The 54,696-nt window shown below is 60.4% G+C and carries 56 protein-coding genes and 4 pseudogenes (2 of these 60 running past the window's edge); 21 read left to right on the top strand and 39 right to left on the bottom strand.

Going from position 1 to position 54,696, the window contains the following annotated elements; genetic code table 11:
- Window positions 1–1,374: the beginning of a Ti-type conjugative transfer relaxase TraA gene (traA, locus tag G6N74_RS20955; protein WP_165119968.1), read on the bottom strand. The gene continues 1,929 nt to the left of window position 1, outside the view; the window shows 1,374 of its 3,303 coding nt (coding positions 1–1,374); its start codon is at window positions 1,372–1,374; its stop codon lies beyond the left edge, outside the window.
- A 252-nt stretch (window positions 1,375–1,626) separates the two neighbouring features.
- Between traA and traC the strand changes: the two genes are divergently transcribed.
- From traC to G6N74_RS20975, 4 genes are all read left to right on the top strand, one after another.
- The gene (gene traC, locus G6N74_RS20960; protein WP_165119969.1) at window positions 1,627–1,917 is read left to right on the top strand and encodes a conjugal transfer protein TraC; all 291 of its coding nucleotides are present in this window, start codon (window positions 1,627–1,629) and stop codon (window positions 1,915–1,917) included.
- A 4-nt stretch (window positions 1,918–1,921) separates the two neighbouring features.
- Entirely contained in the window at window positions 1,922–2,137 is a 216-nt protein-coding gene (traD, locus tag G6N74_RS20965) for a type IV conjugative transfer system coupling protein TraD (protein WP_165119970.1), read from the top strand.
- Entirely contained in the window at window positions 2,124–4,076 is a 1,953-nt protein-coding gene (traG, locus tag G6N74_RS20970; RefSeq protein ID WP_165119971.1) for a Ti-type conjugative transfer system protein TraG, read from the top strand. The genes traD and traG overlap by 14 nt, the downstream gene beginning before the upstream one ends.
- A gap of 331 nt (window positions 4,077–4,407) precedes the next feature.
- Complete coding sequence (locus tag G6N74_RS20975; protein ID WP_165119972.1) at window positions 4,408–4,650, top strand: WGR domain-containing protein; 243 nt, start codon at window positions 4,408–4,410, stop codon at window positions 4,648–4,650.
- 38 nt (window positions 4,651–4,688) lie between these two features.
- On the opposite strand, the gene G6N74_RS20980 is transcribed toward G6N74_RS20975, so the two are convergent.
- The 5 genes and pseudogenes from G6N74_RS20980 to G6N74_RS21000 form a co-directional block, all read right to left on the bottom strand.
- Entirely contained in the window at window positions 4,689–5,090 is a 402-nt protein-coding gene (locus G6N74_RS20980; protein ID WP_165119973.1) for a single-stranded DNA-binding protein, read from the bottom strand.
- 620 nt (window positions 5,091–5,710) lie between these two features.
- On the bottom strand, window positions 5,711–6,148 hold the full coding sequence (locus G6N74_RS20985; RefSeq protein ID WP_165119974.1) for a TA system VapC family ribonuclease toxin: 438 nt from the start codon (window positions 6,146–6,148) through the stop codon (window positions 5,711–5,713).
- Complete coding sequence (locus G6N74_RS20990; RefSeq protein ID WP_165120110.1) at window positions 6,145–6,372, bottom strand: ribbon-helix-helix domain-containing protein; 228 nt, start codon at window positions 6,370–6,372, stop codon at window positions 6,145–6,147. Before G6N74_RS20990 ends, G6N74_RS20985 begins: the two co-directional genes overlap by 4 nt.
- 80 nt (window positions 6,373–6,452) lie before the next feature.
- A pseudogene (locus G6N74_RS20995) lies at window positions 6,453–7,028 on the bottom strand (DUF2493 domain-containing protein); the annotation flags it as partial.
- A gap of 133 nt (window positions 7,029–7,161) precedes the next feature.
- Complete coding sequence (locus tag G6N74_RS21000) at window positions 7,162–7,812, bottom strand: LysE family translocator (protein WP_165119975.1); 651 nt, start codon at window positions 7,810–7,812, stop codon at window positions 7,162–7,164.
- Window positions 7,813–7,946: 134 nt separating this feature from the next.
- Between G6N74_RS21000 and G6N74_RS21005 the strand changes: the two are divergent.
- A pseudogene (locus G6N74_RS21005) lies at window positions 7,947–8,710 on the top strand (IS5 family transposase).
- Between the two features lie 32 nt (window positions 8,711–8,742).
- Here the strand turns inward: G6N74_RS21005 and G6N74_RS21010 are convergent.
- Window positions 8,743–9,687, bottom strand: a complete 945-nt coding sequence (locus G6N74_RS21010; RefSeq protein WP_165119976.1) for a gluconolaconase — start codon at window positions 9,685–9,687, stop codon at window positions 8,743–8,745.
- A 272-nt stretch (window positions 9,688–9,959) separates the two neighbouring features.
- Here G6N74_RS21010 and G6N74_RS21015 point away from each other — a divergent pair, with 272 nt between their 5' ends.
- Window positions 9,960–10,643, top strand: a complete 684-nt coding sequence (locus tag G6N74_RS21015; RefSeq protein WP_205826790.1) for a glutathione S-transferase family protein — start codon at window positions 9,960–9,962, stop codon at window positions 10,641–10,643.
- A gap of 12 nt (window positions 10,644–10,655) precedes the next feature.
- Here G6N74_RS21015 and G6N74_RS21020 read toward each other — a convergent pair whose 3' ends face one another.
- Complete coding sequence (locus tag G6N74_RS21020) at window positions 10,656–11,558, bottom strand: LysR family transcriptional regulator (RefSeq protein WP_165119977.1); 903 nt, start codon at window positions 11,556–11,558, stop codon at window positions 10,656–10,658.
- Between the two features lie 90 nt (window positions 11,559–11,648).
- Here G6N74_RS21020 and G6N74_RS21025 point away from each other — a divergent pair, with 90 nt between their 5' ends.
- Together G6N74_RS21025 and G6N74_RS21030 are read left to right on the top strand one after the other, a co-directional pair.
- The gene (locus G6N74_RS21025; protein WP_165119978.1) at window positions 11,649–12,527 is read left to right on the top strand and encodes an SDR family oxidoreductase; all 879 of its coding nucleotides are present in this window, start codon (window positions 11,649–11,651) and stop codon (window positions 12,525–12,527) included.
- A gap of 59 nt (window positions 12,528–12,586) precedes the next feature.
- Window positions 12,587–13,033 (top strand): ester cyclase, encoded by a 447-nt coding sequence (locus G6N74_RS21030; protein WP_165119979.1) that lies wholly within the window; start codon window positions 12,587–12,589, stop codon window positions 13,031–13,033.
- A gap of 188 nt (window positions 13,034–13,221) precedes the next feature.
- Here G6N74_RS21030 and G6N74_RS21035 read toward each other — a convergent pair whose 3' ends face one another.
- The 9 genes from G6N74_RS21035 to G6N74_RS21075 form a co-directional block, all read right to left on the bottom strand.
- Entirely contained in the window at window positions 13,222–14,208 is a 987-nt protein-coding gene (locus tag G6N74_RS21035; RefSeq protein WP_165119980.1) for an aldo/keto reductase, read from the bottom strand.
- 8 nt (window positions 14,209–14,216) lie between these two features.
- Window positions 14,217–15,746, bottom strand: coding sequence for an acyl CoA:acetate/3-ketoacid CoA transferase (locus tag G6N74_RS21040; RefSeq protein WP_165119981.1), 1,530 nt, complete (start codon window positions 15,744–15,746; stop codon window positions 14,217–14,219).
- Complete coding sequence (locus tag G6N74_RS21045; protein ID WP_165119982.1) at window positions 15,743–16,210, bottom strand: MaoC family dehydratase; 468 nt, start codon at window positions 16,208–16,210, stop codon at window positions 15,743–15,745. The genes G6N74_RS21040 and G6N74_RS21045 overlap by 4 nt, the downstream gene beginning before the upstream one ends.
- Before the next feature lie 43 nt (window positions 16,211–16,253).
- Complete coding sequence (locus tag G6N74_RS21050) at window positions 16,254–17,282, bottom strand: alcohol dehydrogenase catalytic domain-containing protein (RefSeq protein WP_165119983.1); 1,029 nt, start codon at window positions 17,280–17,282, stop codon at window positions 16,254–16,256.
- Window positions 17,283–17,323: 41 nt separating this feature from the next.
- Window positions 17,324–18,121, bottom strand: coding sequence for an amino acid ABC transporter ATP-binding protein (locus G6N74_RS21055; protein WP_165119984.1), 798 nt, complete (start codon window positions 18,119–18,121; stop codon window positions 17,324–17,326).
- 74 nt (window positions 18,122–18,195) lie between these two features.
- Window positions 18,196–19,059, bottom strand: coding sequence for a transporter substrate-binding domain-containing protein (locus G6N74_RS21060; protein WP_165119985.1), 864 nt, complete (start codon window positions 19,057–19,059; stop codon window positions 18,196–18,198).
- 36 nt (window positions 19,060–19,095) lie between these two features.
- The gene (locus G6N74_RS21065; protein ID WP_165120112.1) at window positions 19,096–19,743 is read right to left on the bottom strand and encodes an amino acid ABC transporter permease; all 648 of its coding nucleotides are present in this window, start codon (window positions 19,741–19,743) and stop codon (window positions 19,096–19,098) included.
- Window positions 19,744–19,758: 15 nt separating this feature from the next.
- On the bottom strand, window positions 19,759–20,427 hold the full coding sequence (locus G6N74_RS21070; protein ID WP_165119986.1) for an amino acid ABC transporter permease: 669 nt from the start codon (window positions 20,425–20,427) through the stop codon (window positions 19,759–19,761).
- Window positions 20,424–21,293, bottom strand: a complete 870-nt coding sequence (locus G6N74_RS21075) for a shikimate dehydrogenase family protein (protein ID WP_165119987.1) — start codon at window positions 21,291–21,293, stop codon at window positions 20,424–20,426. The genes G6N74_RS21070 and G6N74_RS21075 overlap by 4 nt, the downstream gene beginning before the upstream one ends.
- A 145-nt stretch (window positions 21,294–21,438) precedes the next feature.
- On the opposite strand from G6N74_RS21075, the gene G6N74_RS21080 reads away from it, so the two are divergent.
- Window positions 21,439–22,281 carry an IclR family transcriptional regulator gene (locus G6N74_RS21080; protein ID WP_165119988.1) on the top strand — a complete coding sequence of 281 codons (843 nt, stop codon included), beginning with the start codon at window positions 21,439–21,441 and terminating at the stop codon, window positions 22,279–22,281.
- Window positions 22,282–22,635: 354 nt separating this feature from the next.
- On the opposite strand, the gene G6N74_RS21085 is transcribed toward G6N74_RS21080, so the two are convergent.
- Together G6N74_RS21085 and G6N74_RS21090 are read right to left on the bottom strand one after the other, a co-directional pair.
- Window positions 22,636–23,421 carry an alpha/beta fold hydrolase gene (locus G6N74_RS21085; protein WP_165119989.1) on the bottom strand — a complete coding sequence of 262 codons (786 nt, stop codon included), beginning with the start codon at window positions 23,419–23,421 and terminating at the stop codon, window positions 22,636–22,638.
- Window positions 23,422–23,587: 166 nt separating this feature from the next.
- Window positions 23,588–24,703, bottom strand: coding sequence for a 1-aminocyclopropane-1-carboxylate deaminase (locus tag G6N74_RS21090; protein ID WP_246245845.1), 1,116 nt, complete (start codon window positions 24,701–24,703; stop codon window positions 23,588–23,590).
- Between the two features lie 144 nt (window positions 24,704–24,847).
- Here G6N74_RS21090 and G6N74_RS21095 point away from each other — a divergent pair, with 144 nt between their 5' ends.
- Entirely contained in the window at window positions 24,848–25,324 is a 477-nt protein-coding gene (locus tag G6N74_RS21095; protein WP_165119990.1) for an Lrp/AsnC family transcriptional regulator, read from the top strand.
- Between the two features lie 20 nt (window positions 25,325–25,344).
- Here G6N74_RS21095 and G6N74_RS21100 read toward each other — a convergent pair whose 3' ends face one another.
- Together G6N74_RS21100 and G6N74_RS21105 are read right to left on the bottom strand one after the other, a co-directional pair.
- On the bottom strand, window positions 25,345–26,124 hold the full coding sequence (locus tag G6N74_RS21100) for an SDR family oxidoreductase (RefSeq protein WP_165119991.1): 780 nt from the start codon (window positions 26,122–26,124) through the stop codon (window positions 25,345–25,347).
- Window positions 26,121–26,450, bottom strand: a complete 330-nt coding sequence (locus G6N74_RS21105; protein ID WP_165119992.1) for a nuclear transport factor 2 family protein — start codon at window positions 26,448–26,450, stop codon at window positions 26,121–26,123. The genes G6N74_RS21100 and G6N74_RS21105 overlap by 4 nt, the downstream gene beginning before the upstream one ends.
- A gap of 72 nt (window positions 26,451–26,522) precedes the next feature.
- On the opposite strand from G6N74_RS21105, the gene G6N74_RS21110 reads away from it, so the two are divergent.
- A complete protein-coding gene (locus tag G6N74_RS21110; protein WP_376767733.1) occupies window positions 26,523–27,479 on the top strand; it encodes a LysR family transcriptional regulator in 957 nt (318 codons plus the stop codon).
- 57 nt (window positions 27,480–27,536) lie between these two features.
- Complete coding sequence (locus tag G6N74_RS21115) at window positions 27,537–27,788, top strand: recombinase family protein (protein WP_205826791.1); 252 nt, start codon at window positions 27,537–27,539, stop codon at window positions 27,786–27,788.
- Here G6N74_RS21115 and G6N74_RS31545 read toward each other — a convergent pair.
- Window positions 27,743–28,147 carry a LysR family transcriptional regulator gene (locus G6N74_RS31545; RefSeq protein ID WP_165119993.1) on the bottom strand — a complete coding sequence of 135 codons (405 nt, stop codon included), beginning with the start codon at window positions 28,145–28,147 and terminating at the stop codon, window positions 27,743–27,745. The two genes, G6N74_RS21115 and G6N74_RS31545, sit on opposite strands and share 46 nt — an antisense overlap.
- A 107-nt stretch (window positions 28,148–28,254) precedes the next feature.
- Window positions 28,255–28,833, bottom strand: a complete 579-nt coding sequence (locus G6N74_RS21125; protein ID WP_165119994.1) for a TetR/AcrR family transcriptional regulator — start codon at window positions 28,831–28,833, stop codon at window positions 28,255–28,257.
- Window positions 28,834–29,034: 201 nt separating this feature from the next.
- Here G6N74_RS21125 and G6N74_RS21130 point away from each other — a divergent pair, with 201 nt between their 5' ends.
- From G6N74_RS21130 to G6N74_RS21140, 3 genes are read left to right on the top strand one after another with little or no spacing between them, the layout of a single operon-like run.
- A complete protein-coding gene (locus G6N74_RS21130) occupies window positions 29,035–29,532 on the top strand; it encodes a (2Fe-2S)-binding protein (protein WP_165119995.1) in 498 nt (165 codons plus the stop codon).
- Window positions 29,529–30,587 (top strand): FAD binding domain-containing protein, encoded by a 1,059-nt coding sequence (locus tag G6N74_RS21135; RefSeq protein WP_165119996.1) that lies wholly within the window; start codon window positions 29,529–29,531, stop codon window positions 30,585–30,587. Before G6N74_RS21130 ends, G6N74_RS21135 begins: the two co-directional genes overlap by 4 nt.
- Window positions 30,577–32,865 (top strand): xanthine dehydrogenase family protein molybdopterin-binding subunit, encoded by a 2,289-nt coding sequence (locus tag G6N74_RS21140; RefSeq protein WP_165119997.1) that lies wholly within the window; start codon window positions 30,577–30,579, stop codon window positions 32,863–32,865. The genes G6N74_RS21135 and G6N74_RS21140 overlap by 11 nt, the downstream gene beginning before the upstream one ends.
- A gap of 284 nt (window positions 32,866–33,149) precedes the next feature.
- Here the strand turns inward: G6N74_RS21140 and G6N74_RS31400 are convergent, their stop codons facing one another.
- Entirely contained in the window at window positions 33,150–33,833 is a 684-nt protein-coding gene (locus G6N74_RS31400) for a GntR family transcriptional regulator (protein ID WP_205826792.1), read from the bottom strand.
- A 121-nt stretch (window positions 33,834–33,954) separates the two neighbouring features.
- Window positions 33,955–34,986 (bottom strand): TRAP transporter substrate-binding protein, encoded by a 1,032-nt coding sequence (locus G6N74_RS21150; RefSeq protein ID WP_165119998.1) that lies wholly within the window; start codon window positions 34,984–34,986, stop codon window positions 33,955–33,957.
- Between the two features lie 200 nt (window positions 34,987–35,186).
- Between G6N74_RS21150 and G6N74_RS21155 the strand changes: the two genes are divergently transcribed.
- The 3 genes from G6N74_RS21155 to G6N74_RS21165 are packed head-to-tail and all read left to right on the top strand — an operon-like array spanning window position 35,187 to window position 39,590.
- Entirely contained in the window at window positions 35,187–37,274 is a 2,088-nt protein-coding gene (locus G6N74_RS21155) for a TRAP transporter large permease subunit (RefSeq protein WP_165119999.1), read from the top strand.
- A 58-nt stretch (window positions 37,275–37,332) separates the two neighbouring features.
- Window positions 37,333–38,241: an NAD(P)-dependent oxidoreductase gene (locus G6N74_RS21160; protein ID WP_165120000.1), complete on the top strand. Its 909-nt coding sequence runs from the start codon at window positions 37,333–37,335 to the stop codon at window positions 38,239–38,241.
- Window positions 38,238–39,590, top strand: coding sequence for an MmgE/PrpD family protein (locus G6N74_RS21165; RefSeq protein ID WP_165120001.1), 1,353 nt, complete (start codon window positions 38,238–38,240; stop codon window positions 39,588–39,590). Before G6N74_RS21160 ends, G6N74_RS21165 begins: the two co-directional genes overlap by 4 nt.
- A 35-nt stretch (window positions 39,591–39,625) precedes the next feature.
- On the opposite strand, the gene G6N74_RS21170 is transcribed toward G6N74_RS21165, so the two are convergent.
- The 3 genes from G6N74_RS21170 to G6N74_RS21180 are packed head-to-tail and all read right to left on the bottom strand — an operon-like array spanning window position 39,626 to window position 42,044.
- Window positions 39,626–40,411 carry an SDR family NAD(P)-dependent oxidoreductase gene (locus G6N74_RS21170; RefSeq protein ID WP_165120002.1) on the bottom strand — a complete coding sequence of 262 codons (786 nt, stop codon included), beginning with the start codon at window positions 40,409–40,411 and terminating at the stop codon, window positions 39,626–39,628.
- Window positions 40,412–40,430: 19 nt separating this feature from the next.
- Window positions 40,431–41,213, bottom strand: a complete 783-nt coding sequence (locus G6N74_RS21175; RefSeq protein WP_246245846.1) for an SDR family oxidoreductase — start codon at window positions 41,211–41,213, stop codon at window positions 40,431–40,433.
- Window positions 41,214–41,228: 15 nt separating this feature from the next.
- Entirely contained in the window at window positions 41,229–42,044 is an 816-nt protein-coding gene (locus G6N74_RS21180) for an N-acyl homoserine lactonase family protein (RefSeq protein ID WP_165120003.1), read from the bottom strand.
- Window positions 42,045–42,225: 181 nt separating this feature from the next.
- Between G6N74_RS21180 and G6N74_RS21185 the strand changes: the two genes are divergently transcribed.
- Both G6N74_RS21185 and yihU read left to right on the top strand, forming a co-directional pair.
- Window positions 42,226–42,639 (top strand): carboxymuconolactone decarboxylase family protein, encoded by a 414-nt coding sequence (locus G6N74_RS21185; protein WP_165120004.1) that lies wholly within the window; start codon window positions 42,226–42,228, stop codon window positions 42,637–42,639.
- 8 nt (window positions 42,640–42,647) lie between these two features.
- Window positions 42,648–43,610, top strand: a complete 963-nt coding sequence (gene yihU / locus G6N74_RS21190; RefSeq protein ID WP_281354026.1) for a sulfolactaldehyde 3-reductase — start codon at window positions 42,648–42,650, stop codon at window positions 43,608–43,610.
- Window positions 43,611–43,775: 165 nt separating this feature from the next.
- On the opposite strand, the pseudogene G6N74_RS21195 reads toward yihU, so the two are convergent.
- The 4 genes and pseudogenes from G6N74_RS21195 to G6N74_RS21210 form a co-directional block, all read right to left on the bottom strand.
- Window positions 43,776–44,114: pseudogene (locus G6N74_RS21195) on the bottom strand (IS5 family transposase); the annotation flags it as partial.
- Window positions 44,115–44,183: 69 nt separating this feature from the next.
- Window positions 44,184–44,459 (bottom strand): annotated as a pseudogene (locus G6N74_RS21200) (YadA-like family protein); the annotation flags it as partial.
- A gap of 281 nt (window positions 44,460–44,740) precedes the next feature.
- On the bottom strand, window positions 44,741–45,391 hold the full coding sequence (locus tag G6N74_RS21205; RefSeq protein WP_165120006.1) for an alpha/beta hydrolase: 651 nt from the start codon (window positions 45,389–45,391) through the stop codon (window positions 44,741–44,743).
- A 9-nt stretch (window positions 45,392–45,400) separates the two neighbouring features.
- Window positions 45,401–46,360, bottom strand: a complete 960-nt coding sequence (locus G6N74_RS21210) for a VOC family protein (protein WP_165120007.1) — start codon at window positions 46,358–46,360, stop codon at window positions 45,401–45,403.
- 180 nt (window positions 46,361–46,540) lie between these two features.
- Between G6N74_RS21210 and G6N74_RS21215 the strand changes: the two genes are divergently transcribed.
- The gene (locus tag G6N74_RS21215) at window positions 46,541–47,527 is read left to right on the top strand and encodes a LysR family transcriptional regulator (RefSeq protein WP_165120008.1); all 987 of its coding nucleotides are present in this window, start codon (window positions 46,541–46,543) and stop codon (window positions 47,525–47,527) included.
- A 5-nt stretch (window positions 47,528–47,532) separates the two neighbouring features.
- Here the strand turns inward: G6N74_RS21215 and G6N74_RS21220 are convergent, their stop codons facing one another.
- The 7 genes from G6N74_RS21220 to G6N74_RS21250 form a co-directional block, all read right to left on the bottom strand.
- Window positions 47,533–48,426, bottom strand: coding sequence for an intradiol ring-cleavage dioxygenase (locus tag G6N74_RS21220; protein ID WP_165120009.1), 894 nt, complete (start codon window positions 48,424–48,426; stop codon window positions 47,533–47,535).
- Between the two features lie 8 nt (window positions 48,427–48,434).
- On the bottom strand, window positions 48,435–50,189 hold the full coding sequence (locus G6N74_RS21225) for an FAD-dependent oxidoreductase (RefSeq protein WP_165120010.1): 1,755 nt from the start codon (window positions 50,187–50,189) through the stop codon (window positions 48,435–48,437).
- The gene (locus G6N74_RS21230) at window positions 50,182–51,264 is read right to left on the bottom strand and encodes a branched-chain amino acid ABC transporter permease (RefSeq protein WP_165120011.1); all 1,083 of its coding nucleotides are present in this window, start codon (window positions 51,262–51,264) and stop codon (window positions 50,182–50,184) included. Before G6N74_RS21230 ends, G6N74_RS21225 begins: the two co-directional genes overlap by 8 nt.
- Before the next feature lies 1 nt (window position 51,265).
- Window positions 51,266–52,129, bottom strand: coding sequence for a branched-chain amino acid ABC transporter permease (locus G6N74_RS21235; RefSeq protein ID WP_165120012.1), 864 nt, complete (start codon window positions 52,127–52,129; stop codon window positions 51,266–51,268).
- A complete protein-coding gene (locus G6N74_RS21240; protein ID WP_165120013.1) occupies window positions 52,126–52,836 on the bottom strand; it encodes an ABC transporter ATP-binding protein in 711 nt (236 codons plus the stop codon). The genes G6N74_RS21235 and G6N74_RS21240 overlap by 4 nt, the downstream gene beginning before the upstream one ends.
- On the bottom strand, window positions 52,836–53,555 hold the full coding sequence (locus G6N74_RS21245) for an ABC transporter ATP-binding protein (protein WP_165120014.1): 720 nt from the start codon (window positions 53,553–53,555) through the stop codon (window positions 52,836–52,838). The genes G6N74_RS21240 and G6N74_RS21245 overlap by 1 nt, the downstream gene beginning before the upstream one ends.
- A gap of 104 nt (window positions 53,556–53,659) precedes the next feature.
- Window positions 53,660–54,696, bottom strand: the 3' portion of a protein-coding gene (locus G6N74_RS21250) for an ABC transporter substrate-binding protein (protein ID WP_165120015.1). 241 nt of this gene lie beyond the right edge of the window; the window shows 1,037 of its 1,278 coding nt (coding positions 242–1,278); its start codon lies beyond the right edge, outside the window — the gene reads right to left on this strand; its stop codon occupies window positions 53,660–53,662.

Genomic DNA, 54,696 nt, shown 5'->3' on the forward strand with positions numbered 1-54,696 from the left:
GCGCAGCTGCCAGGATGCCAGCGTCCGGCTCTGGATGCCTCCTTCTTTTTCCAATCCCTCGGCCGCTTTGCCGGCCAGCGCTCCGCCGATGACGCGGTAACCGGCCAGTTCCCACGCCTCGCGTGCAGCTTTCATCATGGTGGTCTTGCCGGCGCCGGCGCGTCCAACGACTGCAGCGATGCGCAACGCTGCCGTGATATGCTCTATGGCGACACGTTGCTCCTGCGACAGTCGGGAATGGCGGGCAAAGGCAGCATCCAGGACGCCGCGCTCGACCCGGCAGTCTACCTTTCGCGAAAGCCAGATCGCCCACTTCGCCATCTCCGCTTCGATCCGGATTAGAGCGCGCGTCGTATAGCGGGCGCGGATCTTCTCGCCGGTCGAAAAGTCGACGCTGTCGCTCTCGATGTGCAGGATCTCCGGGCTCTGGAGAATGCGCACTAGCAGGTGATGGAAGGTGCCGGGATCGTCGACATAGCGATGCAGGATTTTCGCGATGTCGCGGCCGTCGAAGACGCTCTTTTCCGACGACAGCATGTCGATGACGATCTCGGGACGCTGCAGGATTCGGCGGGCATTTTCCTCGCGTTGGGCCTCGAACAGTTCGATCCGATCGAGTGACGGGGACCATCCCTGCTCTTCACCCTTGCGCTGGATCGCTTTGGCGCCGACGCCGATATGGACGGTCGGGACGAGATCGATGCCGCGCTCGGCGTAGGAGCGACCATCGACGCGGATCTCCTGCCCGCCGAGCGCGAGATGCTGGTTCTGCAGGTCGAGCCAGCCGTTGCGCTGCTCCAGGAATTCCTGCTTCTCGCCCGACCAGAGCCGGTAGACGATTTTGCCCGCCTTGTTGCGAAGGACCTTGCCGTCCTCGCCGATCACCGCGACCTTCTTGGCGCCGAAACCGGTCTCGGTCAGCGGCCGCAGGGTAGTCATCAGGTGAACATGGGGATTGCCGGGTTCGTCGTGATAGACCCAGTCGGCAACCTGGCCGCGCGCCAGTACCTGCTCGGCCACGAACTGCCGCGTCAGGGCGATGTTCTGCTCCTTCGTCAGTTCCACCGGCAGTGCGATGATGAACTCCTTGGCGAACTGCGCGTCCTCGCGCTTCTCGAAGGACTCGACGCGGTTCCAGAAGGCTTCCGCCGCGCCTGAAACCGACCGATCTGCAACCAGCGTGCGTGCCCATTCCGGCGCATCGGGCGGCAACAGGAACTCCTCATGAGCAAGATTGCCCTTGTTAGAATAGTCGACGGTGCGCGCCTCGATCTCGTGGACCATCTTCGCACAATGACGATACGCCGCCGACAGCACGGCGCTGCGGCCTGAGCCGCGGCCGATGAGCTGGGGCGTGAAATGCGTGATGGCCACGGCGAAGAGATCTCCCGGCGAAGAGTAAACGCTATGTTCGTCGGGATCGGACCGGCCCAATCGGGCCGGAAGCAGGACGTCGCGCCAGCGACGTATTACTGCGCCCTTGGATCCGCTCCTTCGGAACGGTCGGGATGATCTCCCAAAGCGTCGACGCTGCCGACTACCATTTCTATTAGTCGCTTCGCGACCGCTTCCGGGAAATGCTGCTCCCGATTGCCGAGCAACCGGGAGCGAAAGGGATCGACCGGAATGAAAAAACCGTCAGCTAAGATCAGAGAGGAAATTGGCAGGCTTCAGCAGCAACTCAAACAAGCTGAGACGCGCGAGGCCGAACGCATCGGTCGCATCGCGCTCAGAGCCGGTCTTGGTGAGATCGAGGAGACGGCGCTCCTGGCCGCGTTCGAGGACCTAGCCGGGCGGTTTCGCGAGAGTGAGGACCAAGCTTCCGGAAGGAAGAACGCCGGCGGGAGCAGGCCAGCCGGAACGACGCCCGCGGTGGTCGAAATTGGCGCGGCTGCGAGCGGCGATAGCGAGGCTTGAGCGCATGCGCCGGTCGACATCATCCGAAGCTCGCAAGAAAGACACGCGCGAAAAGATCGAGCTCGGCGGCCTGATCGTCAAAGCCGGCCTGCGCTACGAGAAGCGAGCGCTGCTGCTTGGTCTGCTGATCGACGCATCCCGGCGATTGCAGGATGACGAAAATGAGCGTTCGCGGCTGACCGCTCTAGGCGCGGAGGTGTTTGGCCATGACGGCGAATAAGGTCGTTCTCGCCGTTGTGCCGGTAACGCTGATGCTCGTTGTCTGCGTCGGCATGACCGGCATCGAGACGTGGCTGGCGGCATTCGGGACATCGGAGACGGTGCGTCTGATGCTCGGCAGGACCGGCATCGCGCTGCCCTATGCCATGGCCGGAATCCTCGGCGTGATCTTCCTCTGCGCCGCTGCTGGCGCAAGCGCAATCCGAGCGGCGGGCTGGGGCGTTGCGTTTGGCGCAGCCTGTGTGATTTCAATCGCGGTTGCGCGCGAAACGGCGCGGTTATCGGCACTGGCCGATCGCGTGCCGGATGGCAAGACCGCGTTCTCCTATGCCGATCCGGCGACAATAATTGGCACCACGATCGCGCTGATATGCGGCGTCTTCGCGCTGCGCATCGCGCGTCGGGGAAACGCCGCTTTTGCAGCGGCCCCACCGCGGCGCATCCGTGGCAAGCGCGCCGTGCATGGCGAGGCCGACTGGATGGCGATGGCAGCGGCGGCACGGCTATTTCCCGACAGCAGCGGGATCGTCATCGGAGAGCGATACCGCGTCGATCGCGACAGCGTGCAGGCGGTCGCATTCCGGGCCGACAGCCGCGACACCTGGGGCGAAGGCGGACGATCGCCTCTGCTTTGCTTCGACGGCTCGTTCGGCTCGTCGCACGGCATCGTCTTCGCCGGCTCCGGTGGCTTCAAGACCACATCTGTCACAGTGCCGACGGCGCTCAAATGGGCCGGCAGTCTCGTCGTGCTGGATCCGTCGAGCGAAGTCGCGCCGATGGTCACCGGCCACCGCGCGCGACAGGGCCGCAATGTCGTGCTGCTCGATCCAGGCAATGCGGCGGTCGGCTTCAATGTGCTCGACTGGATCGGCCGGTTCGGCAGCACGAAGGAGGAAGACATCGTTGCGGTCGCCACCTGGGTCATCACCGACAATCCTCGCCAGGGCTCGGCGCGCGACGACTTCTTCCGCGCTTCGGCGCTGCAACTGCTTACGGTGCTGATCGCCGATGTCTGTCTTTCCGGCCACACAGCGGAAATGAACCAGACGCTTCGGCAGGTCCGCACGAACCTCTCGGAACCCGAACCGAAGCTGCGTGAGCGCCTCACCACGATCCACCATCAGTCGAATTCCGCCTTCGTTCGGGAAAATGTCGCGCCCTTCATCGCCATGACGTCGGAGACATTTTCCGGAGTCTATGCCAATGCGGTGAAGGAGACTCATTGGCTCTCCTATCCGAACTATGCCGCCCTCGTCTCCGGCGACAGTTTCAGGACGGACGAGCTGGCTTCCGGCATGACCGACATCTTCATCGCGCTCGATCTGAAGGTGCTCGAAACCCATCCGGGTCTGGCACGGGTGATCATTGGCGCGCTGATGAATGCCATCTACAATCGCAAGGGTGCGGTGAAAGGCCGAACGCTGTTCCTGCTCGACGAAGTTGCGCGCCTCGGCTTCCTGCGCATTCTCGAAACCGCGCGCGACGCCGGTCGCAAATACGGGATCACCATGACACTGCTCTACCAGTCGATCGGCCAGATGCGTGAGGCCTATGGCGGTCGGGACGCCACCTCGAAATGGTTCGAGAGCGCGTCATGGGTGTCGTTCGCCGCGATCAACGATCCAGAGACGGCCGACTATATCTCGAAGCGCTGCGGCGATACCACCGTCGAGGTTGATCAGACCGCTCGATCGTCGCAGATGTCGGGATCGTCGCGCACGCGTTCCAAGCAGTTGACCCGGCGGCCGCTGATCCTGCCGCATGAGGTGATGCGGATGCGAAGCGACGAGCAGATCATCTTCACGGCCGGCAATCCACCGTTGCGCTGCGGACGCGCCCTCTGGTTCAGGAGAGCGGACATGAAGGCTTGCGTCGGCGAAAACAGGTTTCATCGAAATGAATGGGCGGATAATACGATCGGGGCGTCGTCGTCGCAGTGACAGGAAGATCGGCACACACCTGTGCTGAGACCGTATGCGAAGTCCTAGAGCACAGCGAAGAGAACCATCCGCGGTGCGACACGTTCTAGCTTTCGAGCGAGAGGACCCGGACAGTCGGCATCGATGCGGCAGAGCTGGGCCCTTCTCGACAAAAGGCGGAAGGTCTAAAAACCGGGGCCGCCAAGTGCAGGAGCTTCTTCCTGGTCACCGGCAAAGCCTGACGAGGATCACGGTGACGCGCTCAGACGCATCAAACCCATGAATCGGTCCCCGACAACCGATTCATGGAAGTCGTTGGACGTCACTTCCACGGAGAGCGAAACTGTTCGCCATGGATCAACTGCAACCCGACACCATCCTCATTCACAGGATCGATCCAACCCGCAACATGGCGCGGTTCTACGCGCTGTCGATCGAACCGAGCCTGTTCGGTGGAAGCTCTCTGGTCCGCAACTGGGGTCGCATCGGTACGCGTGGCCGATACAGGATCGAACTGTTCGAAACTCAGGAGCAAGCCGAAATTTCACTCGGCCGCATCCTGAAAGCGAAACGCCGACGCGGCTACTGCGGATGAAGATGAGCCCGGCGGTGAAGCCGGGCTCGGTGCCGACCTCAGAAGGGGATCTGGTCGTCGGGATCGCGCTCCTCTCCGTCGGACTGCGTCTGCTTAGCCCGGCTGAGGAAATCCACCGTTTCGGCGATGATCTCGCAACCGTAGCGGTCGATGCCTTCGCTGTCGGTCCACTTTGTGTAGCGGATACGGCCGCGAACGAGAACCTTCATTCCCTTTTCGCAGTGCTCCTCGATGGTCTTGCCGAGGCCATTGAAGGCGGTGATGCGGTGCCATTCGGTATCCTGGACACGGTAGCCGTTGGCGTCCCGGAGAACCTTGCCCTCGGAGTAGCGGGGGCGCGAGGTAGCGAGGGTAAAGTGGGTGATGCGCGTGCCGCCCTGGGTGGTGCGGGCCTCCGGGGCCTGACCGATGTTGCCGGCAAGGATGACGATGTTCTGCATTTGATTTCTCCGTTGCTTCTGTCCGAGGGACCATCCCTCCGACGAGACCCGGCCAAGTCCGTCGCGAGAGGCCAGCACCGAAGCATCAGCGCAGGGAAACCCCGCAAGGATCGGGGTGGTGCGGGCAGGCGCGCTTGAGCGCCAACACGGCCCGTTCCGCAGGGGTTGCGGACAGAGAGCGAACGGAGTTAGGGGCTCATCTCGGTTGGAGGGATTGATCCATCGGCAAAAGCTCGGCGGGGAAGCAGCCGACAGATCCTGGATTACCCGCCAACATCGGTAGGTGGAAGGTTGTATCCGGCGGCTTTGTCCCAGACCCACGTTCACTCAAATGAGCGCCCAGGCAATTAGGAGAGCTTTGTTGACGGATATTCTCCGCTCCTGAAACCCAGATGCTGCGGCCACCGCGATTTCATCGGCACGGCAAGCAAAGTGATGTTTTGCGAAACGGGAAGGTTTGGCGCATACGCTTTCGACACCATGAGACAGCAGCGAGCTATTGCGCCAGGCTGCGCGGTAACGTCGGGATGACGGCTTTCACCGCAAAATGCTCAAGTGAAACGGATGAGCCTCTTGGGCCAAGTACCATCTGAGCAATACAATGACTGTTTCGCCGCTTTCTACTTGCCGGAGATCAGATGCAGGGCAGATTTCCCGCTCCTCACGGCTAACACTGATAGCTTGCGGTCGAACGTCGCGAGTTGGCCTCCACGCCCCTTGGCGAGCGCGAGCAGATAGGTATCGGTGACCTGTGCTGATGTCAGAATCTTCGCTGCATCTATGTCATCAGAGCCGACCAGGCTCACATCATCGGACCAGAAACTGTGGCCCGGAAGCGCACGCAATTTGTTGATGATTTCTGCAACGAGCGCCGGTGAGCCAGGACTGTTGGGATATTTTGGATTGCCAACGATGCGAATGACGCCATTCTCGGTAATGGGACAGGTGGCCCAGGCAGCACTGCCGGTGGCTTGGAACCAGCCATGCGCGTCGTCATGCGCGACATGGCCGGGATCAATCAACGCGATCAGCACATTGACGTCTAGCAGAAACGTCACGGCAGTTCGTCACGCAAGGCGTTGACAATCTCAAGCGTTACAGGGGGTGTATCTGGCTGGGGGGATAAAAGAGGTATCCCATTGCGTTCACCGCCACTTTGAGGTCGGCGCAAAGAACGTCGGGCGAGATCAGAGATTATCTCGCCAACGCTTCTGTCCTGCTGTCGGGCCATCGCCTTGGCTGCAACAAGGATGTCGTCATCAATCGCCAGTGTCGTCCGCATATTGGCCTCTTGGCGCGCATCAATCATCACGCATCATATAGAGAAGAGAAGATGAATTCTCAAGGATGAAGATACGGCGCTCACGCGCCGCTCTTGTGCTTCATCACCGGGATGCCGAGCTTGCGAGCCTTGTCGGCGAGATTTTCCTGAATACCCGTGCCAGGGAAGACTATGACGCCAACCGGCAGGACTTCGAGCATGGCATCGTTGCGCTTGAAGGGAGCGGCCTTGGCGTGCTTCGTCCAGTCGGGCTTGAAGGCGACCTGCGGAACCTTGCGATTGTCGGCCCATTTGGCCGCGATCAGCTCGGCGCCCTTCGGTGATCCACCGTGCAGCAGCACCATGTCGGCATATTTGGCATGGACCTGATCGAGCTTGGCCCAGATCAGGCGGTGATCATTGAAGTGGAGACCGCCAGTGAAGACGACCTTGGGACCGGCGGGCAACATGACCTCGGTTTCAGCCCGCCGTTTGGCTGCGAGAAAATCGCGGCTGTCGATCATCGCCGAGGTGAGATTGCGGTGGTTGACCATCGAGCCTGAGCGCGGCCGCCAGGCCGATCCGGTGTGGCGCTCGAACTGTTCGGCAGCAACATCGCGGAAGAGTTCCATGCTGTTGCGCCGCTCGATGAAGGTCTGGCCCTCTGCCGTCAGGCGGACGGCAGTCCGGCTAGGCAGTGAACCTATAAACGCGAACGGCTATCCGATTATTGCGGCGACATGCCATCGATTCCAGATCATTGCCGACGGGCTAGCCGTTTAGGGCGGCTTCCAGAGGAGGACGGACGGTCTATTTCTTTTGATTGCCAGCGAAAGCGGCCGTCAAGCCAAGGCCGATATACACGAAACCACTGACCCAGCGTTCAGCCTTCAGATACATGGGACTGCGCTTCAGCCACTTGCCGGCCGTGCCGGCGGCAAGTGCGTAGGAGCTGTCCGTCAGAACGCCAATCGCTGTGTAAACAAGCCCGAGAAAAGCGATCTGCATTGCAACATGGCCACGGTTGACCTCAACGAACTGCGGCAAGAAAGCCAGAAAGAACAGCGCTGTCTTCGGATTGAGGAGGTTAACGATAAAGCCCTCACGAAAGAGGCGCATGCGGCTTCGCGTCGGTAAACCGCCCTCGACGTCGGGAATGTCCGACGGGCCGAAGAGCTTCTTGAGGCCCAGCCAAATCAGGTATGCCGCGCCAGCATACTTCACTACGCTGAAGGCGAGCGCGGACGATGCCAGGAGCGCCGACAATCCCACAGCGGCGGCGGCGACATGAACAAGCGTTGCCGTATGGATGCCAAGGATCGAAACGAGGCCGGCAGAACGACCCTGCTCGACCGAGCGCGCGAAGATGTAAAGAACTGCCGGTCCCGGCACGATAAGTAACACCAGTGTGGCGCTGACGAACAGGCTGAGATTCGTTGCGCTGGGAATTGCCAAATCCATGATTGTCTTGCCCCATTTTATATTGCACGAACGTTTTATATTGCGCGAACAATAGCATTGAGCTGCCTCCAATGCGAGGTCGTCTGCTGCTTTTACGCTTTCACATCGCGCCGATTTCTGGTTCAGGGCTCACCATGAGCCGATATGACCTGACAGACTTGAATGGCGCGTGATTAAGCCGCTGCTACCCAACAGGCCACGGGGCGTGCCGCGCGTCGATGACCGTCGCGTGCTGAACGGTATATTCTGGGTCCTGCGATCTGGCGCGCCGTGGCGTGATCTGCCTGATCGCTGTGGCCCACGCACCACCTGCTACAATCGCTTTGCGCGATGGCGGAAGGCAGGCGTATGGGTCGGATGATGGATGCTATTGCCGCCGCCCATGATGGCGACATCCAGATGATCGGCAGTACCTCCGTTCGCGCGCACCAGCAGGCTGCGACGGCAAAAAGGGGGATCGAGATCATTGTCTCGGCCGCTCCCGAGGCGGGCTCACGATCAAAATTCAGGCGGTCGTGGACGGGCAAGGCCTTCCGATCCGACAGAGCCTGACCGCGGGCAAAGCCATGACGGACAAGCTGCCGACGATCTGCTCGACCATGTTGTAGCTGGAACAATCGTGCTGGCGGACAAGGTCTACGATGCTGATCGCATCCGGGCATCTCTCCGCGAGAAGGGCACGTTCGCCAATATCCCGCCCAAAGCCAACCGACGGTCGAAAGCATATTTCAGCACATGGCTCTACCCTGAGCGAAACCTCATCGAACGTTTCTTCTCCAAGCTGAAACACTTCCGCAGGGTTGCCACCCGTTACGACAAGATAGCCGAGAACTTTCTCGCGATGATCCAACTTGCCTCGATCCGCCTGTGGCTCCGAGCTTACGAGTCTAAGGCCTAGAAGGTCGGACAATGCGCCCGCCTTCCATCAGCCTAGAATTCCTGCAGCAGATAGTCGCCGACCTTGGCGGCCTTGGGGTCGAACAGCGTATCCAGCCGGGCGTTGAGAATGTAGGTGCCATCCCCGGCAGCCACGGCGGCTGTTGGCATGGAGAGTTTGCTGGCAACTGCACGGGTGATGGTTGCCGACTGCCAGCCATCGGTGGATGTCAGCTCGACGGTCCGGTTGGCCGCCAGGTTTTGCACCACCAGCAGATGGTCGCCATCGATCAGGCGGATGCCATCGGCGCCGACAAGTGCCTCGGGCAGGTTGACCGGCCTGATATCGGTTGGATCGGTCGTGCTGATCCGAAACAGCTCGCCGCTATTGTACTTGCCGACCAGCAGATAGCCATCCGCGTGCCAGGCAATGCCGTTGAGGTTAAAGCCGTCTCCGCTCATGAAGAGTGGGCTCTGGGCGAAGATCGATGCCTTGCCCTCCGTATCGATCTTGTAGATCAGGGGCGCAAAGCTGTCGGTGATATAGGCGTTGCCGGCCGCATCGAGCGCAATGTCATTGGCAAAATGCGCGCCCTGGCTGAGGCTTCCCAGATCGTAATAGGCCTTGGGCGCGCCGGTGGTGGCGTCATAGGTGGCGACATCAGCCAGCTTTCCCTGCGTCGCTGCCGTAGTGCGCATGCCGGCGCCCGGGTCGGAATTGGTGACCCAGAGTGTGTTGCTGGCATCATCGACCAGCAGGCCAATTGTGGACACCAGACGATCGTCCGAGATGAACGGGGAATACTTGCCCGCCCTGTCGAGCCTGGCGACAAGGCCCTGGGTCACAGAACCCAGCATGAAGATGTCCTGCTTGGCCGAGTAGGTGAAGCTTTCGGGATAGGACTGGTCCGAACTGAAGGCGATATCCTGTGCGAAGGCGGGCGTGGCGAGGGCGAGGATGGCCAGCGCCACACTGGCCAGAAGGTTGCGACGGATCATTTTGCATTCCTTTCGATCATCGATGGCGGTGATCTAGGCTCTGCCCGGACAATGCTGAAACGCCGCTCCCCGATGGGTCCAATCGATCGCTTCGATTGGTCCGCCTCTTGCGGGCAGGCCCGTAATCACCCACGGCGGCCACCCATCAACCCCCTCGATTGCACCAAGACACAACATCGATTTGTGCTGTGTGCTTGCCATGAGCATGGTCCTGACAGGCAGCGACCGCCCATTCGAGCGATAGCGCGGAGCCCGAACAAGGATTGAACCCGATGATGGAATTCTATTTTCACGCCACACCCAATTCGATGAAGGTGGCCGTGCTCCTCCAGGAGCTCGAGCTGCCGTTCACCGTCAAGCCGATCGACATCTTCAAGGGCGAGCAGCACAGTTCGGCCTTCAAGGCGATCAACCCGAATGCCAAGGTCCCCGCTATTGTCGACGGCAAAACCGTGGTGTTCGACTCCCATGCGATCCTGCTCTACCTGGCAGACAGGCATGGTGCATTCTTGCCGGAAGACCGGACGGAATACGCCACCATGCTGTCCTGGCTCATGCTGGTGGCGACGGGCCTGTCGCCATTCTCGGGCCAGGCCATTCACTTCATGCATTATGCGCCCGAGCAGATCCCCTATGCGATCAATCGCTATACCAAGGAAGTCGCGCGGCACTATGCGGTGCTCGACCAGCGCCTGGCTCAAACCCGGTACCTGGCAGGCGACAATTACACGATTGCCGACATGGCGCTCTGGGGTTGGGCGGCATCGGCCGGCTACATCTTCGGAGCGGATGGCTTGACCGCCTATCCCAATGTCGAGCGCTTCATGGCCGAAATGGCAGCGCGTCCCGCTGTTCAGCGCGCACTGGAGATGAAGTTGGCCCATGTCTTCAAGGGCGAACTGGACGACCAGGCGCGCAAGGCTATGTTCCCGCAGAACGATAAACGGGCCGCCTGACCATAGGGCGCATCATTCGGCGTAGTCCGTCAGGCCCTTGATCAGCGCATCCATGACGAGCCGAACGCGCCGGACATGCTGCACGTCCTCGTGGGCAACCACCCATGTCTCAAATGCCATATTGAAAGCGTCGGGCAAGACGTGAACGAGGTCGGGATCGCGGGCTGCCAGTCCGATATGGCAGACGCCGATCCCGATGCCGGCACGGATCGCGGCCAGCTGGCCGAGATCGCTGTCGGTGCGAAAGATGAAGTCCTCGGCCCCGAATGGGAGCCCGCTGGCCCGCAATGTGCGAATGCCCGGCGTCTCGGTTTCAAAACCGATCAGGCCCAGCCGCTTGACGTCTTCGATGGTTTCGGGACGGCCATGGCGATCGAGAAAGCGGCGATGGGCATGAAGCCCAAGCCGGACTGCGCCGATATGCTTGGCCACAAGCGCATCCTGCGCCGGCCGAACCATGCGGATGGCAATGTCGGCCTCGCGGTCCAGCAGGTTTTCACTGCGGTTGCTGAGCCCAAGTTCGAGCACCAGCCCGGGATGGAGCCGGCGCAGCTCGGCCAGCATGGCGGGCAACACTTCCACGCCCACCACCTCGCTTGCCGTGATCCGCACGGTGCCCGCATCAGAGCTGGCCTCGGCCGAGGCGGCGCGCGCAAAGGATTGAGCTGCCTTGGACATGGCCTCCACATGCCCAGCAAGCTCCATGGCAATAGGGGTCGGCAGCAACCCGGCCGGCGAGCGGGTGAACAGCACGACACCATGTTCGCGTTCCAGATCCTCAATGCGACGGCGCACTGTGGGCTGGGCGATTTTGAGCGAACGTGCCGCGGCCGAAAGGCTTCCCTCGCGCATCACAGCAAGAAATGCGCGCTGGCGCTCCCAATCTGACGCAGTCTCTGACGGCTTGGTGTTCATACATTTTATACTAGCCGCCTGAAGGTTTATGTCAATTTTGATTGTGCTCGCAGACCGTCATATTCGGCTCACAAGCAAAAGGAGCCCAAAATGATCCTACTCACAGGTGCCAGCGGTTCGGTCGGCTTTGAACTGACCAAGCTGATGTCGGCGCGAGGCATCGCCGCCAAGGCGATGGTGCGGTCCGAGGCCGCCGCAGGAAAGCTCAAGGGACTGGCCGGTATCGAGCCGGTTGCCGGTGACTTCGACGATCCGGCATCGCTGGATGCGGCGTTGCAGGGCGTGGAGCGCGCGTTTCTCGTCACCAACTCGACCGAACGGGCCGAGATCCAGCAACTGGCCTTCCTAGCCACCGCGAAACGCGCCGGCGTGCGCCACATCGTCAAGCTGTCGCAACTCCATGCCGCGACGGATTCGCCGGTGCGCTTCTTGCGCTATCACGGGGCCGTGGAGCAGGCGATCCGCGCCAGCGGGATCGCTTACACCTTCCTGCGGCCCAACCTGTTCATGCAGGGGCTGCTCGGCTTTGCCGACACCATCGCCAATACGGGTAAGCTGTTCGCCCCTATCGGCGCGTCCAAGATCAGCCTGATCGATATCCGCGATATTGCAGCGGTTGCCTTCGCGGCGCTGAGCACGCCGGGGCACGAGGGGCAAGTCTATGACCTGACCGGGCCGGATGCCCTGACCCATGACGAAATCGCGACCCAGATCGGCGCGGCAATCGGCCAGCCGGTCAGCTTTGTGCAGATTCCGCCCGACACCATGCGACAGGCCGCCATCGATGCAGGTTTCCTCAAGTGGCAGGCCGACGGGCTGATCGAAGATTACGCCCACTATGCCCGGGACGAAGCTAGCGCAGTGAGCCCGGACGGCCCATCGGTGATCGGCCAGCCGGCACGCCCGTTCGCGGCATTTCTCGCCGACTACAAAAGTGTTTTCACCACAAATCAGGGCGCTGAAAAATGAATCGACGCGATATGATAGGCGCTGCGTTGGCGGCAATTCCGCTACTGGGGATGACTGTGATGAGCACTGCACAGCCGACGAACGACAACGAGTTGGCCAGGATCTGGGACAAATGGATCGCCATGTGGAATGGCGATCTGGCCATCGCTGACCAGATCATCGCGCCGAACTACAAGCTGCACATGTCCCCGCTGGGTGGCGAGGATCTGTCGATCTATGCCGGACCGGAGGGCATGGCCGGCTGGATCGGCCAGTTGCACGCCGCCATCGATCCGTTCGTCTTTGAAGTTCAGGTCCAGCCCTTGTTCGGTAATGGCATGATCGCGGGACGCTGGCTGGCGAGCGGCACATACAAGGGCGGGTTCCCCGGCGCCAAGGCCGAGCCTGGCACGGCCATCAGGTTTGCGGGCGCCGATTTCCTGCGCGTCGAGAACGGCAAAGTTCTCGAATATTGGCTGAGCTCGGACCAGCTCGACCTGATTAAGCAACTCGGTGTAATGGGTTGAAGAGTTCTCTTGGTAGAGCTGCGATAACGCGCGATGCTCTGGACTTCATCTCTCGGAGAGGATCGCCTATGCGCCAAGGACCGAAGCCCTCGTCCGGATTGGAATTCAAATCGATCGACTTCACCACCGGTTCCTCAGTGCTTTGCTGAAGGACTGGAGCGGACCTCTAGAAATCACTATGAAACAATCTAGCCGTGACCTGATAGGTGGTGCGGAACGTAGGGTTCCTCAAGCTTTTCAATCTGCGCAGGGCTGAGAACCAGCTCCAGTGCTCCCAATGCATCTTCGAGGTGCTTGGGCTTCGTTGCGCCGACGATTGGTGCTGTGACGCCTTGTTTATGAAGTAGCCATGCAAGCGCTACTTGCGCCCGCGGCTGATTGAGAGCTTCTGCGATTTCACCCACGCGGTCCACGACAATCCTGTCTGCATCTGCGGCTTTGCTGTAATAATTTGCGCCGACGTTGTCATGAGCGGCACGCTCGGTGGCGGGCTCATCTGACCAAGGTCTCGTCAGTCTTCCCCTCGCGAGAGGCGACCAGGGAATAACCCCGATGCCTTCGGATATGCAGAGAGGCAACATCTCCCGTTCTTCCTCGCGATAGAGGAGATTGAGATGGTTCTGCATGGAAACAAATGGAGCCCAGCCTCTCTCCCGCTGAATGCCAAGCGCCTTCATGAATTGCCAAGCAAACATGGAAGACGCGCCAAGATAACGGGCTTTTCCGGATTTCACCACGTCATTCAACGCTTCGAGCGTTTCTTCGATCGGCGTGAAATCATCCCAGCGGTGGATCTGCAAAAGATCTATATAGTCTGAGTTCAATCGCTTTAGGCTATTTTCAACCTCGGTAAAAATCGCCTTCCGGGATAGACCGCCTGCATTCACATCAGATGACATCGGATAGAAAATCTTGGTCGCAAGAACGACGGCATCGCGCGAAGCGAAGTCTCGGATTGCCCGCCCCAGTACTTCTTCGCTCGCGCCATCGGAGTAGACATTCGCAGTATCAAACAGGTTGATCCCCGCTTCGATTGCCTTGCGAATGTACACCCTACCTTCTTCTTCATTGAGGACCCAGCTGTGGTTGCCTTTGTTTGGGTCACCGTAGCTCATACACCCAAGACCGATGCGAGAGACCTTAAGGCCGGTTTGCCCCAAGTTGATATACTTCATGTCAAAACCTACTGAACGAACAACGCAGGGTCCATCGAGACCGGCGTCGAGGGGATGAGGGGAGCGAAATCCATCTGATCGAGAATATCGCGACGGATGTCGATGCCCGGCGCAACTTCAGTGAGAACAAGCCCTTGATCCGTGAGCCGGAATACCGCCCGTTCCGTCACCAGGAGCGCCTCATGGCTGAGCTTCAATGCCTGCGAGCCGGAGTATGTGATCTGTTCAACCTTACGAACAAGTTTGCGCACCTGTCCGGGTCGGCGCACGTTTATCTCGCCGTTCTCGATAGCAATGTCCGCTCCCTTGGTATCAAAAGTACCGCAAAAGACGACCTTGCGTGCGTTCTGTGCGATATCCATAAAACCTCCAGGCCCGACCGTCAGGCCACCAAGCTTGGAAACATTGACATCACCCTCCGCATCGATTTCTCCGAAGCCGAGGAATGCGACATCCAGCCCCCCTCCAGAATAGAAATCGAACTGCGACGGCCCGTCGATCATTGCGCTAGCACTGCGGGCGAATCCAAAGTGCAAACCTACCAGCAGCGATCCGCCATAGGTTCCATGTTCGATGGTCTGGTAATAACGGTCGACCTCGCCTCTGCTGGCGATGATCTTGGCCACGCCTTCACCGATGCCGACTCCGAAGTTGATGACTGCGTTATCAGTCAACTCCAGATGTGCTCTTCTGGCGATAACCGCGCGTACCCCCAACTCTTCCACGGCCTCGGTGGGCGTGGGGCCGCGGTATTCACCGGATATAGTGGGGTCATACCCAATCTCGTAGCTCATGCGCTGTTCGGGGTCGACCACCACGGCATCAACGATCGCACCCGGTACCCGAACAGAACGGGCAGGCAAAGTGTTGCGATCTACCGCCGTTCGGACCTGTGCAATCACGATTCCGCCCGAGTTGTGAGCCGCGAGCGCAGCAGCGTACACGTCGATATTGGCCGCTTCCTGGTCAAGAGAGATATTGCCATCCGCGTCCGCGAACGACCCCCGAATGATGGTCACGTCCACCGGAAAGGATTTGTACCAAAGCAACTCCTGACCACCGATATTGACCAGCTCAACCATTTCGTCCTTGGCGGCATCGTTCATTCTACCGCCTTGATGGCGCGGATCTACAAATGTCCCAAGCCCGACGTGAGTAAACAAACCCGGCCGTTTGCCGCCAATTTCACGGTACAGCTGCATGACGCAGCCACTTGGAAGAACATATGCTTCGATCTCATTGTCGCGTGCGAGTTCCTGCATGCGAGGAGACCAGACCCAGTGGCCACCAACTACTTTCTTGACGAGGCCCTTATGCGCGAAATGGTTCATCCCCTCGGATTTCTTGTCACCTATTCCGAGAGCATGGATTACGTTGAGGTTTCTTGGACTGCCGGTTTCCTGAAATTTCCGGGAGATCGCCCTAAATACGTGCGTAGGCTCCATCAGCCCTCCACCGCCACCAATCAACGCAACAGTGCTTCCGTTGCGTATCATATCGACCGCGCTCTCTGCCGACATAAACTTGTTGCGGGTCATCCGACTGCCTCTGGAGCATCGACGTCACGTCTTGGCACCATCAAGCGATGTTCACCCTCCTGCACGACTTCGTCGTTTTGGTTAAGAAGCTGCACTTCAATGAAGAAGATACCCATCGTGGGTTTGCTCCTCGACGTGCGCTTGTCGGCAATCCGGTATCGAACCTGGAGGGTGTCACCAATTCTGATTGGACGCTTAAAATTCCAGGTCCACCCAAGGGCGATGCCGTCTCTGAAAAAAGCCGATTGCACTTTGAGACCGTCAGTGAGGCTCAGTCCCATCAAGCCATGGGCGATCCTTCCGCCAAATTCGGTTGTGCGGGCATAAACCTCGTCCATGTGAACCGGCGAGAAATCGCCGGCGACGCCAGCGTAGCCAAGCACATGCCCTTCCGTGACCGTAACGCGCGGGGTAAGGCGTTCATCGCCAATATCAATATCTTCAAAAAAATTGCCGGGAAGCATCTTTGTCCTCGTGGAGATAGGCGGGCACTATGGCCATGCGCTGCTAGGGCCGTAAAAGAAGACGACCAGTTGTCTGTCGATTTGAAAGGGAGCGATGGGCTTCGGCGATCTGCTCAAGCCCTAATACCTTGTCGATCTGCGGTTCGATCCCAGCGTCAACCATGAAGGCAAGGACCTCCGCCAATTCAGGCGTGGACGCGCTCTGAACGCCATGGAATTCCCATTCTTTCAGCACGAGCAGGCCGAGATTGATTTCAATGGGCTTGCCGTGCAATTCGCCGACAACCGCGCATCGTCCACCTGGTGCGAGCCCTCGCAACGTACCTCCAAATGTCGGAGAGCCGACGAGTTCGATCGCCACGTCCGCGCCCCGGCCATCGGTGAGGTCCCGGACCTGTTGTCCAAAATTACCATCTTCGCTAACGATCACATCGGCAGCACCCACCGATTTGAGACTGTCAACTTTCAAAGCATTGCTGGTGATTGCAATTGACCTGGCACCGACCTTTTCGGCGATCTGCAGTGCCGCAATCCCGAGCCCGCCACTGGCACCCGTAACTATCACACTCTCGCCTGCTTTCAGTCGGCACGATCGGAGCAGCGCTTTGTACGGGGGGCCGTAGACACAGGCAGCGAGAGCGGCATGCTCAAGTGGCAGCTGCTTGGGGATGCGGACAAGATTCTCGGCGGGAAGCGCGACAAATTCTGCATAACCACCATCACGCGTCTGTCCAATGTCACCGCCTGATTGTCGACAAAGTGAAGCACGTCCAATCAGACAATAGTGGCATTTCCCACACGCCTGGAAATTGGATGATGCGACGCGGTCTCCAGTGGCAAATCCCGTCACCGCTTCGCCGACCTCGACAACCTTGCCCGCCAGTTCGTGCCCCAACACGCGCGGGAGCGTCAGCCGCGAACGGATGTCCTGGCGCAAAATCAGATCGAGATGACAAACGCCGCAAAACGCCACCTGGACGATCACCTCGTTTGGTTTCGCCGTCGGCTTGGCGACTTCAGTGCAGGTCAAGACCTCTGGACCACCGAATTCCTTGAGTAGTACTGCTTTCACGTATCTGGTCCCAATCGCTCTTTCGTCCTTATCGCGAGCTTTCAGTTGTGGAGGATTTGACCCAGAAACTCGCGGAGTCGCGGGTTGTCAGGACTGTCAAAGAACTCGAGCGGTGGTGTGTCGACGACAATCTCGCCCGCTGTCATGAAGATAACCCGGTCGGCGACGCTTCGCGCAAAACCCATTTCATGAGTAACGCAGAGCATGGTCATTCCCTCATCGGCGAGGGCGACCATGGTATCGAGCACTTCACGCACCATTTCAGGATCAAGCGCGGATGTGGGCTCGTCGAACAGCATGATCTTGGGAGACATGCACAAAGCGCGCGCTATTGCGACGCGCTGCTGCTGGCCGCCCGACAGTTCTGCCGGATACTTGCTCGCCTGTTCCGGAATGCGCACCCGCTCCAGAAACTTCATTGCCGTCTGTGAGGCTTCAGCTTTCGATTTACCGCGCACTCGCATCGGCGCGAGCATGCAGTTTTGCAAGACTGTCAGGTGGGGAAACAGATTGAATTGCTGGAAAACCATACCGACCTCGGCACGGATGGCATCGACATTTCTCGCAACATTCGTCAGCTCGTTGCCGTCGACGACAATACGACCCTTCTGAAAAACATCGAGATGGTTGATGCAGCGGATCAATGTCGACTTTCCGGATCCCGACGGTCCGCAGATCACGACACGTTCCCGCTCTGCAACCTGAAGGTTGATGTTCTTGAGCGCGTGAAAATCGCCGAACCACTTATTCAGATCCTCGATCGTTATGATCGGCTCCTTACCTACCGCGAAGTGGGAAACGTTATGGTCAGGCTCGAAGCCGGAATCCTTGTCGGTCATCTTGGTACTCGCGTCGGTTTCTCGGTTCAGGGACGGGGACTGTCCACCGCCCCTGATGGAGATCGTTTGGGTGACTATTCCTTGACACTCACGGGAAGGGCATCGGGCCCCTCACCGGTTGCAGGAAGCTTGGCAATTTCGCCACCGATCCATTTTTTGTAGAGCGCAGAGAGTTCGCCGCTCTCGGTCTTGCGGGCAACGAAGTCGCTCAGATAGTCCGCAAATTCGCGGGACTGCGGCCGCACCGCGAAAGCATTGAATGCACGGGCTACCACAAACTGCTGCGTGAACTTTCCTTCGCCGGCCACCTTGGCAATGTTTCCGACCTGAGTGGACGCGCCACCGATAATGTCCACCTGACCCGAAAGAAGCGCCTGGATCGTTGTTGCATCATCGTCGAAGCGCTGGATTGTCGCGCCTGCAGGCTTTGCCTGCGTGACAGAAATGTCCTGCGGTGTGCCACGCGGAACACCAACCCTTAGGCCACTCAGCCCGTCATAGCCCTTAACGTTGAGGTCAGAACGACCAATGAAGACGGTGTCGTTGTTGACGTAAGGCCGTGCAAAAAGAACAACTTTCTGCCGATCGGCGAATATCCCCATGACGGCCGCAAGCATATCCACCTGGCCGGTCAACAGGGTCGCCACACGGTTGGATGAGGTCACCGGAGTAAACTGGGCCTCGACGCCCAAATCCTCTGCAACCATCCGGCAAAGTTCAATGTCGAAGCCGGTGAGCTTGCCTGACGGGTCAGTAAATCCCCAAGGCACCTGAGCAACCTGCGACCCGACCTTGAGAACGCCAGCCTGTTTGATTTCCTCCACAGTCTGCGCGACCGCAGCGGGAACACTGGCAAATGCTGAGGCGCTCGCGATCGTAACCGCAGCGGCCCAAAGAGCCAGCTTTCGACTGACCTTGTTCAAATAGACATTAAGCATTCTTTACTCCTCCCATTTAACGGAATTTGCCGTGGTTTAAGCTTCACGATTGTATTTTTTTGCAAGCCGCATGCTGTACATCGACAGTGGAAAGCAGATTGCAAAGTAGAAGATGCCAGCAACTCCGTATGCCAGCAGCGGCTTGTATGTTGTGCTTGCAATGATCTGAGCCGATCGCGAAAGCTCAACGAAGCCAATGATGGCCGCGAGCGACGTTCCTTTGATAAGCTGTACGGAAAAGCCAACAGTCGGTGCTAGCGAAAGACGGAATGCCTGTGGAAAGACAACGTCCCTCATACGGTGGTGATATGATAAGCCGAGTGCTGCCGCCGCTTCCGTTTGGCCGCGAGGAACGGCTTGGATACCACCCCGCCATATTTCCCCGAGATAAGCACTGGCGTGGAGTGTCAGACCAATCGTCACAGCCGTCCACGGATTGACGGGGAATCCAAGAACCGGGAGGCCATAATACGCCAGGAAAAGCTGGAGAAGCATCGGCGTACCTTGAAAGAAATCGATATACGCCGAGCTGAGACGCTCGAGCAGCTTGATGCCTGAGGTTCTTGCCAGCGCGACCAGCAGGCCAAAGAATCCCCCCATGCCAAAGGCTATTGCCGATAGTATCAGAGTGGCTTTAACGCCAGAGAGGATAACGAGAACGGCATTGTAGTCGAAGCTCTGAATCACAGATGCCTCCCGTTACTTTGTCGGATACGAGAAGTATATTCTCGTAATCATCTTGAATAATGCGGAGAATCCGTAGGACATTATAAAATAGAGGATAGTTATCACGATATATATTTCGAAACTTCTGAAAGTCAGCGTATCGATTGATTGCGCAACGGAAGTGAGTTCCTCAGCCGAGATGGACGATGCGATGCTTGTCGTCAGAAGCGCCAGAATGAACTGCCCCGACAGTGCGGGGAAAATGATGCGCAGTGCCGGTTTGAGCACGATGAACCTGAATACCTGCGGCCCCGACAGGCCAAGCGCTTTGCCTGCCTCAATCTGCCCGCGCGGAATTGCGTCCACGCCAGACCTGATGATCTCGGACGCGAACGCTCCACAATTCAGCGTTAGCGCCAGAACAGCGGCCGGCCAGGCAGCAAGACTGAGGCCGAGTGCCGGCAGTCCAAAGAATATGAAGAGCACTTGAAGCAGGAAAGGAGTGTTCCTGATCAGCTCGACATACGTGCTCGCCACCCATCTCAATGGAGCAATCGAACTGTCCCGCAGGATCGCGGCCCCCAAGCCGACAACAAATCCAAGCGAGACCGATAACGCGGCTAGCGACAATGTCATCAGGCAGCCGGCCAGCAAATCGCGCCAGTAGGGAACCAAAGCAAGAAAATCGAACTGGTATGTCATGGCACTACCGCACCTTCAGAGTCGCCCGCGGCACTGGCAGGGACCCCGAAAAACTTTCTGTACAGCTCGATCTGAGTGTCCAGCATTGGGGCTCCTCTATGGACCACCAGTCCCAAGGCGGAAGCTGCCTTGAGCAATTTGGTTTCGGCCGGCTTCATTATGACATCTGCGACAAGACATTCCGGACCGAGGTTTTTCGGATCGAATGGCAGAGGATCGGCTGGAGATAGCCCAAGCGGGGTTGCGTTGATCGCCAGATCGACATTGTCCTGGGTCGTCCCCAGAGTACCAAATGTGACCTCACAACCGGATACTTGCAGACGCTTTGCCAACACCATTGATCGATCAGGATCGATATCCGATATCATTATCGATCTGATGGGAGCACGACTAAGTGCGGCGGCAATGGAAGCACCAGCGCCCCCTGCGCCCACAAGCATTACCCGTCTGTTGGTTACATCGTAGTCATTGGAAGCGAGCCCCTCGACGAACCCCTGGCCATCGAAGTTTTCAGCAAACCAAGTCCCGTCGGACTCACGGCGAAAAGCGTTCGCGCAGCCCGCAAGCATTGCCATTTCCGACAAGGCGTCAGCCTGCTCACAAGCCGCGAACTTGTGAGGAATGGTGACGAGTATGCCGTGCAGGTTCTTCCACGACTTTAGCGCATTCATGGTTTGGCCAAAATCCCGGGCCGCGACGTGGACGGGTATCATCACAGCATCGAAGCTGCTGGCCGCAAAGAGGTTGTTCATCAACTCCGGCGCGCGCACTTGGGCCACCGGATCTCCAACCACCGCAAAGACCTTGGTTTTGCCAGAGATAGGCGCAGTCGCGTCGTCTTCATGCGAAGAAGCTTGTCGCAGCATGACTCCTCCCTGAGCCCGTTTGATGTCCCAACGTTGTTATTTGGAACATGTTCCAAATACGTACACGTTCCTGCGATGTCAACACTTGAGTTTTCGTTCCAGCTGGTACATTGTTCCATAATTGCCGAGGAGAGGTGTACCCGCCATGTCCAGCCGCGATCGAGCGTTGTCGATTATCGAACTCTTGGCTCGAAACGCCGACGGCTTGCATCTTTCTGACATCGCCGAGCGTTTGGGATTACCTCGCAGCGGAACTCATCGGCTCCTCAACGACCTCCGGGAGAATGGATATGTCCGGCAGGAACATGAGCGCGGCATCTACACTCTCACTGTGAAGCTGGCGTCTTTAAGCCTGGTCCACCAAGTGGGTACAGGCATGGTCGACCTGGTCTTGCCTATCCTGGACAGCATTGCAGAGCAGACCGGTGAACTCGCCATGCTGTCCGTCATCGAGGGGGAGCGCCTGATGCGAGTAGCCAAGGCACGCGGGGCACGGAGGGGTCTCTTGTACAACCCCGAAGAAGAACCTGAAGTTTACCTGGCCGCCACGTCCAACGGCTATGCTTATCTGTCATGCCTCGATGATGAGAAGGCAATCGAACTCATTGCGAAACAAGGTCCGCTAAGGGGCGGCTATGGGTCCAACGCGCCCCGCTCTATCAAAGAGGTCATGACCTACGTCCACGAAGCCCGTGAACGCGGGTATTCTATTATCCACGACGTCTTTGAAGCAGGGACCTCGGCCATCGCGGCGCCAATCCGCCTGCCAAAATCGGAAGATGTAGTAGGTACTATCAGCGTGGCCGGACCATCTGTGCGAATGACGCGCGATAGGCTTGAGGTCATGGCTCCATTGATCATCTCAGCCGCAGATGACGTCGGACGCGCCGCAACGCGCTCCGGAATGTTCGAGGGACATAGATATTCAACGACTGGCGGGTCCGCCCCCCTTCCCGCTTCCAGCCGTTGGGCGTCGATGATTGGCTGAGTTGGCGTCGCGTTCCATTGTGCAGTCCAGAATTATCTTTCGCTGTCGTGAACTATGTGGGCTTCGGAGGTCGTGGCGGTATTGTGCGTGCGGGTCTAACCGTATTGAGTTGCAGTGGCCGAAATGATTGAAATGAGCTTGTTGGAATGACGCCCGTAGCTCGCTGACCGGGCCGGTCTGCCCTTGGCGATCTGATGCGCCTGGACAGAGTTTTATTGGGACTGCAAAGCTGCAGTACGACCGGAGAACCTTGGATCCCTCCGGCCGTTGGAGCCGTGACGACTTGCTAGAAGTTTCCGGTTCGCCGCGTCAATCTGACTATCTTCAACGATCTCGGGCGCATTCACACCTGGCCTACTGGGAGGCCGATTGTGCTGCCTGGTCGATCGTGTCAGCCACGACCTTCGGCTGCGTCATGAAGAGCGCGTGGCTTGCAGAGACCTTCGTGACTTTAGCGCCTATGCGCTCCGCCATGTGCAGTAGCATAGCCTGGTCGAACGCCTTGTCCTCGGTGGCGATAACAGCCCAGCTCGGCTTCGACCGCCACGCCGCATTCTTCAGCTTCGTTCCAAAGGCCGACATGTTGATCGGGACCTGCGAGTCCCTCATGAAGACCACGTCCGTTTCGCCGACGTCATGGGCAAAGCCGGATTTGAAGTTTTCCGGCTTCACGTAGCCGAAACCGTCATCTGTCGTCTCGAGCACGAACTCGGTAGCAGGAGCAAACCCTTCATACTGCTGGGCAGTTGTTTCACCGGCGTCTGGCGAGAGCGCCGAGACGTAGACAAGACTGGTGACCTTCGGGTCCACACCTGCTTCGGTGATGACCGTCCCACCCCAGGAATGCCCAACGAGAACGGTTGGACCATCCTGCCGGTCAAGAGCACGCTTGGTTGCCGCCACATCGTCCTCGAGCGAGGTCAGCGGGTTCTGAACGATCGCGACGCGATAGCCACGCTGGGTGAGTTCGTCATAGACTCCGCGCCAGCCGGAACCGTCGGCGAACGCTCCGTGCACCAGCACGACATTCTTGACGGCCTGAGTGTCGGGGATGCGATCGGCTGCGTGGGACGTGATATTTGACGCGAGGCCTGCCGTCAGTGCGGTTGCTGCCAGGAGGCTTTTCGTAGCGGTATTCATTGGATTTTCCTTTCCAGTTTTCGGGAGATGAGGGATCTTGGTTGGTCAGGCCCTGAGGACTGCACCTCTGACCGCTCGCGTACGCCCTCACCAAAAAACGCACGCAGAAGGGTTCACGCCGCGGTGCCGGGCGCAGATCGAAAAGGCTGATGACGAGTTGGAATGCCTATGGGAACATAGGCGGATATTCGTTGCTGCCGGGACCCGCATCGCGCCCTGTCGTGAATGGCTGGTCTTTCAGCAGCCTGTTCACGGGATTGGCGCCATCGTCCTTGTAGTAGGAACTGTATCCATTGATTGCCGGCACGCCGCCGAGGTGTGCGTAGAGCACCCTCGAGCCCTCTGGGAAGAACCCTTTCCGGGTCAGGTCGATCAAACCTTGCATCGACTTGCCCTCGTAAACCGGGTCTGTGATCATCGCCTCGGTCCGGGCGGCAAGGCGGATTGCGTCGTTGGTCGCCTCGGACGGAATGCCGTAGGCTGGATAAGCGTAGTCAGGGTTGATCACGATCTCTCCGTCACGGACTGAACGGCCGAGTCCAACGAGGGTGGCGGTGTCGTCGACAATACGGCGGACCTGCGAGCGGGTCTGTTCGAGCGTGCCGGAGGCGTCAATTCCGATAACCCTGTCAGCGCGATCTTGTGCTGCAAAGCCGACAATCATGCCTGCCTGGGTAGAGCCGGTAACAACACAGACAATGACGTAGTCAAACGCGAAACCCAGCTCCTCTTCCTGTCGCGCCACCTCTTCGGCGAAGCCCACATAGCCGAGCCCGCCGTATTTATGGACCGAAGCACCGGCCGGAATGGGATAGGGCTTCCCGCCAGCTTCCTTCACCGACTGGATCGCGTCTTCCCAGCTCTTACGAATTCCGATGTCGAAGCCATGGTCCACGAGCCGGCTGTCAGCGCCCATCAGACGCGTCATGAGGATGTTGCCGACTCGGTCATACACCGCGTCATGATGCGGAACCCATTTCTCCTGGATCACGACGCATTTCATGCCGATCTTCGCAGCCGTTGCTGCCACCATGCGGGTATGGTTCGACTGGACGCCGCCGATCGAGACCAATGTATCCGCGCCCGACGCGATGGCATCTGGGATGATGTATTCGAGCTTTCTGAGCTTGTTGCCACCCATGGCCAGACCCGAGTTGCAGTCATCGCGCTTGGCATAGATTTGAACCTTGTTTCCAAGCGCTGCGCTCAGCCGCGGCAGATGCTCGATCGGGGTGGCCCCAAACGTCAGCGGATAGCGTTCGAACTTCTCGAGTAGCGACATTCTTATGCCCTCACCTGTCACTTTCACTAACTAAAATGTATGCGAAACGTAGTGAAAGGTGCTCTCTATTTTGATTGGAAATTCTGCGAATATCGGTATGCTTGAAGTAATTCTGATATATTCCGATAAAGTTTTGAGGAATTAATGGAAGAATCTTCCACACCTACTCTCGACCGCACCGACATCAAGCTTCTCCGCGCCTTGCAGGCCGATGGCAGGCTCACCAATGCGGAGTTGGCGAACCGTGTGAACGTCAGTGCCGCGACCTGCCACCGTCGTACGCAACGCCTATTTGATGAAGGACACATCACCGGGGTGCGTGCCGAGGTAGCGCCCTTGGCAGTCGGACTTGGTACATTGGTGATGGTCGGCGTCGTGCTGGATCGCTCGACGCCCGAAAGCTTCGGCGCATTCGAAGACGCAGTCCATAAAATGAAGGAGGTCCTGGACTGCAACCTCGTGGCTGGCGACTTCGACTATCTTCTGAAGATCCGTGTGCGCGACATGGCGGACTTCAATAAGCTCCATGGACACAAGCTGATTGCCCTTCCGGGCGTCCGCCAGACCCGAACCTTCTTCGTCATGAAGGAGGTCAAGGAGAACGCGCGCCTTCCCTTCTGAATCTCACCTTTGCAGTTACCCTAAACCGTCGGGATCGTGCCGCCATCAATGACGAACTCGGATCCTGTGATGCTGCCGGCGCGGTCAGAGGAGAGGAAAGCGATTAGGTTCGCAACCTCCTCAGGTGTCGAGGGCCTGCCGAGTGGGATACCACCGAGCGACTGCATGATAATGCGCTTGCCCGCTTCGGCATCGCCGCCGTGTTCCTTGCCCAACCGCTCTGCAAGGTGCACCGAGGACTCTGTAGCAATCCAGCCTGGCGAAACCCGGGCAACGCGTACGCCTTTCGGCGAGACCTCCTTCGACAGGCTCTTGCTATAGCTGGAAAGCGCGGCCTTCGCCGCCGCATAGGCTGTTGTGGCCTCCGGCAATGGAAGGACGCCCTGTATCGACGTCACATGGATCACGACACCGCTCCCGCGTACCACCATCTCAGGCACGAAGTGGCGATCCAGCCGCACTGCGGGCATTAGGTTCATTCCGAGTTCTCTGTTCCATTCGGCGTCACTGAGAGCCATGAAGCCTCCTGCCGGAGCCGACGAACCGCCAAGCATATGTACGATGATGTCCACGCCTCCCATCCGTGCGCGAACCCCATCGGCGAGGGCTGAACACCCTTCAGGCGTTGTCAGGTCGGCGGCTACAAAGATTGCTTCGCTAAGACCGCCAGGATTGGAGCGCGCACTGGTGACGATTTGGGCACCTAGTTCTCGGAACAACGCAACGGTCGCTGCTCCGGCACCACGTGTGCCCGAAGTGATCAGGGCACGTTTGCCTTCAAGAGTGAGGAACGGGATCACAGGACGATCTCCAATTCCGCGATTTGTTCGCCGTTGAGGATAAAGAAGTACCTCAGATCCACAGGGCTACCGGGGAAGTCACCGACAACGTGACTTGTGACAACGATCCGAAAGCCTTCGGAGCCGAGCATTATCGGCTCTACGGTGTATGTGTACTTCTTCGAAGCACCGGCCTTCCATCGCCGGATCGAGTCCTGCCCGACATAGGCGTGGCCTTCGTCCCTGACGATGGCGCCGTAGATGAAGCACCGGGCGACAGCTTCGGCATCCCGGTCTTTGTCTGCCTCAAAGTAGTCCGCTATGGGCTTGGGTAGCTTGATTCTCATGTCTATCTCCTGCCGGTTGTCGACGTTCAGAGGTTGGTTCGTTTTGTTCCCCTCTTGTCGGCAAATTTAGCGATGGACACATGGTTCGATAATCGGGATAAGTGGGGATGTGTTGATACGAAAATCGCAACAATGCCACGACATAGTCTGACCGATATCGACGCTGTTCTTGCCATTGCCCGCAAAGGGTCGTTCCGTGCTGCTGCGCTCGAACTGGGGCTCTCAACAACGGCGATCAGCAACGCGATAGGGAAGATCGAGCGACGGCTCGGCATCCGCCTGTTCAACCGGACGACCCGAAGTGTCTCGCTGACCGATGCCGGCCGCAACTTTGTCGACCAGGTCGCGCCAGCCATGGATGACATCTACCGGGCGATAGACAGCGCCATGTCGCAGCAAAAAACGCCGTCAGGAACCCTGCGCATCAACGCGTTCGCGATGGCCGCCCGCGAAGCCCTCTCCCCTCTCGTCCTCAGGTTCCTCAGGCAGTACCCCCAGGTGCATGTCGACGTGGTCACCGAAGGCCGCATCATCGATATCGTCGCCGCGGGGTTCGACATGGGCATACGAAGTGCGGATCTTATCCCGAGCGACATGATCGCCGTTCCGTTTGGGCACGCACAAAGCTACGCTGTGGTGGCTTCGCCAATGTATCTTAAACAAAGTGAAAAACCCAACATCCCTCCCGACCTTCTTTCCCTTTCCTGTATTCGGGTGAGGCTTCCGAATGGCGCGCTCTTTCGCTGGCCATTCGAGAAGGACGGCCACTCGGTTCAGATCGATGTCAAAGGACCTATCACGCTCGACGAAGCGAGCCTGACAAGGATTGCCGCTTTGGACGGAGTGGGGATCGGTTTAGTCTGGGAAGCGGACGTGCGTGAAGACATAGCGTCGGGCAGCCTGGTGCGCCTGCTACAGGACTGGACGCCAGCTCTATCCCCACTGTGCCTTTATTATCCGGGCCGGCGGAACCCCTCAGCGGCGTTCAAGGCCTTTATCGAGATGGCACGAGCCTCAGCACGCGAGTAGGTACAAGCGCTTTAATAGCGCTTAGATCGGGGTGTCCGGGATATTATTTTTGAGACGTTGAGGGGCGATCGCGAGATCGTACTGAGCGAGGCCGAGATCATCCGTCGCATTTTTCAGGAGTTCGCCGCCGGCGTCGACCCGCGCGCCATTGCCAAGCAACTCAAAGAACACAGCGTGGCTGGCCCCGAGGGCAGGCTTTGGAACGACACGACCATTCGCGGCCACGTTCGGCGCGGCACCGAGGGCTGCATCCAAGTCACCCTTCAGGACTCTATCGTAAAGATCACGGGAGGTCCCTGGAGGATATAAGCTTCAATACCTGGATACCTAGTCGCCAGCCGTCTCAGGACGGGCGGAAGCAAACCCGTCGTGGCGGTACTCATAGCACCAAGGCGTAGCGTCCCGCGAAGCGGGTCAGTTCTTATCCCGTCGCCGAGGCCGCGGACTTCGTTGAGCAGTGACCGAGCTTTGTCTGCGACGCTTGTGCCCAACTCGGTCGGTCTGACCGTTCGCCCTACGCGTATTACGAGAGGTTGCCCGGCTTCGGCCTCGAGCGCCCTAATGCGCTGCGTGACCGCTGCCGCACTTAGGTTCTGGTGTCGGCCAGCTTCGGCGATTGAGCCCCGTTCGAGTACGGCAAGCAGGGTTTCAAAAAAACGCGTATCCATGTGCTTTTATCAGCGCTTCTTACTTCTCGGTCCAGCATGCGGCACCGTTGGCCCCCGCTTGGATGCCGTTATTTTAGGAACTGTGAAAATGCGGTGCATGATTTGCCTCAGCGCTTTCTCAGCCCGTCGACGAACACATCGACCAAGCGCAATGCTGCCGGCTGCCAGTCGGCCGTGCCCTGCGAATAGAAGATGCCGACGAGGGTCCGCAACAGGTCTTCCGGGGAAATGTCGGAGCGGATTTCACCCGCCGCGACCCCGCGATCGAGCAGCAGGCCGATCGCATTGCTCATGCGCTCGAAGGAATAGGCCTTCAGTTCGGTCGAGCCGTGCGCGACGAGCTGAAGTGCTTCGACCATACCCTTCTTGGTCGCCACGAGACGGACATTGGCGTGCAGCCATTTGCGTAGCGCCTCAACCGGATCGCTGTCGCGGGCAAGCAGTTCCGCGAGTTCGCCGAGGTGATCGACCTCATGGCGATAGACCGCCTCGAACAACGCTTCGCGCGTCGGAAAGTGGCGGTAGAGTGTGCCAATGCCAACCCCTGCCTGCCGTGCGACCGCCTCCAGGCTTGCCTGCGGACCGCCGGCGCTGAAGATTTGCGTCGCCGCCTCAAGCAGGATTTCGCGGTTGCGGATCGAATCCGCGCGCGGCTTGCGTCTTGTTTTTGCGGTCTCAGGTCCCATTTTCTTCCAATAGGGCTCGTTGCCTCTTGCTAAACGGAGGCATCCTCCGTATAAGTAGACTGCATATCGGGAAAACGCACAAGGCACGCATTCCCAGTTTGGGCCGAAAGACGGCTCGCGCCAGATACTTTCCCGCCCGCATCCTCGGCTGCCATCCGGCAGCACCGATCCATACATCACAAATCCTGAATGGAGTACCACATGTCACTCTCCATCGGCCTCACCATCAATGGTCAGCCCCGCACGGTTGCGCTCGACGACCCCCGCGTGACGCTGCTTGACCTGTTGCGCGAGCGGCTCGACCTGACCGGCACCAAAAAGGGCTGCGACCGGGGCCAGTGCGGCGCCTGCACCGTGCTTGTCGATGGCCGGCGCATCAACTCCTGCCTGGCACTGGCTGCCAGCCTCGACGGGGCCACCGTCACCACCATCGAGGGGCTTGCCGATGGCGAGGCGCTGCATCCGGTCCAGGCCGCCTTCATCGAGCATGACGGCTTCCAGTGCGGCTTCTGCACGCCCGGCCAGATCATGAGCGCCATCGGCCTCATCGCCGAAGGTCACGCCGGAGACGATCCCGAGCGTATCCGTGAACTGATGAGCGGCAATATCTGCCGCTGCGGCGCTTATCAGGGCATCACCGAAGCGGTGCTGGAAGCGCAGAAGACCCTTGCAGAGCGCAATCGGAGGGACGCGGCATGAACCGTTTCGACTATATCCGCCCAGTCAGCGTGCCGGAAGCCATAGCGGCCGCGGCCGTTCCCGGCTCGGCCTATCTTGCCGCCGGCACCAATCTGCTCGACCTGATGAAGGTGGGCGCCTCGCGGCCCGAGCGGGTCATAAACATAACGCGGCTGCCGGGCCTCGACCGCATAGAATGGCTGCCTGACGGCGGCGTTCGCGTAGGAACCTTGGTTCGCAATTCGGACCTCGCCTATGACGAGCGTTTCGCCAAAACCTTCCCGGTCGTAGCCGAAGCGCTGCTTTCAGGCGCTTCCGCGCAACTTCGCAATGCGGCAACCGTGGGCGGCAATCTGATGCAGCGCACGCGCTGCGCTTATTTCCACGACCTCGCAGGCGCCTGCAACCGGCGGGAGCCGGGCTCGGGCTGCGATGCGCTGGGCGGCGAAAATCGCCTGCAGGCCGTGCTAGGCTGGAGCGAGCATTGCATCGCCACCCACCCCTCGGACTTCTGCGTGCCGCTGGCGGCACTGGACGCCATCGTCGAGGTGGAAGGCCCGCATGGCGGCCGGGAGATTGCCCTGGACACGCTGCACCGGTTGCCCGGCGCGACACCGGAGCAGGAGACAGCACTTTTGCCCGGCGAGCTGATCGTGGCGCTCAGGCTTCCAGCCGAAGCCTCGTCCTTTTCGCGCAATGCCCGCTACATCAAGCTGCGCGAGCGCACCTCTTATGCCTTTGCCGTCGTGTCGGCGGCGGCCGCATTGGAGGTCGAGGGCGGCACGATCCGCAAGGCGCGCATCGCGCTCGGCGGCGTCGCCGCAAAACCCTGGCGAGCCCGCGAGGCAGAAGCGCTGCTCGAGGGAAAACAGGCCACAGCACAGGCTTTTGCAGAAGCTGCAGAGCTGGCGCTGGCAGAGGCGCGTCCCTCCGGGGACAACGCCTTCAAGATCGAACTGGCGCACCGCATCGTCACGCGCGCCTTGAGCCTCGCCTTGGAAGGAACGCCGCAAGCCATGCCCGCGCTGCCGGCTTCACCCTTCCCCGCACTATCCGGAGCGAACCATGTCATCTGAGATCGCATTCCCCTCCCCGCAACATCGTCGGCACGGTTCCAGCGCCGGCCAACCGCTGACACGCCGCGACGGCGTGCTCAAGGTCACCGGCCGCGCCACCTATGCAGCAGACAACCATCCCGAAGGCATGCTCTACGCCGTGACAGCGGTCAGCAGCATCGCACGAGGTCGCGTGACAGCGCTCGACGTCGAGGCCGCCAAGGCACATCCGGGTGTCGTCGAGGTCCTGACGCCGGCCAACCGGCCGCCTCTATCGCATGATCCTGACGACAAGATCCCGCCCTTCGGGTTTCGCGTCGAGGTACTGCAGGACGACACGGTGCGCTACGTCAACCAGCCGATCGCCCTGGTAATCGCCGAAACGCTGGAAGCGGCAACGGAAGGGGCAGCACTGCTCAACCCGCAATACGAAGTCGAGAGCGCCCGCACGGGACTGGAGAATGGCGAGCGTTTCGATACGCCCGCGGTCGGCGTCGGCGCGCCGTCACGCACCGCCTATGGCGATATCGATGCAGGTCTTGCGGCGGCTGTCCGGGTGACGGAGGCAGACTATGTCACGCCGCCGCAGTACCACAACGCGATGGAACCCCACGCCGTCGTCGCCCAATGGGACGGCGACCGGGTGACCCTCGACATGCCCAACCAGGCACTCGCGCTCAGCTGCGCGGCCTATGCGGCCTATTTCGGCATCCCGGCCGGTAACGTGCTTATCCGCTCGCCCTTCCTTGGCGGTGGCTTCGGCTCGAAGGCGATCTTGAACGGCCCGCAGATACTCGCGATCCTTGCTGCGCGCATGCTCGACAGGCCTGTCAAGCTGGCACTGACCCGGGCGCAGATGTACGGCCCGGTCGGCCATCGCGGCCAGACCTGGCAGAAGTTGCGCCTCGGCACGGACGGCGAAGGCCGCCTCACCGCCCTTCACCACCATGTGCTGGCTGCGACCTCAAGCTTCGACGAGTTCATGGAGCCGGCGGCCAACGCCTCGCTGCCGCTCTATGCCAGCCCCGCCATCCTCGCCGAGCACGACGGCTTGCGGCTCGATACCGGCACGCCAGGACCGATGCGCGCACCGGGCGAAGCATCCGGGTCGGCCGTCCTGGAAGTGGCGATGGACGAGGCCGCCATCGCCTGCGGCATGGATCCGCTCGAATTCAGGCTGGCAAACTACGCCGAGACCGAGCCGGGCACCGGCAAGCCCTTTTCGTCCAAATCCTTGCGCGAGTGTTACGCCGAGGGCGCCAAACGCTTCGGCTGGTCGGGCCGGCCGCTCGAGCCGCGCCGGATGCGCGACGAGAATGGTTTCCTCGTCGGCTGGGGCATGGGCACGGCGGTCTTCCACTGCCCGCATTTCCCGGCCGAGGCGCGCGCCACCTTGCGTGCCGACGGCACCGCGCTGGTGGAAACCGCGGGCGCCGACATGGGACAGGGCGCCTGGACGGCTCTGGCTCAAATCGCGGCGGAAGCACTCGGCCTCGATCCGGATCAGGTCGAGCTTCATTCCGGCATCTCAAGCCTGCCTGATGGCGGTATTGCCGGCGGTTCCGGCCACACCGCCAGCGCTGGATTGGCTCTTCACAATGCCGGCGTGGATGCGATCGCCAGGCTTGCGGAACTCGCCACCGCCGATCCGGCATCGCCGCTTTTCGGCGCCGGTAACATCGGCGTTGAGGCGCGCAGCGGACGGCTTCATCGCCGCGATGACGAAGGGCGCAGCGAAAGCTATTCCGAAATTCTCGCGCGTGCGGGCCAAGCGGAGGTAGTTGGCACGGCGAAGGCCGCCCGCGACCCGGCGGTTGCCGAGGCCCATGCGCTGTTTTCCCACGGCGCCGTCTTCGCCGAGGTGAAAGTCGACCCCGATCTCGGACAGGTGCGCGTGACGCGGCTGGTAGGCGCTTTCGCCGCCGGCCGCATCATCAACCCTCGCCTCGTGCGCAGCCAGTATTTCGGCGGCATGATCTGGGGCATCTCCTTCGCGCTACAGGAAGAGGCAGTGACCGACCGCAGGACCGGCAGGATCATGAATGCCGACCTTGCCGAGTATCATGTGCCGGTCAATGCGGATGTGCCTTCACTCGATGCCATCCTGATCCCGGAGGACGATCCTTACGTCAATCCGCTCGGCGTGAAGGGCGTGGGCGAGATCGGCATCACTGGCACCGTGGGCGCGATCGCCAACGCGGTCTGGCATGCGACCGGCGTGCGCGTCCGGCATTTCCCGATCCGGCTCGAGGATCTGCTCGTCAATCAGCGCGACGTAACGTCCGCATTCGGGAACTGAGTTCAACCCGTGAAGGGCGGCTTGGGGTCAAGGCTTCTCCTTAGGTCAGGATCAGGAAGGAACCCCAGGTCCGCTTAGGCGCGCCTTCGGCGACACAGCGCCAACGCCCTTGTCACCTTGCAAGACGGCTCTCCCTTACGGGGTCGGCCTTCCGAAACCGAGATGACCTGGACATTCCTGACTTCTCCGAGCCTTCGCCGTCGTGCGGAAAAGGGAAACGTGTTTCGAAGCGGATCAATTGTCCTCAGAAGTGTTCCACTACGCCCCGGCAGACGCGTCGCTGACTAGCCTTTGCCAAGGGAACGAAGCGCGATATTTGCGGCATTGGTTACATGCACCACGGCAAGCTTGCGTGCGGTGGCGGGGTCACGGGCCATCAGCGCATCGACGAGCGCGCCAAGCTCCTTGATGCTCTCCTTGATACGGCCCTCAGCCTGAAGGGAGGTCGCGCGCAGCAGCATAATCCGGGAGTTCAGGAAGTGCAGGCTCGTGCCGAGCGCACCATTGCCGGAGCCTTCCATGAGGCTTTCGTAAAACGCGTTCTTGGCCTTCAACCGATCAAGCGTGTTGTCGCTCTTGGACGCAACCTTGAGGGCTTCGAATGCCGATTTGAGTTTTGCCCGGGCTGCATCAGACGCAGCTTCCGCAAACAGCTCGCTCGCCAGCCCCTCAAGCTCGGCGCGGACTCGGTAGATATCCTCGGCTTCCTTTATCGTCAGGCTGGCGACGATCGGGCCGCGATGCGGCACGACGTCGATAAGCCCTTCCGACTCCAGCTGACGCAAGGCTTCGCGCACCAGAGTGCGGCTCACGCCGGTTATCTCGCACAAGAGCCGCTCGGGCAGGCGCTCGCCAGGCTTGAAATGGCCGATGGCAATGGCATTGCGGATACTGTCGGTTACACCGTGGCGTAGCGGTGCAGCAATGCGTTCAACCTTTAGATTGAGAGGAGTGTCGATGTCTGTCACCCGGATTGTCCGATTGTGATACTGGATGAATCACACTCTAGCGAAGGCTTGGGTACAACAAAAGACAAGAAATCCGCGCCTGGCAACAGGTGCGGATTTCGATTCACCCTGAAGACGCAGATTATTCCTTGCCAAGCGCCTTTTTGATTTGCGCGACATAGGCCTCACCGTCGAAGCCAAGCTCTTTCGACCGGGTATACCACGATGCATAGACAGGGTCAGAGTATTGTGGCGCGCTGGCAGCGGCCTTCAGTTCATCCGATGCAACCCAGTATTCCGAGCCGAGCGACTTCACCTTTTCGACCGCGCGATCGAAATAGGTCTGGTAGGTCGAGAAAGCCTCGTCCTGCATCTCCAGCAGCGCCGTCTGGATCTTCTCCTTCAGGTCGTCCGGCAGTTCTGCCCAGGTATCGGCATTCATCAGGATGACCCAACCGGTGACCGGCGACATCGCCCAATCCTGAACGTGCGGCGCGACACGCGGGAGCTCGAATGCCGAGCCGACGCAGATGGACGTAAAGACACCATCGATAACACCACGCTCCAGTGCAGGCGTCACTTCCGACGTCGGCATCGGCACCGGCAACGCACCAAGCGCGCTCATAAGTTCAGCGGTCTGGGGGTTGTGGATGCGGATGCGCTTACCCTTGAAATCCTCGACTGTGCGGATTGGTGTCTTTGAGAAAAGCGCGGTCGGGCACCAGGCGCCATCGGCAAGCATCACTGCATTCCATTTGTCGGCCCAGATGTTCTTGACGTCTTCGCGCCAGAACGCCTCGCGCACCTTGGTATATTCGTCGATATTGTTGATCAGGCCCGGCAGATTGAAGATGCCCATGCGCGGATCTTCGGCGGAAATATACGTGTGCAAGGCGGCCGACATCGGCAGGCGACCATCACGCACTGCACCGGCAACCTGATTCGCGGCAACCAGCGAGTCGCTGACGGTGATCTGAACGCGGCCGTCGGTGGCCTTGGCAATGCGCTCCGGCAACCCTTGAGTCATTGCCGTATAGACATCGCCCGGCGAGGTGATGACGCCCATCGTAAAATCGTATTCGGGGCGGCTCTGCGCGGAGGCAGAAAATGCCGCGCCGAGAACCAGGGCGGCAACGGCAGCGCTGCCGACAAACCGCGAAATTGCAGTAATCATGAAGTTCCTCCACGTACAGATTGTCTTCGCGGTCGCGTGACAGTCATGTCACTACCCAAGCCGCATCCCTCCACGTACCTCCCCGGTTCGTGGTATCAACATACGATAATACATTCTGTTGCCTGTCAAGCCTGCCTCGTGCTAACGGAGCCGACAAGAAGACCGCCGAACATATCGCGGGACGGGTCGTAGGAGGAAAAATGGCTGACGTTCTCGACGGGCATCTGAGCGAAACTGCGCCTAGCATGGCAACCAACAAGCCCAAGGACACGGGCCTTGCCGGCGGCTGGTTCATAGATGGAATAGACACGATCACCAAGGGTGCGGGCCTTCTCGCCTCGATCACCCTGTTTTTCATGACATGCATCGTCGTCTACGAGGTCGTGATGCGGTCGGGCTTCAACATGCCCACTACCTGGGTGTCGGAAATCAGTGTTTACGCATTCGTCGCCCTGGTTTTTCTCGGCCTGGCAGTCGGCCAGCGCGAAGGCGCCCATATCCAGGTAGAGGTGCTGATCGACAACGTCTCACCCCCGCGCCGCCAGCAGCTGGAACTGATCGGAACCTGGCTCGGCCTGCTGTTTGCAGCGGTGACCGGCTGGGAGATGTACTGCTTCACCGTATCCGAATACATCAATGGCACGCGCGACTGGGGGCTGCTTGCAACCCCGCAGTGGATACCGGAAATACCCGTCATCATTGGATACGTTCTGTTCTGCACCGCGCTGCTGCGCGACATCTGCAAGAAATCCGCACCGGAAAGCCGCGTGCTGCAAGCTGCGCTGCCACTGATCCTGCTGACGATTCTCGTTGCTCTGGCCTATATCGGCCGCACCGACATCCGCGTCGCGGGCACTCGGATGGATTGGGCAACGCTGGTCATCATGGGCGGCCTTATGCTTGGCGCCTTCGTGTGGAGCGGCTGGCGCGTCGGCCTCGCCGTTCTGCTGATCGTGGGCATCATCGGTGGCCTGTTCTATCTGTCGCTCAGCATGTCGCTGCTGGTGACCGGCCTCATCCTTGTGGGCGCGATGATGTTCCTGCTGTTCATCGGCGTGCCGGTCGGGGTTACGATGGGGCTCATCGGTCTTCTTGGGCTGCTTTTCATGATCAGACAGCCGCAACTGCCGATGTTGTCGGATCGTTCGTGGACGTCGATCAACTCCTTCACGCTGACTGCCGTGCCGACCTTCGTGCTGATGGGCTCGCTGCTGGTGCACAGCGGCGTAACGGTCAAGCTTTTCGACATGCTCGTCGTCTGGTTCGGCCGCACGCGCGGCGGGCTCGGGCATGCTACCGTCGGCGCTTCGGCGGTATTTGCCGCCGTATCGGGATCGAGCCTTGCAACGGCGGCCACGCTGGGCCGCGTCGCGGCGCCCGAGATGACGGCGCGCGGCTACTCGAACCGCCTTACCTACGGTCTCGTCGCTGCCGGCGCCACGCTCGGCATCCTGATACCGCCCAGCATCGCCATGATCATCTATGGCAACACGGTCGGTGTTCCCATCACCGTGCTGTTCGTGGCCGGCATCGTTCCTGGCCTGTTGCTCGCGGCACTTTTCGCAGTGACCGTCCTTGTCTGGTCCTATATCAGCCCTAGCTCGGTTCCGGTGGGCGAGCGCTATCCGTTTTCGGCAAAGCTCAAGTCGCTGGTCGGGGTGCTCCCGTTCCTTGCCCTGATCACGGCTGTGCTGGGCTCGCTCTATTTCGGCATTGCCACGCCAACGGAAGCCGGCGCCGTCGGCGCTATCGCCGCGCTGGTGCTGTGCATCCAGCAGGGCAAGATGAACCTGCAGCAGCTCTACAAGGTGCTGTACGATACAGTCACGGTGACCTCCTTCATCATGCTGATCGTGATCGGCGCATCGATCTTCGGCTGGGTCTTCGACTTCCTGCGTCTGCCGCGTGAGATGGTATCGGTGGTAACCGGCTGGAATCTGGCGCCCTGGATGGTCGTGGTGATGATCGCGATCTTCTACCTGATCCTGGGCATGTTCATCGAATCCATATCGATGATGCTGATGACGCTGTCAGTCACCTTCCCGATCATCGTGGCGCTGGGGCTTGATCCCATCTGGTTCGGCATCGTGCTGGTGATCCTGGTCGAGATCGGCCTGGTGACGCCGCCCGTGGGCATCGTTCTGTTCATCCTGCGTGGCATGAGCGGAGTGCCGTTGCGCGATATCGTCATTGGCGTCACACCCTTCATCCTCCTGATGCTGGCCTTCATCGCCCTGCTCTACGTCTTCCCTGAAATCGTACTGTGGCTGCCAAGCCGAATAAGCTGATGGGGCAACCATGGACCGCCACCCTGCGCGCCAAATCTTTCAATACCGGAGATAGAAAATGACGAAAAAACTCGGTTTCATCGGCATTGGCCGCATGGGAGCGCCGATGGCTCGCAGATTGATCGCGGCGGGCTATTCGGTAACGGTCTTCGATCCAAGCGCTGATGCCATCGCCGAACTCGTCAAGGCGGGTGCGCAGGCGGCGTCCAACCCGGCCGAGGTAAGTGCTGCTGCGGAAATCGTTCTCCTTTCGCTGCCGACGCCGGAGATCGTGAAGGACGCGGCGCTGGGCGCCAACGGCTTGACGACCTCTGCCGGGCTTCGCATCGTGATCGACTTGTCCACCACCGGCCCGCGCGGAGCCAAGGTCCTGGCGGAAGGATTGGCAGCACACGGCGTAGGCGCGGTGGATTGCCCGGTCAGCGGCGGTGTGGCGGGTGCGGCAAGCGGCAAGCTTTCGCTGATGGCTGCCTGTGCACCGGAGCTGTTTGCCGAGGTCGAGCCGATCCTGCTGAACTTCGGCAAGATCACCCATGTCGGTAATGAACCCGGGCAGGCACAGCTGATCAAGGTCATCAACAACCTGATGTCGGTGACGGCACTTGCCATCGCGTCTGAAGGACTGGTGCTGGCGCAGAAGGCCGGCATCGATCCGGCAATGCTGATGCAGGTGGTGAACACCGGCAGCGGCCGCAGCAATGCAAGCGAGGATAAGATCCCGAAATACGTGCTGACCCGTTCGTTCGATTTCGGCTTCGCGCTCGGTCTTTCCGCCAAGGATGTACGCCTGTGTCTCGATGAGGCCGAAGCGCTCGGCGTTCCGATGATCGTCGGCAGCGCGGCGCGCCAGCTTCTGACAGTCGCGAAAGGCCAGCTTGGCGCTGACGGCGATCTGACGGCACTCATCAAGCCAATCGAGGGCTGGGCAGGCGTGGAAGTCGGCGACGGCTTCGGCAGCAAGGCATGACCGCCTCAGCCACTCGCGAGCAAGGCGTTTCAGCGCGGTTGGCGGCCTTTGCCGCCAGACGTGCGCCTGTCCCGCGGCGTGTCCGTGACGAGGCGATACGCTCGATCATGAATGGCTTCGCGACTGGCCTTGCCGGCTGTCGCGATGCCGCGACCACCCATGCCAGGACAGTGATGGGCCGCTTTTCGAGTGGCGCAGATGCGTCTGTCATCGGCCATGCCGACCGTTACGACATTCTGACCGCGGCATTCCTGAACGCGATCAGCATCAATGTCTTTGACTTTGACGATACGCATCCGGGAACCATCCTGCATCCGACGGCCCCGGTGTTGCCGGTGCTTTTGGCGCTGGCAGAAAAAATGCCCGTCTCGGGCCGTGATTTTCTCGACGCATTCGCCGTCGGTGTCGAGGTCGAGTGCCGCATAGCCAATGCGGTCTCTCCCGGTCACTACCGCCGGGGCTGGCATATCACCGCCAGCTGCGGCGTATTCGGCGCCACAGCGGCGGCCGGGCGTATTCTCGGGCTTGATGCGGACAAGATGCTTCACGCGCTGGGAATTGCATCTGCGCAGGCTTCGGGCCTTGTCGAAACGCTCGGTTCCATGGCCAAAAGCGTCGGCGTCGGCAATGCCGCACGTAATGGCATCGTCGCCGCCCTGCTGGCGCAGGATGGTATGCGGGGCCCGGAGTTGCCGCTGGAAGGTCCACGTGGCTTTCTGCGGGTAACCTGTGACGATCCCAAATTCTCCTGCCTGACGGACGGCCTCGGAGAGAGCTGGGAGCTGCTGCGCAACACCTACAAGCCCTATCCCTGCGGCGTGGTCCTCAATCCGGTCATCGAGGCAGCGCTTGGCCTTGCCTCGGCATCCGGCTTCGACCCTTCGCTGGTCGAGACGGGGACGGTTCGTGGTCACGCGCTCTTGGCCGAACGCGCCGACCGCCCAATAATCCGCGAAGGTCGCGAGGCGCAGGTCAGTGCCCAGCACGCGATTGCCGTTTGCCTCCTGCACGGCAAGGCCGGCTTGCCAGAGTTCAGCGATGCAGCAGTAGCGGATGCTGCGAACGCCGCATTCCGCAAAAAGGTTCAGGTGGTCATCGATCCTGAAATGCCGGTCGGAGCAGCGCAGGTGGAACTGCACATGGCAAGCGGCGAGACTTTGCTTTCGCGCATAGACAAGGCGCGCGGCGACAGCGAACGACCTCTCACCAATGCGGAGATCGAAGCCAAGCTGCGTGATCTGGTGGCGTTCGGGGCACCCGGCGTCAAGCCGGACCCATTGATCGCGGCCATACTCTCCATCGATCTGACGGACGATATGTCCGGGCTTGCGCGACTAGCCACGCCTTGAAAAAGGAACAGGCCCCGAGATGGGGCCTGTTCGCTTTATGCTGCGTGAAGCGGCTGGTCCCCGGCCATGACGCCGCCGTCTATGACGAAACTGCCACCGGTCACCATCGCGGATTCGTCCGAACACAGATAGACTGCCATTGACGCCACTTCCGCCGGCTGGATCATGCGTCCGATCGGCTGGTAACGCGACAGCGCCTCGAGCCGCTGTTCTTCCTCGCCTGGGTAGTATTTCGTCAGATAATTCTCGATGAAAGGCGTGTGCACGCGCGCAGGGCATATGCAGTTTGCCCGGATGCCCTGCCCCACATAATCGACCGCGATCGACCGCGTCATCATCGCAATTGCGGCCTTAGAGGCGCTGTAGGCAAATCGCTCGTGCATGGCGCGGACAGAGGCCAGCGACGCCATGTTCAGCACCGTGCCGCCGCCCCGCGCGATCATGCCCGGCAGGAAGCCTTTCGTGACGTTGAAAAGTCCCTCGACATTCACCCCGAACACCAGCCGCAAATCCTCCACCGTCGTATCCAGAAGTTTGCCGATGGTGATGGCTGCGGCATTGTTGACCAGCACGTTGACGAAAACACCCTCCGCCGCGAGTTCGGCCTCGAGCGTGGCAATGCCATCGGGATTCGTGACATCGAGACGGCGCGACAGAACCCGCTCGCTGCCCGCCAGCGGCGCACAGCGCTCGCGCAGAACATCCGCATCGAGGTCGGTGGCAACGACCGTCGCACCTTCCGCCAGAAAGGCCTCGACCATGGCCAGTCCGATGCCACCGCTCGCGCCCGTGATCAGGCAGGTCTTGTTCTTCAGTCTCATCGTCTTCCTCCGCAAATATTCAGATCGCCGACCAACCGCCATCGATCGGCATGTTCGCGCCAGTGATATCGGCAGCCTGCGGGCCGCACAAAAACGCCACCAGGGCGCCAACCGCCTCGATCGAGACAAAGCGTCCGGTGGGGTTGCGCCCGTTCAGGTACGCTGTCTCGGCTTCCTCCATCGATAGGCCGGAAGCTTCGGCCTGACCGGCAATCCGCGTCAGGATGGCCTCGGTCGGTACGGTGCCGGGGCTGACCGCGTTGCAGGTTATGCCCGTGCGCGCCAGTTCGATGGCCAATGCGCGCGTCATGCCCAGAAGTGCCGTCTTGGTCGTCACGTAGTCAATGCGGTTTTCCGCACCGCGGACGCCGTAGATCGAGGACATGTTGACGATACGTCCCCAGCCCGACGCCTTCATGGCCGGCACGCAAAGGCGCGCCAGATGGAAGGCCGACGAAAGATTGACTGCCAGCGACGCATCCCATTCAACGCCTGTGAAATCTTCTACAGGCTTGAAATTGCGCAGGACCGCGTTGTTGACGATGATATCCGCCCGCCCGAACCTGTCGGCAACGGCAGTGACCAGGCCCTCGATCGCCTCGACCGAGGTGAGGTCGGTGCCTGAGAACATCGTCGTCACCCCATGCGCGCGGGCAACCTTGGATGCTGCCGCCTGTCCTGTCTCCGCATCGCACAGACCGTGGATAACCACATTGGCTCCCGCCGCGGCGAGCGCTTCGGCCACGCCAAGTCCGAGCCCGGCAAACGAGCCGGTCACCAGTGCCGTCTTGCCCTTCAACATAAAGTATTCCTTCGTTCAGCTTTCGTGTGGAGGTACGTCGAGGCGCACGGCAATCCCTTCCAGCGAAGGTGAGGGCGCGGGATAAAGCCGCATCACCATGGGGTCATGGCCCGGGATGACATGATCGTCCGAATCGGCAAGACGGCGTATCGTGCGATAGCCGTCGAGCAACTCGCCGACATGGTAGACCGCCGGAAATGCCAGATTGTTGCGGTAATTGGCATAGAGATGCGTGGCGTCCGATGCGATCACCACCCACCCACGGCGCGTCCACACACGCACCACCTGCAATCCGCCGGAATGGCCTCCGGTGCGGTGCAGGGTCAGCCCGTCCGCCAGTTCCGTCGTCTCGTCGTGAAAGGCGATACGACCGGCAAAGTTGAGCCTGACAAAGCTGACGATATCCTCGACGTCGAAGGGGTGCCGCAGGAACGAATGGCACATGCAGGGGCCTGTCGAATAGGCTGCCTCCTTGGCCTGCACATGAAAACAGGCCTTTGGAAAATGGCCGAGCGTGCCAGCATGGTCGTAATGGAGATGCGTCAGGATAACCTGATCGACATCGGTCGCAGCGATGCCCAAACGGCCCAGCGCCTCGGCGGGCAGGCAGTCCAACTCCCTGCCCCGCTGCTTTGCGGCCTCCGGACCGAAACCTGTGTCGATAACGAATAGTTTGTCCGACCGGCGCGCCACCCAGACGTAATAAAACAGGTCGGAGCCCACCTCGTGCAGATCGCCACCAATGAAATTGTCGTTGGCTTTTCGTCCGCCATGCCGGGCATATTTCAGCGCGAACAGCTCGAAGGGCTCTGGGCCGTCCAGTTTTGACATCGTCTTTCCTCCACCTTGTCCGGCCCATTTGTGCGCCAAGCCGACACCCTCGCTTAAACATCAACTGTCAAGAAAATTCAACATATGATACTACCATAATACAAACTTGACGCTGGTTCATCGAATTGTATGATCGCCCGAAATTTGGAAAGCCCGGTAGCGGGCAAAGGAGCAGACCTAGATGAGCAGACGTCCCGAATTTCAAGGTGAAAAGTTCGAGAAGGGGCTGGCTATCCGGCGTGAGGTCCTTGGTGCTGCCTATGTCGACCGGTCGGTCGACGCGGCAACGGACGTCACCGCTCCACTTCAGAAACTGGTCACCGAATGGTGCTGGGGTGAAGTCTGGGGTCGCCCGGGCCTGGATAGGCGCACGCGCAGCTTCCTCAATCTCGCAATGCTGACGGCATTGAACCGTCCTCATGAAATCAAGCTGCATGTGCGCGGCGCATTGAACAACGGCGTTACCCGTGAGGAGATCGGCGAAGTGGTGCTTCAGGCCGCGATCTACTGCGGCGTACCAGCCGCGCTCGATTCGCTTCGCGTCATCGGCGAAGTCTATGCACAGATCGATGCGGAAGCGAACGCCGGCGTCTGATTAAGCAGCTGGGAGGAGTTAGAACTATGTCAGCAAGTATCGGCTTTGTCGGCCTCGGCACCATGGGGTTGCCAATGGCTTCGAACCTCGCACGTGCGGGGTTTGCGGTGAAAGGCTTCGACCTGTCGGCTTCGGCAACGGAGGCGCTCGTCGAGGCCGGCGGTACGAGCGCTGCGTCCGCGGCCGAGGCGGCACGTGATGCGGGTTTCGTCATCACCATGCTGCCGACCGCCAAGCATATCGAAGCAGCACTTTTCAACGCTGGCGGGATCGCCGAGACGATCGCGCAGGACGCAATCTTCATCAACATGTCGACGATCCTGCCGGAGGAAACCGACCGGATCGCAAGCGCACTGGGCGAGCGCAACATCGCCATGATCGATGCACCGGTGGGACGATCTGCCATCGAGGCGGCCCGCGGCGCCCTCCTCATCCTCGCGAGCGGCGCGCCTGAGGCGATGAAGCGCGCTCAATCGGTCTTCGACGTGATGGGTAACCAGACCATCGACTGCGGTGCATTGGGCAACGGCTCGCGTGTCAAGGTCATCAACAACTTCATGGGCGTGTCGTTGAATGCGCTCACGGCTGAGGCTCTTACCCTCGCCGAGGCATCCGGGCTCGATATCCGGCTGGCGCTGGAGGTGATGCGCGGGACGATCGCCGGCATCGGCCATATGCGCGTAACCTACCCGAACAAGGTGCTCAAGGGCGACCTGATCGCCGGTTTCCCGGTGGATCTGGCGCACAAGGATCTGGGACTTGCGCTGCAGCTTGCAGCACAGGTCAATGTGCCGATCTATATGGGCAGTGCTGCGGCACAGACCTATTCGATCGTGCGTGCAAGCGGTCGCGGCAGGCAGGACTATACGGCTGTCTATCCCGTACTGCGGGAACTGGCCGGGCTGCCGGAGGAAATACCCTACGACGCTTCGGGCGATGTCGAATACAATCCATTCGCCTCGGACAAGTGAACATTACTCGTCATCACAGACATCCGACGACAGTAAAAGTGAAGTCCATATAGGGCTTCACACACTATTGCACGGAAAGGATGCCGACGCGTGTAGCCAGACCGGTCGGGGTCCAGCTGTCCACTTTTCATCGCATGACCGTTTGCGAAGGCAGGACGTCGCACGTCCATCGTCGGAACCCCTTTTTTTTGCCGTGGTCGCGTGCTGGTGAACGCGAACACAGGAACTGTCGATCATGACGATGTCGCCGTCGAAAGCCGTGGAAACCGCCGCCAAAAGCCGATCCCAGACCCCGGCTTTGCGCCATCGAACAAACCGGTTGTAGCAGGTGGTGTAGGGGCCGTAGCGCTCCGGCACATCAGCCCCGGGCGAGCCGGTTCGGAAACGCCACAGGATGCCGTTGAGAACTCGACAGTCATCGACACGCGCCACGCCGCGAACCTTGCAAGGCAAGTTTGGCTGGATCACGCTCCATTCAAAATCGCTCAGTTCATAACGCCGCATTCAAGCCTCCAAAAGAAGCCTTGAATCAGAACCCGGCACTAAACGGTAGTCCGTTTATGAGTTTGCTGCCTAGTTCAAAGTGAAGCTAAGGCCTGCGCCGACGCCAACATCGCCGTCAGCGAACGTGCCTGACAGGTTGGCGCGGACACGTCCGTTTTCACTTGTGTAGCCGGCACCGAAGGCAAGGGCCGTTTCACTTCGCCAGTAACCACCGCCCATGGCCACGCTCAACTTGCCTGGTCGATCGTCATAGCGAAGCGACGCCGCCGCAAGGCCGATGGCGGCCGCCGTCCGGGCCTCAGAACGGATTTCGCCCATCTCCTGGTTCAACTGACTGAATTTCTGATAGCCAGACGTTACGCCTGCTTGGTATCCTGAAGTCATGCCCGCGCGACGGGCGTTAGGTCGTGGCCCAAAAACCCGATGGCCGCGACCGCTGCCATTATCCCCAGTGCTTCGACCGACCTCCTGGCGAGGTTGTCCCTCACTGCATCTTATGCCACTTGCCCATGGTAATTTCCGCAGAATGAGCCCGATTCGCCGGAAAGCCAAATGACGGCAGTTTGCGACCAAACAAGATCGCGATCGATCCTGAGGATGTCGCCTGCGCCAGCCAAAAGGCTTTCTTAATCACGAGACGAACCCGGGCCAACGATTTCCCTCAAGAGTGCGTCGAAAGCAGCGATTTCCACATCGGAAACCTCGTGCGCCCGATCAGGAAGAATATCGCATCGCAAGCGCGCACGGGCGCGGGCCAGAGTTTCGGCAGCTCCCGCAAAAGCGTCGACCGGGATCCAGGAGTCCTTGTCCGAGCCTGTCAGGTAGACCGGCATACAGTCGAGATCGGCGAAGGGTTTGTCACAGGATGGCGTCCCAACCCTGCAACCGGTCAAGTTGACCATGGCCCCGTGCCACGGCCCGTGATGCATGGCGTATTCCAGCGACAGGCAGGCACCCTGGCTGAAGCCGCCGATAAGGAGCGGCTTGGGGCGTTCGCTTGCGTGCGAGAGGTTGGCGACGATCTCTCTGATATAGTCGAGCGACAGGGCAAGTTCCTGCCGCGTCGTATCCGTCAGCGGCTCCGTCGCGCGCGCGGCATACCAGCTGTTGCCGGCAGCACGCGGCAGCACGAACGCCACGCCGGGCGCGCTCAGCCTGCCGATCACCTGTTCTCCCATATCCTCGGGCGTCTGGGTACGCCCGTGAATGAAGATGCAGTGGGCTTGCGCTTCCTCGAGCGGTGCACCGAGGAACAGAGGTGTTTCATGGAACGACATGGAACCGGCTTAGAACTTTGCGGGTTCCAGGCCGGCCATCAGTTCGGCCCTGCGGTCCTCGAACCAGGGTGGGAAAACCAGCGTCGAACCGATCTTGTCCGCCGGTTCGTCCAGCGCCCAGCCGCCTTCCACTGACCATGCTATCTCGAAAAGCGCGCCGCCGGGCGAGCGTACATAGCAGGACTTGAAGTAGTTGCGGTCCTTTTGGTCCGAAACGTCGGTGAAACCGAGACCTTCCAGATGCGCCTTCAGGCGGAGCTGGTTTTCCTCGTTACCCGTGTTGAGCGCGAGGTGGTGGATTGTGCCGCCGGCAAGCGTCCAGGTGCCCTGCCGGCCATCTGCCGTCTCGTGCAACACCTCCACCACGCTGCTCGGTCCGCCTGCGTTGGGCACGGAGAACATCAGCCCCTCATCGCTGTCCGCTTCCTTCTTCATGTCGATGCCGACTGTCAGGAAATCGTCCATGGAGGTACGATCGAAGACGGCGATCGCCACGCCATAGATGCCCTTGATGCCGTGCTCGGCCGTAACGCCCTGTGCCTCGTTAACGATAGAGGGGCGGTTATCGGCCGGATTCTCGACCAGTTCATGCGGAATGCCGCAGGGATGCTCGAACGCAACGCGGCCGATGCCAAAGCGGCTTATCTTGGTGGCGTTGATACCGTACTTGTTCAGCCGGTCGACCCAGTAGTCCGCGGCTCCGACAGGGATCGCCTGCTGGATGATTTTCGACTGGTTGGTGCCGCGCCTGCCATAGACCGCGGGTTTACGAAACGGGAAGGTGGTGATGATGGTGGAGGCGTCGCCCATCCTCGAGCCATAATAGAGATGGTAGACGGGGATCGTTCCATCGAACAGCACGGTGCGCTTGACCGAATAGAGCCCCAGCGCCTTAGTGTAAAAATCGTAGTCTTCCTGCACGCCGTCGGTGCAAAGCGTCAGGTGATGATATCCGCTGACAAATGCCATCTTGCTCCTCCTTAAAAATGGCCTTTCATTCCCGAGAGATAGCAGGCTCCTCTCCCGCTTATCCCTCCGGCGGCGGTCGCTGCCGGAAGTCCGGCCGCTACAACGCCTCATGATGCAATAATCTAACCCATCCCGTTCTGCTGTTGATGAGAATATTCATCAAGGGTATAGCAAATTGCTATGAAAATCGTTGAGCACCATCTCGTCCAGCTTGCCGCCGTCATAGAAACCGGGGGCGTGACGGAGGCTGCAGCGATGCTTGGTATGACGCAGTCGGCGGTGTCGCGCACGATCTCCGTTCTTGAGAAGCGCATAGGCGAGCCTCTGTTCGTATCCGGCCGCCGCCCGATGCAACCAACGCCGCTCGGCGAGCAACTCGGCCTGCAGGGCAGGTCGATCCTGGCCTCGTCGCGCAAGGCTGCAGAGATCGTCCGCAGCTTCAAATCCGGCTCCGCAGGCCGCGTAAGAATCGGTGGCGTGCCCTTCTTCATGGATGCGATCGTCTCGCTGATGATCGCATCCTTTCAGCGTGACGAGCCGGGCATCATGATCGACCAGTCCTACGGCAACTATTCAGATCTGGTGGGAGCACTCGATTCCGGCCAGATCGATTTGGCGATCACGCCGACAGGATCGGTAGATATGAGGGTCGACCATCTTTTCGAACCCATTCTTCCGGCGCGCAACGTACTGGCCTGCGGCGCCGGTCATCCTCTGGTGCGCAAGCGCAACCTGGCGACGGAGGACATGGTCAACTACCCTTGGGTCGCACCGCTGCCGGGCTCTCCCCTGGTTCTCGACCTGCACAACATCCTGCTAACGCTCGGCCTGGAGGAAGTGTCGGTGCGCTATGCAGGCGGGTCGCTGCTGAGCGTGGTCAACTATCTGGCGGGAACCGATGCGCTCACCATCCTGCCGCTGTCGGTCGCCTATTCCTTCCGCCGCGAGGACAAGATCAGCATCATCCCGCTGGATATTCCCCAACCGGAACGCGTGCTGGGCATCCTGACGCGGAAGAAACCCTATTCGAACCCGGCGAGCCGCAAGTTCATTGGCCATCTCCGCCGTGAGTCCGCCGAACTCCGACGGGTCACGGAGAAGTACGACCGTTCGATCAGCTGGGCTCCCGGTCCTTTCATGGCGGAGCACCGTAAGCCGAGCGAATAGCCGCTTCAGCCACGGGCACCCTTGGTGCGAGCAAGCACGAAGTCGTATTCGACCTCCCAGAATGGTCCGGCGAATTCCAGTTCGGCAGCGCGCTTGGCATCGTCGACCTTGTCGAACTCTGCCAGCAGGCTTTCTTTCACGCCAAACACCGCGTCCGAATTGATGTAGGGATCGTCGGGATCGAATATGTGCGTTGTCAGCGTCTCGAAGCCGTCGGCCTTGAGGATGAAGTGAAGATGAGCCGGCCGATAGGGATGGCGGCCGAGCGCGGTCAGCATCTTGCCGACCGTGCCGTCGTCAGGGATCGGGTAGTATTTCGGCTTCACGGCACGGAACCAGTAGCCCCCGTCAGGGCCGGTGCGGAACACACCGCGTAGGTTGAAATCGGGCTGAATGCCTTTCTGCTGGACGTCGTAAAAGCCCTCGTCATTTGCCTGCCAGACATCGAGAACAGCATTGGCGACCGGCTTGCCTTCCGTGTCCAGGATACGGCCATGGATGACCATGTCCTCGCCTTTCTGGTCGAGGCAGATGTTCGACCCCATGGGCAGTTCCGGCGCATCAGCAACGTGGAACGGCCCGAGCACCGTTGATTCCGAAGCGCCCGAGGGCTTGCGGTTGTTGATGGCGTCGACCAGCATGGAAACCCCGAGCACGTCGGAGAGCAGGATGAATTCCTGCCGCCATTCGTTGCAGAGATGCCCCGTTTTCGTCAGGAACATCACCGCCTGGAACCACTCTTCCTGGGTCGGCTCGATTTCCTTGACGGCTTCGTGCAGTTTCCGGGTGATCACTTCCATCACCTGCTTCAGCCGTTCGTCCTTGGCGTTGCGGTTGCGGTCCGTGACGACCTCGACCGAGTTCTCCTCGGTAAAGAAACCTCTTTCATGCGCTTCCATGTCGAACCTCACAGGACCAGAACGGATTGCAATGCGCGGCGCAGTTCCGCGGTGGGATCGGCCGCCAGCGTCTCCCGACGCCAGCAGACATGCTGATCGGGCCGGACGAGCACGAGGCCGCTGTCGCGGATCTCACGCTGCCCGGCCCAGTCGCCGGTCAGGTCCTGCCACTCCTGACGCGGGCCAATGACGTGGGCTCGAATGTCAATGCCCAGCTCCGCTGACAGGGCCTTTGCAGCCTCGACCCAGCCGTTGCCGCCAATGCCGGTCAGCACCGTAAAGCGGCCCTTGCCGCACAGGTCGAGCGTCGAAACCCTGGTGCCGTCGGCACCGAAGACCCAGGCATGCGGCAGGCGTGCGCCGGGCCAGGTCGTCGGATGATAATGCAGTTCCGCATCCTTCTCGAAAGGAGGCTCCGTCTGGCCATCGCTTAGGATCGCGTTGGAGGTGTAGCGCTGGTTCATCTCCACGCCGTGGGCATCGAATTCGTAGACCTTGGCGGCAATGGTGGCGCGGATCTCCTGCCGTTGGGCCTCGGCGGCCGATGTGTTGTCGCAGCGCGCATCCATGTTCTGCTGCATCTTCACCGGATCGATGGAGTCGAGAAGTCCGAGCGCCTTGAAGATCGGGCCGAACTCCTCGATCGACTTGTTGGCGCGGGTGACGATCTGCTTGGCGATGGGAGCACGCTCGACCTGATAGCTGTCGAGCAACGCCTCGCCCGCTTTTCCCTCGAGCACATAGGCGAGCTTCCAGGCGAGGTTGAAGGCGTCCTGAATCGAGGTGTTGGAGCCGAGCCCGTTGGACGGCGGATGGCGATGGGTGGCGTCGCCCATACAAAACACACGGCCATTCTGCATCGTCGTGGCGTACATATTGTTGACCGTCCATGTCGAGACGGACTGAATTTCGACCGGCAGATCCGGTTCGCCCACCAGATCGCGCACCACCTTGGTGGCGAAGGCTGTATCCACCTCGGGCGCGGGCTGGTTGATGTCGTAGCCCCAGACGATCAGCCACTCGTTCCATGGCCGCACCATACGCACGAGCCCCATGCCAATGCCGCCGACGTCGGCGCCGGGCTGCACCACCCAGTAGAGTACCGAGGGCCGGTGCGCGACGTAGCGCGTCAGGTCCGCCTTGAAGAGGATGTTCATCGATCCGCCGACGCCCATCTTGCCTTCGAAGGTGAGGCCGGCGTCTTCCGCGACCTTGGAGTTTCCGCCGTCCGCACCCACGAGATACCTCGAGCGTACGGTCAATTCCTTCCCCGTCAGGCGGTCGCGACAAGTTGTCGTGACGCCCTTCGCATCCTGCACATGCGAGATATATTCCGTCGACATGCGCGACTGCGTCCCGCGCGAACAGGCGGTCTTGTAGAGCAGTGGCTCCATGAGCGTTTGCGGCAGATCGTTCATATGCGACGGTGAGGAAAGTTGGTGCTCGGCACGGCTGAGCGGATGCCTGCCCCAGCTCTTCATGCGCCCGATCTCCTCACCGGCAAGCGACGTGCAGAACACATTCTCGCCCATCAGGTCCTGATGCGTGGCGAATATATAGGCTTCGTCCTCGACGTCTCGGCCAAGGTCGCGCAACACTTCCATCGTGCGCTGGTTGGTGATGTGCGCGCGCGGCGTGTTGGCGAGCCAGCGGTAGCGGTTGATCACCATATTGTCGATGCCGTAGGTGGCGAGCAGCGCGGCGCAGGCCGAGCCGGCCGGGCCGGTCCCAATGATCAGAACGTCAGTTTCAATGTCAGCCATGCGGCACTCCCTTGGTAGTCGAGGATGCGCCCGTCAGGATGCGACGGACGGGAAAGAGTTGAATTCCGGTTCGGTCGGCGAACAGGCCCCACAGCCCGCGTGGGGCAAACAGCATCACAATGATACCGATGAGGCCAAGAACAAGCAGGTACCATGAGCCGTAATCGGCAAGCAGGTTCAGCAGGATGAAGAAGACGATCACGCCCACAATCGGCCCCTCGATAGTGCCTATGCCGCCGATGACCACGATGAATATCACATAGGCCGTCCAGTCGGTCAGAGAGAACGCGGCATCGGGCGAGATGCGGGCTTTCTGCACATAGATCAGCGCGCCGGCAATCCCGGTCACCAGAGCTGCGGCGAGATAGACCACCGATTTCATCCAACCCGGATCGACGCCAACGGAGCGCGCGGCCTCCCGGTTGTCGCGCACGGCGGCAAGCCCCAATCCCTGCTTCGAGCGCAACAGCTTGTAGATGAAACCGATCGTCGCGCAGGCGAGGACAAGAGCCAGCCAGTAGCACACGATGTCGGCGGCCTGCGAGGGACGCACACCCAGCCAGTCGCTCACCAAACCTACACCAAACATCTCGCGCGTCGCGCCCGATGGTAGCGACGTGCCTGTTCCGCCGCCCAGCGCTTTCCACTGCGCGAGCAGGAGCCGCACCACCTCGGCAATGACCCAGGTTCCAATGGCGAAATAGGCGCCTTGCAGGCGGAACGCGAAGAATGCGACCGGGATAGCAAGCACCGATGCCGTAATGCCGGCGAGAAGGATGCCGACGATCGGATCGAGCCCGGCGAGGATGACGACGGCGAACATCGTATAGGCGCCAAAGCCGACGAAAGCCTGCTGCCCGACCGAGACGAGGCCGGCATAGCCCGCAAGCAGGTTCCAGCACTGGGCGAGCACGAGCATGGTCAGGATAAAGAACAGATCCTGGATGACGCTGCGCGAAACGAATAGGGGCGCCGCAGCGGCCGCGATCACCACGGCGAGAGCCACGAGGCCGAAGGCGGAGGAGGCGCGAGTGCGCGTTTCTACCTTCCAGGGGGAGAATGCATGGTCCGCCATGTCAGTCCACCGCCCGTGGGAAGAGGCCTCGCGGCCAGATGAGGAGTACGAGAAGGAACGCGATGTGGCCGGCCAAAATCTGCCACTCGGGATTGATCGACGCCCCGACCGTCTGCGCCACGCCGATGATGACGCCGCCTGCAAGCGTTCCCCAGAAGGAACCGAGACCACCGATGATCACCGCCTCGAAGGCGTAGATCAGGCGCGCCGGCCCCATCGTCGGATCGAAATTTGCGCGCATGCCAAGGTAGAGCGCTGCGATCGTAACGACGACCATCGCAAGGCCGGTCGCGGTCGCGAAAACGCGGTTCGGCTGGATGCCCATCAGTCCCGCCGTCTCCCGGTCGTCGGACGTCGCGCGGAAGGCGCGGCCAAGCGCGGTACGGTAGAACAGCAGATTGAGGCCGACGATGACGGCGACTGCCGACAGGAAGGTGAGCAGCGGCATGGTGCCAACGCTGATCGGCCCCAACTGCAGCGACGCTGTTTCCAGCCCGCCTGCGGAAATCCGCCGGCTGTCGGCGGAAAAACCTTCGAGAAGCGCGTTCTGAATGACGATCGAGAGGCCGAAGGTCACGAGAAGCGGTGGCAGGATGTCGTTGCCCAGCGTGCGGTTCAGGAGCCCGAACTGCAGCACCCAGCCGAGCGCGAACATCACCGGCATTGCGATGACCGCGGCAACGAACGGGCTGAGGCCGAGCGTCGTCACGAGCAGCAGCACCAGGAAAGCAGCAAGCACGATCAGGTCGCCATGGGCGAGATTGACGAGCCGCATGATTCCGAAAACGAGGCTGAGGCCAGCGGCGAAGAGCGCATAGAGCCCGCCCAGCAGCACGCCTTGAACGATGGTGTCGAGCCAGTTCATCGCGCATGTGCTCCGAAGTAGGCTGCATGGATGTCGTCGCGGCTGATCGCGCCGGGCATACCCGAAAGCGTGATGCGCCCCTCCATCATGCAGTAGACCCGATCGGCCACCTTGAGCGCCTGACCAATGTCCTGTTCGACGATGATAATGGAGGCGCCGGCTTCGCGGATTCGCGGAAAGGCGGCGTATATGTCCTTGATGACGACCGGCGCGAGGCCGAGGCTGATCTCGTCGCAGAGCAGCACACGCGGATTGGACATCAACGCCCGGCCAATCGCGACCATCTGCTGCTGGCCGCCGGACAATGCGGTGCCCGGACTGTTGCGGCGTTCCTTGAGCACCGGGAAAAGATCGTAGACCGTGCCGAGCGTCCAGGTGCCGCTGCCTGACCGTCCATATGCTCCGATCTGGAGATTTTCCTCGACGGTGAGCGAGGGGAAGAGCTTGCGGCCTTCCGGCACCATGGCGATGCCCTGTGCCACGACATCCGGGGCCGGCATGGCGCCGATCGGGCGGCCGTCGAGAAGGATATGGCCCGGCTGATTGGTGATGAGGCCCGAGAGCGAGCGCAACAGCGTCGTCTTGCCGGCACCGTTGGCGCCGATGATCGCCAGCGTTTCGCCTTCCTCCAGCCGGATATCGACACCGAAGAGCGCCTGGAAGTCGCGGTAGAAGGCCGTCAGCTTCCTTGTTTCGAGAAGCGCCATCAGACTTCGATCCCGAGGTAGATTTGCCGAACGGACTTGGAGGCCATGATGTCGTCGGGCTTGCCCATGGCGATCACCTTGCCGAAGTCGAGTACCAGCAGACGACCGACCACCGAGGTCAGCGCGTGCAGGATGTGCTCGACCCAGACGATCGAGACACCGGCCGCGTGGATAGATCTGATCGTGTCCACCAACTCCTGGCATTCGCCTTCGGTCAGGCCGCCGGCTATCTCGTCGAGCAGCAGAACTTTCGGCTGGGTGGCGAGCGCGCGAGCGAGTTCCAGCCGCTTGCGTTGAAGCAAGCCGAGGCTTCCCGCTGTCTGGTTGGCGCGGGCTATCAGGCCGGTTTCCACGAGAATATCGGCGCAGCGGTCCGACACGTCCTTTTCCGTCCTGCTGGAGCCGAAAGCTGCCGCCACCAGCAGGTTTTCGAACACGGTGAGCTTTTCGAAGGGTTGCGGAATCTGGAAGGTCCGCCCGATGCCGGCAAGGCAGCGCACCATCGGCGGCTGGCGTGTCACGTCGGCGCCGTCAAAGGTTACCGTGCCGCCGTCGACGCCCAGGTTGCCGGTGATCAGGTTGAACAGCGTCGATTTGCCAGCGCCGTTCGGTCCGATCACGCCGAGCGCCTCGCCCTTTTCCAGCGCGAACGAAACCTGGTCGGCGACCTTCAGGGCGCCGAAGCTTTTCGAGACGTTGTCGAGCGCGAGTATGGGCATTCTGTTTCCCCGTCGTGTCCATGCGCCGCGACGGCGGCGGCATGGGAAAGAAGACCATCGCCTTCCTTCCCGATCCGGCCGCCGTCGCGTCCCCGGCAGCGGCCTTAGGCAATCGCCTCCATCTGGCCACCGGTCGGTATATGCGGCGCGGTCTTGTTGTCGACGATGACCAGTTCGTAGCCGCCGGCGTCCTTCACGCGCCACTGGCCGCCGACCAGCGGCGTCTTGGCGATGTTCTTCGCCGCAAACGGCGGAACATTGGCGCCGTCCCAGGCAACGCGGCCGACGATGGTGTCAAGCCTGGTGGCAGCGATCGCCTCGATGACCGCGGCACTGTCGCTCGGATCGGCGCGCTTCAGCACGTCTACCGCCACTTCGAAGAGGGCATGGACGAAACCGATAGGCTGGGTCCATGGCCGGCCGGTTGACTTGGTGAAGCCTTCCGCGAGTTGTCCCGCGGTCTCACCCGTCAGTGACGACTTGAAAGGATGGCTTGCCGACCACCAGACTTCACAGGACAGGTTGTGGCCGGTCTTGCCGAGCGCTTCCACCGCCTGCGGGAACAGGATGGCTTTGCCGATCGAGGCCACCTTGGGTTTGAAGCCCTGCTGCTGGGCCTGGTTCCAGAAGGTGGTGAAGTCCGGCGGGATCATGACGCCGGTGATGATTTCCGAGCCATCCGACTTGAAGGCATTGATCTGCGCGGAGAAATCGTCCGTCAGGTTCTGGTAGCGGCCCGGGTCGACCAGCGTATAGCCGCCCTTTTCCAGTACGGGCGGGAAGCCAACGGCCTTGTCGCCCCAGGCATTTCCGTCCCCGTCGTTCGGGAAGAGGCCCCCGACCTTTTTGTTGGTATCGAGCTGCCCCCACATATTGGTGTAGACGGCGATCACGTCCTCCAGGCCCCAGAAGAAGTGGAAGGCGCTGTTGAAAGGCTTCCAGGTCGACGGGTCGCCCGGGTTACCCTGCTGGCCGATGAACCATGGCTGCCAGGGGGCGGCCGTCGAGATGCAGGGCACGTCCTCGGCCTCGCAGGTCGTCGCAACCGGGTTGGTGGTCTCCGGCGTCGAGGCAACGAGCATGATGTTAACCTCATCGTCAACGATCAGTCCCTTGGCGACCTCGGCAGCGCGGTTCGGGT

This window comes from Mesorhizobium zhangyense (genome assembly GCF_011045115.1).
In the GTDB taxonomy this organism is placed as follows: domain Bacteria; phylum Pseudomonadota; class Alphaproteobacteria; order Rhizobiales; family Rhizobiaceae; genus Mesorhizobium_M; species Mesorhizobium_M zhangyense.

What these genes read in the sequence shown, in the direction of transcription:
- traC (WP_165119969.1), top strand. Translation starts at nt 1,627, where the DNA reads ATGAAAAAACCGTCAGCTAAGATCAGAGAGGAAATTGGCAGGCTTCAG.
- traD (WP_165119970.1), top strand. Translation starts at nt 1,922, where the DNA reads ATGCGCCGGTCGACATCATCCGAAGCTCGCAAGAAAGACACGCGCGAA.
- traG (WP_165119971.1), top strand. Translation starts at nt 2,124, where the DNA reads ATGACGGCGAATAAGGTCGTTCTCGCCGTTGTGCCGGTAACGCTGATG.
- G6N74_RS20975 (WP_165119972.1), top strand. Translation starts at nt 4,408, where the DNA reads ATGGATCAACTGCAACCCGACACCATCCTCATTCACAGGATCGATCCA.
- G6N74_RS20980 (WP_165119973.1), bottom strand. Translation starts at nt 5,090, where the DNA reads ATGCAGAACATCGTCATCCTTGCCGGCAACATCGGTCAGGCCCCGGAG.
- G6N74_RS20990 (WP_165120110.1), bottom strand. Translation starts at nt 6,372, where the DNA reads ATGCGGACGACACTGGCGATTGATGACGACATCCTTGTTGCAGCCAAG.
- G6N74_RS21000 (WP_165119975.1), bottom strand. Translation starts at nt 7,812, where the DNA reads ATGGATTTGGCAATTCCCAGCGCAACGAATCTCAGCCTGTTCGTCAGC.
- G6N74_RS21010 (WP_165119976.1), bottom strand. Translation starts at nt 9,687, where the DNA reads ATGATCCGTCGCAACCTTCTGGCCAGTGTGGCGCTGGCCATCCTCGCC.
- G6N74_RS21015 (WP_205826790.1), top strand. Translation starts at nt 9,960, where the DNA reads ATGATGGAATTCTATTTTCACGCCACACCCAATTCGATGAAGGTGGCC.
- G6N74_RS21020 (WP_165119977.1), bottom strand. Translation starts at nt 11,558, where the DNA reads ATGAACACCAAGCCGTCAGAGACTGCGTCAGATTGGGAGCGCCAGCGC.
- G6N74_RS21025 (WP_165119978.1), top strand. Translation starts at nt 11,649, where the DNA reads ATGATCCTACTCACAGGTGCCAGCGGTTCGGTCGGCTTTGAACTGACC.
- G6N74_RS21030 (WP_165119979.1), top strand. Translation starts at nt 12,587, where the DNA reads ATGAGCACTGCACAGCCGACGAACGACAACGAGTTGGCCAGGATCTGG.
- G6N74_RS21035 (WP_165119980.1), bottom strand. Translation starts at nt 14,208, where the DNA reads ATGAAGTATATCAACTTGGGGCAAACCGGCCTTAAGGTCTCTCGCATC.
- G6N74_RS21040 (WP_165119981.1), bottom strand. Translation starts at nt 15,746, where the DNA reads ATGACCCGCAACAAGTTTATGTCGGCAGAGAGCGCGGTCGATATGATA.
- G6N74_RS21045 (WP_165119982.1), bottom strand. Translation starts at nt 16,210, where the DNA reads ATGCTTCCCGGCAATTTTTTTGAAGATATTGATATTGGCGATGAACGC.
- G6N74_RS21055 (WP_165119984.1), bottom strand. Translation starts at nt 18,121, where the DNA reads ATGACCGACAAGGATTCCGGCTTCGAGCCTGACCATAACGTTTCCCAC.
- G6N74_RS21060 (WP_165119985.1), bottom strand. Translation starts at nt 19,059, where the DNA reads ATGCTTAATGTCTATTTGAACAAGGTCAGTCGAAAGCTGGCTCTTTGG.
- G6N74_RS21070 (WP_165119986.1), bottom strand. Translation starts at nt 20,427, where the DNA reads ATGACATACCAGTTCGATTTTCTTGCTTTGGTTCCCTACTGGCGCGAT.
- G6N74_RS21075 (WP_165119987.1), bottom strand. Translation starts at nt 21,293, where the DNA reads ATGCTGCGACAAGCTTCTTCGCATGAAGACGACGCGACTGCGCCTATC.
- G6N74_RS21080 (WP_165119988.1), top strand. Translation starts at nt 21,439, where the DNA reads ATGTCCAGCCGCGATCGAGCGTTGTCGATTATCGAACTCTTGGCTCGA.
- G6N74_RS21085 (WP_165119989.1), bottom strand. Translation starts at nt 23,421, where the DNA reads ATGAATACCGCTACGAAAAGCCTCCTGGCAGCAACCGCACTGACGGCA.
- G6N74_RS21090 (WP_246245845.1), bottom strand. Translation starts at nt 24,703, where the DNA reads ATGTCGCTACTCGAGAAGTTCGAACGCTATCCGCTGACGTTTGGGGCC.
- G6N74_RS21095 (WP_165119990.1), top strand. Translation starts at nt 24,848, where the DNA reads ATGGAAGAATCTTCCACACCTACTCTCGACCGCACCGACATCAAGCTT.
- G6N74_RS21105 (WP_165119992.1), bottom strand. Translation starts at nt 26,450, where the DNA reads ATGAGAATCAAGCTACCCAAGCCCATAGCGGACTACTTTGAGGCAGAC.
- G6N74_RS21110 (WP_376767733.1), top strand. Translation starts at nt 26,523, where the DNA reads ATGGACACATGGTTCGATAATCGGGATAAGTGGGGATGTGTTGATACG.
- G6N74_RS31545 (WP_165119993.1), bottom strand. Translation starts at nt 28,147, where the DNA reads ATGGATACGCGTTTTTTTGAAACCCTGCTTGCCGTACTCGAACGGGGC.
- G6N74_RS21125 (WP_165119994.1), bottom strand. Translation starts at nt 28,833, where the DNA reads ATGGGACCTGAGACCGCAAAAACAAGACGCAAGCCGCGCGCGGATTCG.
- G6N74_RS21130 (WP_165119995.1), top strand. Translation starts at nt 29,035, where the DNA reads ATGTCACTCTCCATCGGCCTCACCATCAATGGTCAGCCCCGCACGGTT.
- G6N74_RS21135 (WP_165119996.1), top strand. Translation starts at nt 29,529, where the DNA reads ATGAACCGTTTCGACTATATCCGCCCAGTCAGCGTGCCGGAAGCCATA.
- G6N74_RS21140 (WP_165119997.1), top strand. Translation starts at nt 30,577, where the DNA reads ATGTCATCTGAGATCGCATTCCCCTCCCCGCAACATCGTCGGCACGGT.
- G6N74_RS21150 (WP_165119998.1), bottom strand. Translation starts at nt 34,986, where the DNA reads ATGATTACTGCAATTTCGCGGTTTGTCGGCAGCGCTGCCGTTGCCGCC.
- G6N74_RS21155 (WP_165119999.1), top strand. Translation starts at nt 35,187, where the DNA reads ATGGCTGACGTTCTCGACGGGCATCTGAGCGAAACTGCGCCTAGCATG.
- G6N74_RS21160 (WP_165120000.1), top strand. Translation starts at nt 37,333, where the DNA reads ATGACGAAAAAACTCGGTTTCATCGGCATTGGCCGCATGGGAGCGCCG.
- G6N74_RS21165 (WP_165120001.1), top strand. Translation starts at nt 38,238, where the DNA reads ATGACCGCCTCAGCCACTCGCGAGCAAGGCGTTTCAGCGCGGTTGGCG.
- G6N74_RS21170 (WP_165120002.1), bottom strand. Translation starts at nt 40,411, where the DNA reads ATGAGACTGAAGAACAAGACCTGCCTGATCACGGGCGCGAGCGGTGGC.
- G6N74_RS21175 (WP_246245846.1), bottom strand. Translation starts at nt 41,213, where the DNA reads ATGTTGAAGGGCAAGACGGCACTGGTGACCGGCTCGTTTGCCGGGCTC.
- G6N74_RS21180 (WP_165120003.1), bottom strand. Translation starts at nt 42,044, where the DNA reads ATGTCAAAACTGGACGGCCCAGAGCCCTTCGAGCTGTTCGCGCTGAAA.
- G6N74_RS21185 (WP_165120004.1), top strand. Translation starts at nt 42,226, where the DNA reads ATGAGCAGACGTCCCGAATTTCAAGGTGAAAAGTTCGAGAAGGGGCTG.
- G6N74_RS21205 (WP_165120006.1), bottom strand. Translation starts at nt 45,391, where the DNA reads ATGTCGTTCCATGAAACACCTCTGTTCCTCGGTGCACCGCTCGAGGAA.
- G6N74_RS21210 (WP_165120007.1), bottom strand. Translation starts at nt 46,360, where the DNA reads ATGGCATTTGTCAGCGGATATCATCACCTGACGCTTTGCACCGACGGC.
- G6N74_RS21215 (WP_165120008.1), top strand. Translation starts at nt 46,541, where the DNA reads ATGAAAATCGTTGAGCACCATCTCGTCCAGCTTGCCGCCGTCATAGAA.
- G6N74_RS21220 (WP_165120009.1), bottom strand. Translation starts at nt 48,426, where the DNA reads ATGGAAGCGCATGAAAGAGGTTTCTTTACCGAGGAGAACTCGGTCGAG.
- G6N74_RS21225 (WP_165120010.1), bottom strand. Translation starts at nt 50,189, where the DNA reads ATGGCTGACATTGAAACTGACGTTCTGATCATTGGGACCGGCCCGGCC.
- G6N74_RS21230 (WP_165120011.1), bottom strand. Translation starts at nt 51,264, where the DNA reads ATGGCGGACCATGCATTCTCCCCCTGGAAGGTAGAAACGCGCACTCGC.
- G6N74_RS21235 (WP_165120012.1), bottom strand. Translation starts at nt 52,129, where the DNA reads ATGAACTGGCTCGACACCATCGTTCAAGGCGTGCTGCTGGGCGGGCTC.
- G6N74_RS21240 (WP_165120013.1), bottom strand. Translation starts at nt 52,836, where the DNA reads ATGGCGCTTCTCGAAACAAGGAAGCTGACGGCCTTCTACCGCGACTTC.
- G6N74_RS21245 (WP_165120014.1), bottom strand. Translation starts at nt 53,555, where the DNA reads ATGCCCATACTCGCGCTCGACAACGTCTCGAAAAGCTTCGGCGCCCTG.